This is a genomic window from Streptomyces sp. NPDC007905 (assembly GCF_042959345.1).
GTDB lineage: Bacteria > Actinomycetota > Actinomycetes > Streptomycetales > Streptomycetaceae > Streptomyces.
On record NZ_JBIBKS010000005.1, the window covers coordinates 55,671 to 113,341 of the forward strand.

At 72.9% G+C, this 57,671-nt stretch carries 46 protein-coding genes and 1 riboswitch (2 of these 47 cut by a window edge); of the genes, 30 read left to right on the forward strand and 16 right to left on the reverse strand.

Going from position 1 to position 57,671, the window contains the following annotated elements:
* Nucleotides 1-344 carry the start of a serine hydrolase gene (locus ACFZDC_RS10770; protein WP_391322306.1) on the reverse strand. It extends 718 nt beyond the left edge of the window, so 344 of the gene's 1,062 nt are visible here — the first part of the coding sequence; it begins with the start codon at nucleotides 342-344; its stop codon lies beyond the left edge, outside the window.
* Nucleotides 345-515: 171 nt separating this feature from the next.
* Here ACFZDC_RS10770 and ACFZDC_RS10775 point away from each other — a divergent pair, with 171 nt between their 5' ends.
* From ACFZDC_RS10775 to ACFZDC_RS10815, 9 genes are all read left to right on the forward strand, one after another.
* Nucleotides 516-2,537 carry a protein kinase gene (locus tag ACFZDC_RS10775; protein WP_391322307.1) on the forward strand — a complete coding sequence of 674 codons (2,022 nt, stop codon included), beginning with the start codon at nucleotides 516-518 and terminating at the stop codon, nucleotides 2,535-2,537.
* A 165-nt stretch (nucleotides 2,538-2,702) separates the two neighbouring features.
* Nucleotides 2,703-5,387: a protein kinase gene (locus ACFZDC_RS10780; RefSeq protein WP_391322310.1), complete on the forward strand. Its 2,685-nt coding sequence runs from the start codon at nucleotides 2,703-2,705 to the stop codon at nucleotides 5,385-5,387.
* A gap of 162 nt (nucleotides 5,388-5,549) precedes the next feature.
* The gene (locus ACFZDC_RS10785; protein ID WP_391322312.1) at nucleotides 5,550-7,259 is read left to right on the forward strand and encodes a protein kinase; all 1,710 of its coding nucleotides are present in this window, start codon (nucleotides 5,550-5,552) and stop codon (nucleotides 7,257-7,259) included.
* Between the two features lie 63 nt (nucleotides 7,260-7,322).
* Nucleotides 7,323-9,005 (forward strand): protein kinase, encoded by a 1,683-nt coding sequence (locus tag ACFZDC_RS10790; protein ID WP_391322314.1) that lies wholly within the window; start codon nucleotides 7,323-7,325, stop codon nucleotides 9,003-9,005.
* 53 nt (nucleotides 9,006-9,058) lie between these two features.
* Entirely contained in the window at nucleotides 9,059-9,334 is a 276-nt protein-coding gene (locus ACFZDC_RS10795) for a hypothetical protein (protein ID WP_391322316.1), read from the forward strand.
* A complete protein-coding gene (locus ACFZDC_RS10800; protein ID WP_391322318.1) occupies nucleotides 9,316-9,672 on the forward strand; it encodes a hypothetical protein in 357 nt (118 codons plus the stop codon). Before ACFZDC_RS10795 ends, ACFZDC_RS10800 begins: the two co-directional genes overlap by 19 nt.
* A gap of 122 nt (nucleotides 9,673-9,794) precedes the next feature.
* Nucleotides 9,795-10,703, forward strand: a complete 909-nt coding sequence (locus ACFZDC_RS10805) for a protein kinase (protein WP_391322319.1) — start codon at nucleotides 9,795-9,797, stop codon at nucleotides 10,701-10,703.
* A gap of 126 nt (nucleotides 10,704-10,829) precedes the next feature.
* A complete protein-coding gene (locus ACFZDC_RS10810) occupies nucleotides 10,830-12,443 on the forward strand; it encodes a succinic semialdehyde dehydrogenase (RefSeq protein ID WP_391322321.1) in 1,614 nt (537 codons plus the stop codon).
* A gap of 42 nt (nucleotides 12,444-12,485) precedes the next feature.
* On the forward strand, nucleotides 12,486-14,291 hold the full coding sequence (locus tag ACFZDC_RS10815) for a GMC oxidoreductase (protein ID WP_391322323.1): 1,806 nt from the start codon (nucleotides 12,486-12,488) through the stop codon (nucleotides 14,289-14,291).
* A gap of 662 nt (nucleotides 14,292-14,953) precedes the next feature.
* Here ACFZDC_RS10815 and ACFZDC_RS10820 read toward each other — a convergent pair.
* On the reverse strand, nucleotides 14,954-15,211 hold the full coding sequence (locus ACFZDC_RS10820; RefSeq protein WP_391322325.1) for a chorismate mutase: 258 nt from the start codon (nucleotides 15,209-15,211) through the stop codon (nucleotides 14,954-14,956).
* 327 nt (nucleotides 15,212-15,538) lie between these two features.
* Between ACFZDC_RS10820 and guaA the strand changes: the two genes are divergently transcribed.
* Nucleotides 15,539-17,119: a glutamine-hydrolyzing GMP synthase gene (gene guaA, locus ACFZDC_RS10825; RefSeq protein WP_391322327.1), complete on the forward strand. Its 1,581-nt coding sequence runs from the start codon at nucleotides 15,539-15,541 to the stop codon at nucleotides 17,117-17,119.
* A gap of 17 nt (nucleotides 17,120-17,136) precedes the next feature.
* Here the strand turns inward: guaA and ACFZDC_RS10830 are convergent, their stop codons facing one another.
* Nucleotides 17,137-17,598, reverse strand: coding sequence for a pyridoxamine 5'-phosphate oxidase family protein (locus tag ACFZDC_RS10830; RefSeq protein WP_391322329.1), 462 nt, complete (start codon nucleotides 17,596-17,598; stop codon nucleotides 17,137-17,139).
* Between the two features lie 139 nt (nucleotides 17,599-17,737).
* Between ACFZDC_RS10830 and ACFZDC_RS10835 the strand changes: the two genes are divergently transcribed.
* On the forward strand, nucleotides 17,738-18,532 hold the full coding sequence (locus ACFZDC_RS10835; protein ID WP_391322331.1) for a class II aldolase/adducin family protein: 795 nt from the start codon (nucleotides 17,738-17,740) through the stop codon (nucleotides 18,530-18,532).
* Here ACFZDC_RS10835 and ACFZDC_RS10840 read toward each other — a convergent pair.
* A complete protein-coding gene (locus tag ACFZDC_RS10840; RefSeq protein ID WP_391322333.1) occupies nucleotides 18,525-19,412 on the reverse strand; it encodes a DUF4429 domain-containing protein in 888 nt (295 codons plus the stop codon). The genes ACFZDC_RS10835 and ACFZDC_RS10840 overlap by 8 nt on opposite strands.
* Before the next feature lie 191 nt (nucleotides 19,413-19,603).
* Between ACFZDC_RS10840 and ACFZDC_RS10845 the strand changes: the two genes are divergently transcribed.
* Together ACFZDC_RS10845 and ACFZDC_RS10850 are read left to right on the forward strand one after the other, a co-directional pair.
* Entirely contained in the window at nucleotides 19,604-20,890 is a 1,287-nt protein-coding gene (locus ACFZDC_RS10845) for a hypothetical protein (protein WP_391322335.1), read from the forward strand.
* Nucleotides 20,891-21,060: 170 nt separating this feature from the next.
* On the forward strand, nucleotides 21,061-21,582 hold the full coding sequence (locus ACFZDC_RS10850; RefSeq protein WP_391322337.1) for a DoxX family membrane protein: 522 nt from the start codon (nucleotides 21,061-21,063) through the stop codon (nucleotides 21,580-21,582).
* 169 nt (nucleotides 21,583-21,751) lie between these two features.
* Here the strand turns inward: ACFZDC_RS10850 and ACFZDC_RS10855 are convergent, their stop codons facing one another.
* Nucleotides 21,752-21,964 (reverse strand): hypothetical protein, encoded by a 213-nt coding sequence (locus ACFZDC_RS10855; RefSeq protein WP_391322339.1) that lies wholly within the window; start codon nucleotides 21,962-21,964, stop codon nucleotides 21,752-21,754.
* Nucleotides 21,951-23,426, reverse strand: coding sequence for a PspC domain-containing protein (locus ACFZDC_RS10860; protein ID WP_391322340.1), 1,476 nt, complete (start codon nucleotides 23,424-23,426; stop codon nucleotides 21,951-21,953). Before ACFZDC_RS10860 ends, ACFZDC_RS10855 begins: the two co-directional genes overlap by 14 nt.
* A gap of 199 nt (nucleotides 23,427-23,625) precedes the next feature.
* On the opposite strand from ACFZDC_RS10860, the gene ACFZDC_RS10865 reads away from it, so the two are divergent.
* Both ACFZDC_RS10865 and ACFZDC_RS10870 read left to right on the forward strand, forming a co-directional pair.
* Complete coding sequence (locus tag ACFZDC_RS10865) at nucleotides 23,626-24,918, forward strand: PspC domain-containing protein (protein ID WP_391322342.1); 1,293 nt, start codon at nucleotides 23,626-23,628, stop codon at nucleotides 24,916-24,918.
* Nucleotides 24,915-25,643, forward strand: a complete 729-nt coding sequence (locus ACFZDC_RS10870; protein ID WP_391322344.1) for a LuxR C-terminal-related transcriptional regulator — start codon at nucleotides 24,915-24,917, stop codon at nucleotides 25,641-25,643. The genes ACFZDC_RS10865 and ACFZDC_RS10870 overlap by 4 nt, the downstream gene beginning before the upstream one ends.
* Nucleotides 25,644-25,685: 42 nt before the next feature.
* On the opposite strand, the gene ACFZDC_RS10875 is transcribed toward ACFZDC_RS10870, so the two are convergent.
* On the reverse strand, nucleotides 25,686-26,750 hold the full coding sequence (locus ACFZDC_RS10875; RefSeq protein ID WP_391322815.1) for an NlpC/P60 family protein: 1,065 nt from the start codon (nucleotides 26,748-26,750) through the stop codon (nucleotides 25,686-25,688).
* A 426-nt stretch (nucleotides 26,751-27,176) separates the two neighbouring features.
* Between ACFZDC_RS10875 and ACFZDC_RS10880 the strand changes: the two genes are divergently transcribed.
* Nucleotides 27,177-27,530, forward strand: a complete 354-nt coding sequence (locus ACFZDC_RS10880) for a hypothetical protein (protein ID WP_391322346.1) — start codon at nucleotides 27,177-27,179, stop codon at nucleotides 27,528-27,530.
* A 3-nt stretch (nucleotides 27,531-27,533) separates the two neighbouring features.
* On the opposite strand, the gene ACFZDC_RS10885 is transcribed toward ACFZDC_RS10880, so the two are convergent.
* Nucleotides 27,534-28,502 carry a tellurite resistance/C4-dicarboxylate transporter family protein gene (locus ACFZDC_RS10885; protein WP_391322348.1) on the reverse strand — a complete coding sequence of 323 codons (969 nt, stop codon included), beginning with the start codon at nucleotides 28,500-28,502 and terminating at the stop codon, nucleotides 27,534-27,536.
* Nucleotides 28,503-28,573: 71 nt separating this feature from the next.
* Nucleotides 28,574-29,509 carry an NlpC/P60 family protein gene (locus tag ACFZDC_RS10890; protein WP_391322350.1) on the reverse strand — a complete coding sequence of 312 codons (936 nt, stop codon included), beginning with the start codon at nucleotides 29,507-29,509 and terminating at the stop codon, nucleotides 28,574-28,576.
* Between the two features lie 7 nt (nucleotides 29,510-29,516).
* A riboswitch (cyclic di-AMP (ydaO/yuaA leader) is annotated at nucleotides 29,517-29,688 on the reverse strand.
* A 262-nt stretch (nucleotides 29,689-29,950) separates the two neighbouring features.
* On the opposite strand from ACFZDC_RS10890, the gene pcrA reads away from it, so the two are divergent.
* Entirely contained in the window at nucleotides 29,951-32,428 is a 2,478-nt protein-coding gene (gene pcrA, locus ACFZDC_RS10895) for a DNA helicase PcrA (RefSeq protein WP_391322352.1), read from the forward strand.
* Nucleotides 32,429-32,474: 46 nt separating this feature from the next.
* Here the strand turns inward: pcrA and ACFZDC_RS10900 are convergent, their stop codons facing one another.
* A complete protein-coding gene (locus tag ACFZDC_RS10900) occupies nucleotides 32,475-34,019 on the reverse strand; it encodes a peptidoglycan DD-metalloendopeptidase family protein (RefSeq protein ID WP_391322354.1) in 1,545 nt (514 codons plus the stop codon).
* A gap of 264 nt (nucleotides 34,020-34,283) precedes the next feature.
* Nucleotides 34,284-35,135 (reverse strand): alpha/beta fold hydrolase, encoded by an 852-nt coding sequence (locus ACFZDC_RS10905; protein ID WP_391322356.1) that lies wholly within the window; start codon nucleotides 35,133-35,135, stop codon nucleotides 34,284-34,286.
* Nucleotides 35,136-35,359: 224 nt separating this feature from the next.
* Here ACFZDC_RS10905 and ACFZDC_RS10910 point away from each other — a divergent pair, with 224 nt between their 5' ends.
* On the forward strand, nucleotides 35,360-35,776 hold the full coding sequence (locus ACFZDC_RS10910; RefSeq protein ID WP_391322358.1) for a cobalamin-dependent protein: 417 nt from the start codon (nucleotides 35,360-35,362) through the stop codon (nucleotides 35,774-35,776).
* Nucleotides 35,777-35,793: 17 nt separating this feature from the next.
* Here the strand turns inward: ACFZDC_RS10910 and ACFZDC_RS10915 are convergent, their stop codons facing one another.
* Nucleotides 35,794-37,428 (reverse strand): DUF5691 domain-containing protein, encoded by a 1,635-nt coding sequence (locus ACFZDC_RS10915; RefSeq protein ID WP_391322360.1) that lies wholly within the window; start codon nucleotides 37,426-37,428, stop codon nucleotides 35,794-35,796.
* Nucleotides 37,429-37,489: 61 nt separating this feature from the next.
* Nucleotides 37,490-38,860, reverse strand: coding sequence for an SWIM zinc finger family protein (locus ACFZDC_RS10920; protein WP_391322362.1), 1,371 nt, complete (start codon nucleotides 38,858-38,860; stop codon nucleotides 37,490-37,492).
* A 144-nt stretch (nucleotides 38,861-39,004) separates the two neighbouring features.
* On the opposite strand from ACFZDC_RS10920, the gene ACFZDC_RS10925 reads away from it, so the two are divergent.
* The 7 genes from ACFZDC_RS10925 (at nucleotide 39,005) to sucD (ending at nucleotide 49,242) form a co-directional block, all read left to right on the forward strand.
* A complete protein-coding gene (locus ACFZDC_RS10925) occupies nucleotides 39,005-40,132 on the forward strand; it encodes an AAA family ATPase (protein ID WP_391322364.1) in 1,128 nt (375 codons plus the stop codon).
* Nucleotides 40,129-42,507, forward strand: a complete 2,379-nt coding sequence (locus ACFZDC_RS10930; RefSeq protein WP_391322366.1) for a DUF5682 family protein — start codon at nucleotides 40,129-40,131, stop codon at nucleotides 42,505-42,507. Before ACFZDC_RS10925 ends, ACFZDC_RS10930 begins: the two co-directional genes overlap by 4 nt.
* A complete protein-coding gene (locus ACFZDC_RS10935; protein WP_391322368.1) occupies nucleotides 42,504-43,700 on the forward strand; it encodes a VWA domain-containing protein in 1,197 nt (398 codons plus the stop codon). Before ACFZDC_RS10930 ends, ACFZDC_RS10935 begins: the two co-directional genes overlap by 4 nt.
* A 158-nt stretch (nucleotides 43,701-43,858) precedes the next feature.
* A complete protein-coding gene (locus ACFZDC_RS10940) occupies nucleotides 43,859-44,638 on the forward strand; it encodes a hypothetical protein (protein WP_391322370.1) in 780 nt (259 codons plus the stop codon).
* A 146-nt stretch (nucleotides 44,639-44,784) separates the two neighbouring features.
* A complete protein-coding gene (locus ACFZDC_RS10945; RefSeq protein ID WP_391322372.1) occupies nucleotides 44,785-46,707 on the forward strand; it encodes a hypothetical protein in 1,923 nt (640 codons plus the stop codon).
* A gap of 445 nt (nucleotides 46,708-47,152) precedes the next feature.
* Nucleotides 47,153-48,331, forward strand: coding sequence for an ADP-forming succinate--CoA ligase subunit beta (gene sucC, locus ACFZDC_RS10950; RefSeq protein ID WP_391322374.1), 1,179 nt, complete (start codon nucleotides 47,153-47,155; stop codon nucleotides 48,329-48,331).
* A gap of 26 nt (nucleotides 48,332-48,357) precedes the next feature.
* Nucleotides 48,358-49,242, forward strand: coding sequence for a succinate--CoA ligase subunit alpha (gene sucD, locus ACFZDC_RS10955; RefSeq protein ID WP_391322376.1), 885 nt, complete (start codon nucleotides 48,358-48,360; stop codon nucleotides 49,240-49,242).
* 122 nt (nucleotides 49,243-49,364) lie between these two features.
* On the opposite strand, the gene ACFZDC_RS10960 is transcribed toward sucD, so the two are convergent.
* Nucleotides 49,365-50,438: a helix-turn-helix domain-containing protein gene (locus ACFZDC_RS10960; protein ID WP_391322378.1), complete on the reverse strand. Its 1,074-nt coding sequence runs from the start codon at nucleotides 50,436-50,438 to the stop codon at nucleotides 49,365-49,367.
* A 99-nt stretch (nucleotides 50,439-50,537) separates the two neighbouring features.
* Between ACFZDC_RS10960 and ACFZDC_RS10965 the strand changes: the two genes are divergently transcribed.
* A complete protein-coding gene (locus ACFZDC_RS10965; protein WP_391322380.1) occupies nucleotides 50,538-52,379 on the forward strand; it encodes a DUF6350 family protein in 1,842 nt (613 codons plus the stop codon).
* Between the two features lie 11 nt (nucleotides 52,380-52,390).
* Here ACFZDC_RS10965 and ACFZDC_RS10970 read toward each other — a convergent pair whose 3' ends face one another.
* Nucleotides 52,391-53,161 carry a hypothetical protein gene (locus ACFZDC_RS10970; RefSeq protein ID WP_391322382.1) on the reverse strand — a complete coding sequence of 257 codons (771 nt, stop codon included), beginning with the start codon at nucleotides 53,159-53,161 and terminating at the stop codon, nucleotides 52,391-52,393.
* Nucleotides 53,162-53,444: 283 nt separating this feature from the next.
* Between ACFZDC_RS10970 and purN the strand changes: the two genes are divergently transcribed.
* Together purN and purH are read left to right on the forward strand one after the other, a co-directional pair.
* A complete protein-coding gene (gene purN, locus ACFZDC_RS10975; protein WP_391322383.1) occupies nucleotides 53,445-54,083 on the forward strand; it encodes a phosphoribosylglycinamide formyltransferase in 639 nt (212 codons plus the stop codon).
* The gene (gene purH, locus ACFZDC_RS10980) at nucleotides 54,080-55,651 is read left to right on the forward strand and encodes a bifunctional phosphoribosylaminoimidazolecarboxamide formyltransferase/IMP cyclohydrolase (RefSeq protein WP_391322385.1); all 1,572 of its coding nucleotides are present in this window, start codon (nucleotides 54,080-54,082) and stop codon (nucleotides 55,649-55,651) included. Before purN ends, purH begins: the two co-directional genes overlap by 4 nt.
* A gap of 95 nt (nucleotides 55,652-55,746) precedes the next feature.
* Here purH and ACFZDC_RS10985 read toward each other — a convergent pair whose 3' ends face one another.
* Nucleotides 55,747-56,340, reverse strand: coding sequence for an RDD family protein (locus ACFZDC_RS10985; protein ID WP_391322386.1), 594 nt, complete (start codon nucleotides 56,338-56,340; stop codon nucleotides 55,747-55,749).
* Nucleotides 56,341-56,604: 264 nt separating this feature from the next.
* On the opposite strand from ACFZDC_RS10985, the gene ACFZDC_RS10990 reads away from it, so the two are divergent.
* Together ACFZDC_RS10990 and ACFZDC_RS10995 are read left to right on the forward strand one after the other, a co-directional pair.
* Complete coding sequence (locus ACFZDC_RS10990; protein ID WP_391322388.1) at nucleotides 56,605-57,459, forward strand: bifunctional methylenetetrahydrofolate dehydrogenase/methenyltetrahydrofolate cyclohydrolase; 855 nt, start codon at nucleotides 56,605-56,607, stop codon at nucleotides 57,457-57,459.
* Nucleotides 57,449-57,671 carry the 5' end (the start) of a DUF3017 domain-containing protein gene (locus tag ACFZDC_RS10995; protein WP_391322390.1) on the forward strand. Its footprint extends 248 nt past the window's final position, so 223 of the gene's 471 nt are visible here — the first part of the coding sequence; the start codon lies at nucleotides 57,449-57,451; the stop codon falls past the right edge of the window. The genes ACFZDC_RS10990 and ACFZDC_RS10995 overlap by 11 nt, the downstream gene beginning before the upstream one ends.

Here is a 57,671-nt window from a genome sequence, read left to right on the forward strand (position 1 = left end):
AGTCCCGGCAGGTGCCGCTCGACGGTGTCGGACAGGGACAGCCGGTGCTCCGCGGCCAGTTGCAGCACGACCGTCGCGACGAAGGTCTTGGTGACGCTGCCGGCGCGGAAGTGGTCGGCCCGCGCGATGCCCTGCCCGGCGGCCGTGTAGCGGGAGCGGTTCCCGTCCCGGTTCAGCAGGGCGGCGGCGGGTGCCCCGCCCTCGGCGACCAGCAGGGGGAGGGCGGCGTCCGTGGCACCGGACACGGAGCCGATACCGGAGGCAGGGCCCGCATCCGACGCGGTGGGAGCGAGCAGCAGGGCCAGGAACACCGGTATGGACAGGACTGTCCGAAGCGTCGGCATCCGGGCTCCCTCCTTGTCCCGGCCCATCATCTCGGTAGGCGGAATGCGGGCTTTTGCCGGGGCCCTCGGTGCGCATGCCCTCACGGGCAGTCAGGGGCACCCTGGGCGTTGGCCACTTGTCGGGTGAGGGACAATGGAGGCTCTGTCAGGGCGGGTTGCATGAGGGGACGCATGTCGGAGGCGGAGCGGGCGGGGACATCTCGTCAGGAGACTCGTCAGGACAAGAGCGAGCGTCGTCTTCTCGCCGGGCGGTACCGGCTGGGAGACGTACTGGGCCGCGGCGGCATGGGCACGGTGTGGCGCGCCGAGGACGAGACCCTGGGCCGGACGGTCGCTGTCAAGGAATTGCGGTTCCCGTCGAACATCGACGAGGAGGAGAAGCGGCGCCTGATCACGCGCACCCTGCGCGAGGCCAAGGCGATCGCCCGGATCCGCAACAACAGCGCGGTGACGGTCTTCGACGTGGTCGACGAGGACGACCGGCCCTGGATCGTCATGGAGCTGGTCGAGGGCAAGTCCCTCGCCGAGGTCATCCGCGAGGACGGCCTGCTGGAGCCCAAGCGCGCGGCCGAGGTCGGCCTCGCCGTCCTCGACGTGCTGCGCTCCGCACACCGCGAGGGCATCCTGCACCGTGACGTGAAGCCGTCCAACGTGCTCATCGCCGAGGACGGCCGGGTCGTGCTCACCGACTTCGGCATCGCGCAGGTCGAGGGCGATCCGTCCATCACCTCCACCGGCATGCTCGTCGGCGCCCCCTCCTACATCTCCCCGGAGCGCGCCCGCGGGCACAAGCCGGGCCCCGCGGCCGACCTGTGGTCCCTGGGAGGCCTGCTGTACGCGGCGGTCGAGGGCTTGCCGCCGTACGACAAGGGTTCGGCGATCGCCACGCTCACCGCGGTGATGACCGAGCCCCTGGAGGAGCCCAAGAACGCCGGCCCGCTCCGGGACGTCATCTACGGCCTGCTCGACAAGGATCCGGCCCAGCGACTCGACGACGCCGGCGCCCGGGCCATGCTCAACCAGGTGATCCACGCGCCCGAGCCCGAGCCCATGGACGCCACGCGGGTGGTTCCGCTGCCGGCGCAGCCCGGTGGGCCCGCGGCCAAGGGGGGCGAGGATGCCGGGGAGAAGCTGCGCGGCGCGCTGCGCTCGGTCCGCAAGGCGGCCGGGGCGGCCGGCGCGGCGGCGGCCGTGCGGGCGAAGAGCGGCGGCGGTACGGCGGCGCCGGGTACCGGCGCTGAGTCGGCCGTGGGGAGCGGTTCGGGCTCCTCCGGGGTGGCGGGAGCGGGAGCGCCCGGCCGGCCGGCCGGTGCGGCCCAGGCTTCCGCCGCGCCGAACTCCAGCTCGACGAAGCCGAGTTCCGGATGGCCCGTGATGCCGCCGCCGGATCTGGACCTGCCGCCGCGGCCGGTGCCGAGGGCGCCGCTCACCGACGTGGTGCCCAAGCGGACGCTGGTGATCATCGCGGTGGTGGTCGCCCTCGCGGTGATCGGCACCGTACTGGCCGTCACCTTCGGCGGGGACGACAAGGGCGACACGAACGGCGGCGCTGTCAAGCCAGGGGTGAGCGCGAGCGCCTCCACCAAGCAGGACAAGGGCACAGGGAGCACAGGGAGCAAGGGAAGCACCGACGGCGGCGCACGGAGGGACGGGGGCACCTCGGCGTCCGCCACGACCGGGTCCGGGTCGGACGGCGCGGCGACCACCGACCCGTCCGGCAGCGCGGAATCCCGCGGGTCCGGCTCGAAGAACGGCGGCAGCGCGCCCGTGGAGTCGACCCGCAAGGGTGGCCAGGGGTACTCGATCGGGCTGCCCAAGGGGTGGAAGTACCAGTCCACCGACCGCGCCGGTGACCGCTACACAGGGCCGGACGGGCAGAAGCTGCTCGTCGCGTGGACAAGTGCTCCCAAGAACGACCCGGTTGCGGACTGGAAGAACCAGGAGGGTTCCATGGTGCGCTCCGGGTACCAGAGGATCCGCATTGAGAAGGTGGACTACCGCGGCTGGAACACGGCCGACTGGGAGTTCACCTACATCGACGGCACCAAGTACCGCACGATCGACAGGGGCTTTGTGGTGAACGACCACCTCGGTTACGGGCTGATGTACACCGCGAAGGCCTCGACGTGGGACAGCGGGCTGCGCAAGGGCACGTGGAAGACGCTGACGGCGTCCTTCGAGCCCAAGTCGTGATGTGAACGAGCCCGGTTCGGGGCCGTGAGAATCCGTCATCCCCTCAATGCGGGTTGCCTCCGGCACGTATCGTGAATGGTTGCGGACCGTACGGAGCCGGATGTGGATGCGGAACGGGCCGTATGGGGAACGGATGTGAACGACCAGGCGGCCGGGGGAGGCAACGTGGACGACTATGCGGGCCGGGTGCTCGCCGACCGTTACCGCCTGCCGCTGCCGCCGTCCGACGAGTACGAACTGACCGAGACCCGCGCCTTCGACACCTACAGCGGTCAGGAAGTGCTGGTCCGTCAGGTGCCGTTGCCGGAGGTCGTCGAGGCCGAGGTGCTCGACGCGGAGGGGCTGCCCGAGGGGTTCACCGCTCGTGAGCGCGGCGCGCGCCGCACCCCTGCGGCCCGGACCGCCACCCGGCGCCCCTCGGATCCGGCGGTACGGCGTGCCGTCGAGGCCGCGCAGGCGGCGGCCCGCATCCCCGACCATCCGCGTCTGGACCAGGTCTTCGACGTGTTCGCCGAGGGCGGCTCGCTGTGGATCGTCAGCGAGTGGGTGGCCGCACGCCCGCTGTCCGCGCTGCTGGCCGAGCAGCCGCTGACGCCGTACCGGGCGGCCGAGGTCGCCTCCGACGTGCTCATGGCGCTGCGCGTCCTGCACGCCCACGGCTGGGTGCACCGCAACATCACCGCCCGCACGGTCCTGGTCTGCGACGACGGCCGCGTGATGCTGACCGGCCTCGCGGTCGGCGCGGCCGAGGAGGCGCTGTGCGGGTACGACCCGGTGCCGGTGCAGGACGGCCAGGACGCGCAGGAGGGCCGGGAAGGACCGGTGGGGGCCGTCGGGCCGGGCGGCGGAGCCGGTGACGGCCCGGGCGGTCAGGGCTTCCGTGGCTCCGGCGGACGTGGTGGGCCTGGTTCCGGTGGCCCGGTCGCCTCCGCGGGATCCGTCGCCTCCCCCGACGCGGACCCCGAGGCCGCGCGGCGGGCCGCGATCCGGGCGCGGGCGGCCGGCGGGTTGCCGGTGCCGGGCGCGAACGGGATGTCCGGTGGGGCCACGGTGGCGGGACCGCCCGGGCGCAGCACCCTGGACAGCGGTGACGACATCCGCGCCGCGCGGGCCGGAGCCATCGCCGCCTACCGTGCGGGGGCCCGGGCCGCTGCCCGGGTGCAGGAAGCCCAGCAGGGCGGTCGCCCCGCACTGCCCGGAGCCCGCCCGCCCGCGGAGCACGACGCCGGGGCCGACGGCACGGCACAGCCGCCGTACTCCTCCGGGCCGGCCACCCCGCCCCCCGGCCGGATCCCCGACCCCTACGGGGCGCAGGGCGCCCCCTGGCACGGCGCCTCACCGCGCACGGGTTCCGGTGACACCGCGACCGCGCCGGGCCCCGACCGGCAGCGACGCGGACTGCCCCCGGGGGCATCAGGCCCGGGCGAAGGGCCCGGTTCCGGCCACCCGCCCGTGTCCGGCCAGGCGTCCGCCGGGCATCCGGGCGCTTCCGGCCACGGCGTGCCCATTCCCGGTCAGGGGCGCGACTTCTCCGCGGGCGCGGCGCCCACCGCCTCCCGATGGGACGACTCGGGGGCTGCCGTGCGCCGTGGTCCCGGCACCGCGCTCGCCGCCGAGCGGGCGCGGCAGGTGCGGATGACCGTGGTGGGGCCGGTGACCGAGCGGTGGGCGCCGGAGCAGGCCGGGCCGGTGCACGAGAACTGGCAGCTGGCGGCGCCGATCGGGCCCGCCACCGACCTGTGGGCCCTTGGCGCGCTGCTCTTTCGGGCCGTCCAGGGACACGCGCCCTACCCAGAGGAGTCCACGGCCGAGCTGGTGCAGCTGGTGTGCGCGGAGCCGCCCGCCTTCGCCGAGGAGTGCGGGCCGCTGCGCCCGGTCGTGGAGTCGCTGCTGCGCCAGGACCCCACCAACCGGCTGGACTTCGAGGAACTGAGCGGCTGGCTGCGCTCGCTGGTGCGTTCCGCACCCGAGCCGGACGCCGGCGCCGATGTGGTCCCCGTCCCGCCCGCCGACGCGAGCCGCCTGCCGATCGTCCGGCGCCGCGGCGAGCTGGTGCGGCGGCGGCGCGCCGGGGTGCCGGCGACCCATCCGCACGGCCGCCACAAGCGGGCCCGGGAGGAGGCCCGCTCGCCGCGCAGCCTCGGCCGGACGCTGCTCCTGCTGATCCTGCTCCTGCTGGCCGGCGCGGTGGCGTACGCGATGCTGTTCATGCCGAAGCAGGGGGAGAGCGGCGCGGCGGGCAGCGAGCGCACCGGCAGCGCGGGGCGGGGGGGCCCCGCGCCCACCCGCACCCAACAGCCGCCCCCCGGGCAGTCGTCGGGCGGGAAGTCGTCGGACGGCAGCCCCTCGGCGTCCGCGCCCGCCACCGAGACGCAGACCGGCGGCGAGCCCTCCGTTGCCGACGGGTTCACCCTGCGCACCGATCCGGACGGTTTCCAGGTCGCCGTCGCCAAGGGCTGGGACCGCACACCCAAGAACGGCAGCGGCCAGGTGGTCTACGCGCACGGGAACTTCGAGCTGCTCGTCGTACCGGGCCGGGACGGCACCTCGTCCTACGGCAGCGACCCGATGGTCTACCAGCGGGACAAGGAGCGCGAACTCCAGCCGTACCGGGACTCCAGCTGGGCCACGGCCACCGGTCTGCGCACCATCACGGTGGGCGGACGGACCATGGCCGAGGGCCAGTTCACCTGGACCGACGGGCAGGGGCGCGACCTGTACGTGCGCAACATGGCGATCCTGCTGAACGGCCGCTACCACATCGTCCAGGTCCGCGGTCCGGAGGCCGAGCGGGACGAGGTGACACGGCTGTACGAGCAGGCCACCGCGACGTACCGCTACACCCGGTGAGCTCCCCGTATACCGGTTGAGGGAACCGCGATCCGGTTCCCGTTCGCGGGCCGGAGCGTCAACCGTCACAGGACTGTCACCTTGGTACCCCGCTGGTTCCCAGAGGACAGGACGGTCCTTAGTCTGACCCTGTCAAGAGCATTGCGGGGCAACGTGAATCAGATGCAGGGCCTGCTGATAGCGGGCCGCTACCGGCTCGCCGATTCGATCGGCAGCGGTGGCATGGGCCGGGTGTGGCGCGCCCACGACGAGGTGCTGCACCGGAAGGTGGCCGTCAAGGAGCTGACCGCAGCGCTCTACGTCTCCGAGGGCGACCGGGCCGTCCTGCTCGCCCGCACCCGGGCCGAGGCCCGCGCCGCGGCGCGCATCAACCACTCCGCCGTCGTCACCGTGCACGACGTACTCGAACACGACGGCCGCCCGTGGATCGTGATGGAACTGGTCGAGGGCAGCTCGCTGGCCGACGCGGTCAAGGACCGCGGCCGCATCGAGCCGGGCGAGGCCGCACGGATCGGCCTGTGGGTGCTGCGGGCGCTGCGCGCCGCGCACTCCGCCGGAGTGCTGCACCGGGACGTCAAGCCCGGCAACGTGCTGCTCGGCCGGGACGGCCGGGTCCTGCTCACCGACTTCGGCATCGCCCAGATCGAGGGCGACACCACCATCACCCGCACCGGAGAGGTCGTCGGTTCGGTCGACTACCTCGCGCCCGAGCGGGTGCGCGGCCAGGACCCCGGCCCCTCCTCGGACCTGTGGGCGCTCGGCGCCACGCTGTACACGGCGGTCGAGGGCCGTTCGCCGTTCCGCCGCACCTCACCGCTGAGCACCATGCAGGCGGTCGTCGAGGAGGAGGCGGAAGGGCTCCGGTACGCCGGTCCGCTGGGCCCCGTCATCACCGCCCTGCTGCGCAAGGAGCCGGCCCAGCGGCCGAGCGCGGAGGAGACGGAGCAGATGCTCGCCGAGGCGGTGGAGGGCCGCCGGCCGAGGGTCGCGCAGGCGTTCGTGCCCACGCAGGGCTCGGGCCTGGGCACCAGCGGGCCGTACACCTCCGGAGCGGGCACCTCGGGATACGGCCCCACCGGTTACGACTCCGCAGGGACCACCCCCGGCTACGGTCCCGCAGCAGCGGCGGGTGCGGGCCGTTCCGCGACCGGGCCGACGGCCCTGGAACCCACGCCGCCGGGCGCGGCGGGCGGCACCGCGGCGGTACGGCCCCAGCGCCGGCTGCGCACCCTCGTCCTCGTCGTCGCCGTCGCGGCCGTGCTCGGCGCCGGCGCGGCGGTGGCCTTCCAGGAGTGGCGCGGCCGGGAGCAGAACACCGCGACCGGCAGGGACGCGAGCCGGGCCACGACGTCACCTTCCGTCAGCGACAGCGCCACGCCGGGCTCCGGCGGAACGGTGCCCGCTTCGTGGAAGCAATACCACGACGCATGGGGCTTCAGCATCTACCTGCCCAAGGGCTGGTCGCGGAAGGTCGTCGGAATTCCCGGTGACCTCAGGCAGGTCGACTACACGCCCGACGGCGGCCGGCACTTCGTCCGTATCGCCATCGACACCTCGCCGGACTTCAAGGACGCCTACTCGCACCAGCTCAATCTGGAGGAGCGGCTCAGTAAGCGGCTGGTCGCCTATCAACGCGTCCGGCTGGAGAAGAACATCTACCGCGACCTCGACGGCTCCGTCTGGGAGTCCACCTGGACCGCGCAGCCGAAGGACACGCCCTTCCCGGGACCGCGGCGCGCCGTCGAGGAGACGTACATGTCCCAGGAGGGCACCGAGTACGCGATCTACATCTCGTCGCCCGCGGCGGACTGGGCGGAGACGAGCAAGCAGTTCAAGGCGGTTCTGCAGGGCTGGCAGCCGAACGCGAGCTGACTGCTCCACGCTTGGCCGATCACCGCCCCGATCGCGTCCGGCCGGTACGGCATGATGAGGCTCATGGGATCCGAGGTGGACGACTTCCGTGTGATCGCGGGCCGTTACCGCCTTCAGGCGCGGATCGGGCGCGGCGGAATGGGCGTCGTGTGGCGGGCGAGCGACCAGGTGCTGGGCCGTTTGGTGGCGGTCAAGGAACTCGCCCCGGACGACTCCGTCACGGACGACGACGCCCGCCGCCGCCGTGACCGCACCTTCCGCGAGGCGCGGGCGGTCGCGCAGTTGCGGCACCCGCACATCATCGTCGTGCACGACGTGGTCGAGCAGGACGAACGCCCCTACATCGTCATGGAGTTGATCGACGGCGGCTCGCTCGCCGACCGCATCGCCTCCGGTGGCCCGGTCGACGCGGCGGAGGTCGCCCGGATCGGCATCGACCTGCTGAGCGCGCTGGACACCGCGCACGCGGCCGGGGTGCTGCACCGGGACATCAAACCCGCCAACGTGCTGATCGAGGCCGACACCGGCCGGGTCGTGCTCACCGACTTCGGCATCGCGCAGGTCGCTGGCGCCACCACACTCACCGAGACCGGCTCCTTCGTCGGCTCGCCCGAGTACACCGCCCCGGAGCGGATGTCCGGCACGCGTACCGGTCCGGAGTCCGACCTGTGGTCGCTCGGCGCGCTGCTGTGCACGGCGCTCAGCGGCGAGTCGCCGTTCCGGCGCGACTCGCTCGGCGGCATCCTGCACGCCGTCGTATCCGCCGAAATCCGGCCACCCGCGCAGGCCGAGCCGCTGCTGCCCGTCGTACGGGGCCTGTTGGAGCGCGACCCCGACCGCCGGCTGGGCGCGGCGCAGGCCGAGCGGATGCTGCGGACGTTCCTGGAGACGGGCCGCACCCCGGCCGCGCCGGGCACCCCGGGCACGGGCCGTGTGCCCGGGACCGACGACTCCGGCGGCCGTAGCGCCGAGACCTCCTACACACCGACCGAGCACGACGTGCCGCGCGGGTCGGTCCCCCTGTCGGCGCCCACTGGCGAACAGCCCCCGGCCGTCCGCCAGTCGGCGCGCGGAGTGCTGATCGCCGCGCTGCTCGTGGCCGCGGTGGCCGGGGCCGGCGTGTCCGCTGCGGCGCTGCTGCTCCGCCAGGGCGGGGACGGGCGCGGCGGCATACCGAGCGGTACGGCGACCAGCCCGGCGACCCCGACGAGCAGCCCCCCGTCCCGGACCGCCACCAGCGCCTCGCCGTCCCCGGCGGCCACCCCGAGCAGCGCCCCCGCGGCCTCCCGCACCCACACCGCTCCCTCCGGCTACCGCACCGCCCGGGATCCGGCCGGCTTCTCCCTCGCCGTACCGCAGGACTTCACCCGTGAGCGGCAGGGCGAGCGGGTCTTCTACCTCTCCCCGGGGCAGGCCTTCCGCCTCGGCGTCAAGGTCGCCGAGCCCGAAACGGGCGGCCCCGCCGCGGTGATGGGCCGGGCGGCGGCCGACGGGGCCGGTACCAACCCCGGCTACCACGACGGCAAGGTCACCGAGACCACGCACGCCGGACACCCCGCCGCGCTCTGGGAGTTCACCTGGAACGGCTTCAGCGCCGCCGAGGGCCCGCGCCACACCTACGACCTGTGCTGGGAGGAGGGCGGTCGGATGTACGACGTGTGGGTGTCGGCGCCGGTCGGGAAGGTCCGCGAGGCCCGGGAGTACTTCGACGTGGCCGTGGACACCTTCTCGGTCACGGCTCTGTGACCGGTTCGTGTTCCCTGTGGATCCGGACGCGCATGGCGCGATATGGATGACCCATGAGCAGCGACGGGGGAGCCGGCCACACGGCCGACGACACGACGAGTTTTGTTCTGCAACCGCCGAACCCGCGGCCGGACCCGGGATCGGACCCGGCGCCCCATGCGGTCCCCGCGCAGGCGGCCCGGGCCCACGCCCCGGCCTCCGCTCCGGCGGCCCCGTTCGAGCGGATGCGTCGCGAGGCGCGTGCGGCGGCCCGGCTCGACCACCCCGCGGTGGTCGACGTGTACGACGTCGCGGTCGTCGACGGCCGCCCGTGGATCGTGACTCGCTGAACGAGATCAAGAGCAACGCGGTGGCCCAGATGCGCGCCGACGACGAGAAGTTCAAGACCGAGGGCGAGTACGACCTCGACATGCCCAAGGGCGCCACGACGCACCCGGACGACAATGCCCGGTACCACGGCAGACAGGCCGCCAAGAACACCGCCGCCTACACGACGGACGACAGTCAGAACCCGCGCCCGCGCGAGATCCAGATCTTCTACTACCGCAGTAAGTCCGGCGACCTGTACCGGCTCAGCGTCGGCTACCCGGGCAAGGGCGACTTCACGGCCCGGGGCCGCGAGGTGGCCAAGGCGGCCATCGCGAACCTGGACATCAAGCAGCCCTGAGAGAACGCCACTTCCCATGGTGCGGTCCCGAACCGCCGGGTGTCACCGCCCCAGCCCGCACGGGTGAGCCGCCCGACCGCACCGCTTCGACAAAGGCAGGGTGCGCACGGTACTCATGTGACATGACTGGAGACGGCGAACACCCGCCCGAGGGACGGTTGATCGGCGGGCGCTATCGGCTCCTCGAGCGGCTCGGCGCCGGGCCGTCCGGAACCGTCTGGCGGGCGCGGGACGAGCAGGAGCACCAGGACGTCGCCGTCAAGGAGCCCGTGCTGCCCGGGGATCCGGGCGGCGACGAGGAGAGCCGGCGGCTCGCGCACCGGCTCTACCGCGAGGCCCGGGCCGCCGCCCGGGTGCGGCATCCCTCCGCCGTCACCCTGCACGACGTCGTCACCCAGGGCGGACTCCCGTGGATCGTCATGGAGTTGGTCGAGGGCGAGTCGCTGCGGGAGGTCGTGGGGCGCGGGCCCCTTCCGCCCGCCGAGGCCGCCCGGGTCGGGCTCGCCGTCCTCGGGGCGCTCAGGGCCGCGCATGCCGTCGGGATCGTGCACCGGGACATCAAGCCCGCCAACGTCCTGATCGAGTCCGGCACCGGACGGGTCGTCGTCACCGACTTCGGCATCGGGGACGGGCACGCGCAGGAAGCCCCCGCCGGATTCGTCGCCCCGGAGCGGACGTCGGGACGGGGCGCCGGGCCCGCCTCCGACCTGTGGTCCCTCGGAGCGCTGCTGGCCTGCGCCGTCGAGGGCGGGCAGGCCGGCCCGCTCGGTCCGCTGCTGACCCGGCTGCACGCGCCGGAGCCGGAGGCGCGGCCGGGCGCGGCGGAGGTCGCGGCCGCGCTGGAGGCCTGCGCGGGCGTGACGCCCGCACGGGATACGGCACCGGAGCCCGAGCCGGTGCCCGAGCGGGTGCCCGGACCCCGGCCGGAGCCCGGTCCGGAACCCCAGCCACCGGCGCCCGCTCCCGACCCCCGCCGCACTCCCCTCGCCGCCCTCGGTCTCCTCCTCGCGAGAAAACCCGGAGCCGAGTGATCGTCATCCGACAACGCCCTGATCAGCAACTTCGCTGCCAGTGATCACTGGCAGCGTGTGAGCACTCGGTGAATCCCCGTTACCGACGGGTACCCAAAGCCTCCGCCGCGGCATACCCTGCGCCTCATGACGGACTCGCAGGCCCCGGACATCACCGGTACCAACCCGCTCGCGCCCGCCCCCGAGGGCGTCCGCACCGCCGCCGACGTGGTCACCCCGGAGCTGGTGGCCCAGCTGACCAAGGGCGTCCTCGGCTCCGGCCGCACCGCCAACCACACCCCGTTCACCGGCGAGAAGCTGGCCGACCTGCCCGAGTCCACCCCCGAGGACGTCCTCAAGGCCTTCCAGGCCGCCCGTGTAGCCCAAGCCGTCTGGGAGAGGACACCGGTGCGGCAGCGCGCCGCCGTGCTGCTCCGCTTCCACGACCTGCTGCTGGAACGGCAGGCGGAGGTCCTCGACCTCGTGCAGCTGGAGACCGGCAAGGCCCGGCTGCACGCGCACGAGGAGGTGCAGGCCGTCGCCATCGCCGCCCGTCACTACGGCAGGCAGGCCCCCGGCTATCTGCGGCCCAAGCGGCACACCGGTGCCGTGCCGACCCTCACCAAGGTCACCGAACTCCGCCACCCGCGCGGTGTCGTCGGCCAGATCGCCCCCTGGAACTACCCCCTGGAGCTGTCGGTCGGCGACGCGCTGCCCGCCTTCGTCGCCGGCAACGCGGTGGTGATGAAGCCGGACACCGAGACCTGCCTCACGGCTCTGTGGGCACGTGACCTGCTCATCGAGGCCGGACTGCCCGCCGACGTCTTCCAGGTCGTGCTCGGCGAGGGCCCGGTCGTCGGCCCGGAGCTCGTCCGGCACGCCGACTACGTCTCCTTCACCGGCTCCACCCGCACCGGCCGCGAGGTCGCCCAGGGCGCCGCCGCCCGCCTGGTCGGCGTCTCCCTCGAACTCGGCGGCAAGAACGCCATGCTGGTGCTGGACGACGCCGACATCGAGAAGGCGGCCGCCGGTGCCGTACGCGCCTGCTTCGCCTCGGCCGGCCAACTGTGCATCTCCATCGAGCGGTTGTACGTCCACGAGTCCATCGCCGACACCTTCCTCGAGCGCTTCGCCGCCCGCACCCGGGCCATGCGGCTCGGCAACTCCCTCGCCTACGGCGCCGAGATGGGCTCGCTGGCCGGGGAACGGCAGCTGAAGGCGGTCGAACGGCATGTGCAGGACGCCGTCGCCAAGGGCGCGAAGGTGGTCGCGGGTGGCGTGGCCCGCCCCGACATCGGCCCGTACTTCTTCGAGCCGACCATCCTCGACGGCGTCGAGGACTCCATGGCCGTCTGCGACGAGGAGACCTTCGGCCCGGTCGTCTCCGTCTACCGCTTCAAGACCGACGACGAGGCGGTCGAGCGCGCCAACTCCACGCCGTACGGTCTGAACGCCTCCGTGTGGACGACGAGCGCCCGCCGCGGCCTGGACGTCGCCTCCCGGCTGCGCACCGGCACGGTCAACGTCAACGAGGGCTACGCACCCGCCTACGGCAGCGTCCAGTCCCCGATGGGCGGCATGAAGGACTCCGGCCTCGGCCGGCGCCACGGCTCCGAGGGCATCCTCAAGTACACCGAGGCCCAGACGGTGGCCCGGCAGCGGCTGCTGCCGATGGCGCCGTCGCTGGGGATGGACGACGAGAAGTACGCGGCGTTCATGAGCCGCAGCCTCCGCCTCATGAAGGCATTCCGGTTCCGCTAGCAGCACCCGTTCGGTAGCACCCGTTCTCGACGAGGAGAGCACGTGTCGCAGGAGAAGTCTGTCCAGACCCGGGACGAGGACGGGTACGACTACGACGTCGTCGTGATCGGTTCGGGGTTCGGCGGCTCCGTGTCCGCCCTCCGCCTCACCGAGAAGGGCTACAGGGTCGGCGTCCTGGAGGCCGGCCGACGCTTCACCCGCGACGCCCTCCCCAGGAACTCCTGGGACCTGAAGAACTACCTCTGGGCCCCCAGGCTCGGCATGTACGGCATCCAGCGCATCCACCTGCTGGGCAACGTCATGGTGCTGGCGGGTGCGGGCGTCGGCGGCGGCTCGCTCAACTACGCCAACACCCTCTACGTGCCGCCGAAGCCCTTCTTCGAGGACCCCCAGTGGCGGGACATCACCGACTGGCAGGAGGAGCTGAAGCCGTACTACGACCAGGCGCAGCGCATGCTCGGCGTACGGCTCAACCCCACCATGACCCCCTCCGACGTGCACCTGAAGGCGGCGGCACAGCGGATGGGCGTCGGCGACACCTTCCACCTCGCGCCGGTGGGCGTGTTCTTCGGCGACGGCAAGGACGCCGACGGGAAGGCGCAGGCGAAGCCGGGCGAGCAGGTGGCGGACCCGTACTTCGGCGGCGCCGGCCCGTCCCGCAAGGCCTGCACCGAGTGCGGCGAATGCATGACCGGGTGCCGGCACGGCGCGAAGAACACCCTGAACGAGAACTACCTGTACCTCGCCGAGAAGGCGGGCGCGGTGGTCCACCCCATGACGACGGTCGTGTCCGTCACGGACGACTCGCGGGGCGGGTACGCGGTGGCGACGTTGCCGACGGACGAGAGGAAGAAGGGCAAGGGCCGGATCTTCACCGCACGGAAGGTCGTCCTCGCGGCCGGTACCTACGGCACCCAGACCCTGCTGCACCGCATGAAGGCCGGCGGTCAGCTGCCGTACCTGTCCACCCGGCTCGGCGATCTGACCCGCACCAACTCCGAGGCGCTGGTCGGCGCGCAGACGGACAACCGGCGCTACCGCAAGGCGACCGGGGAGCCGAAGGCCGACTTCACGCGCGGGGTCGCCATCACGTCCTCCGTCCATCCGGACGAGAACACCCACATCGAGCCCGTCCGCTACGGCAAGGGATCCAACTCGATGGGAGGCCTGTCGATCCTCCAGGTCCCCTACGCCGAGGGCTCCTCGCGCGTCCTTGCCTGGCTGGCGAACGCGGCCCGCCACCCGGTGCTCGTCGCCCGCTCGCTGTCCAACCGGCGCTGGTCGGAGCGGACCATCATCGGCCTGGTGATGCAGTCCCTGGACAACTCGCTGACGACCTACCTGAAGCCCGGTGGCGTCGGCAAGGGCCTGCTCACCGCGCGGCAGGGGCACGGCGCCCCCAACCCCAAGCAGATCAAGGCCGCCTCCGAGGCCGCGTCCGCGCTCGCGGCCGAGATCAACGGCTTCGCGGGCAGCAACGTCGGCGAGCTGATGGGCACCCCGCTGACCGCGCACTTCCTCGGCGGCTGCCCCATCGGCGACTCCCCGGAGACCGGAGTGATCGACCCGTACCACCGGCTCTACGGCCACCCCGGCATCTCGGTCGTGGACGGAGCCGCGGTATCGGCGAACCTCGGCGTCAACCCGTCGCTGACGATCACGGCGCAGGCCGAGCGGGCGATGTCGTACTGGCCGAACAAGGGCGAGGAGGATCCCCGTCCGGCATCGGGAGCGGCGTACGAGCGGCTGAAGCCGGTGGAGCCGCGCGACCCGGCGGTCCCTGCGGACGCGTTCGGCGCGCTGAAGCTGCCGTTCCTGGGCATCCCGGCGGTGCCGCCGAAGAAGTAGCCCGGAACGGAGACGAGGGACCTGCGTCCCCCTCCGAACGCAGGTCCCTCGCTTCTTACCGTCTTCTTGATCCGGCAGCAGGTTTGATCAGTGAGAGGCTTGAACGGTTGCGCCGCCTCACGGGATTTTTGTGTGCCGTGAGTCACAGCGATGCGCCGGGTGGTCATGACGAAGGGCCCCGCGGGACGTGAGCCGCGGGGCCCTTCTTTCGTCAGCACCGACGTCAGGGCAGCGCCGGTGCCTGGAAGCGGCGCCGGGGGGTTGCGCCGCTGTGGTGTGGTCTCGACCTCTGGCGGACGGGTGGGGTCGGTCAATGCCGCTGCCTGCGCGGGGACTTGGGGGCTTCTACGCATCGTGCTGGATGAGCGAGGCATCCGCAACCGTTTGACCCGGCACTGGTGCATTTTTGCAATTTTCCGCCGGTCGGCCCCGGGCGTCCCCGGAGCCGACCGTTCCCTTGTGTGACCGGGCTGCTGTCCCCTGCCGTCCGGTCACTTCCCTGGAGCGAGGTCCCACGGCGCACGGCATGACCCGTACACCTCATCGCTCCAGCGAGCCACGCGTGGTTCTGTCGGGCCCGCCCCTGGCTGGCACGGACACCGGGATCAACGAAGCGGTGCGCGGGCCGGTCACGCGCCGTACGGGTGAGAGCGGGGCCGAACTCAGATGCGACCCCGGCACAGCTCCAGCAGCGTCATCGCGAGGGCGGTACCCGGCTTGCCGAGGGCCTCGCGGTAGCGGCCGAGGATCTCCATCTCGCGGGAGAGGTTCACGCGCCGGCCGCCGGAGGCGATCCGCGTCTCCTGGACGACGGTGGACACGGCCATCCGCTCCTGGATGAGACCGATGATCCGGTCGTCGAGGGCGTCGATGCGCTCACGCGCGTCGGCGATGGTCTGTTCCGGCGTGATGGTGGTCATGTCGGGGCTCCTCGGTGAGGGTGAGTGCCCCGGAACGGCAGGACCCGGGAAAACGACAGGCGCCCCGGGCCTTGTCGGCCCGGGGCGCCTGGTAAGTCGCTCGGCGGTTCGCTCAAGCAGCACGACCATGGCAGCCGGCGGGCCGGGTGCCATAGGTAAAGAAGCGGGTCGTCTGCGTGTGCATGGGGCCAGTATGCCACGGGAACCTCTGGCCGCCCCGCCCTTGCCAGGGTCGGAGCCCCAGGATGACGGCACGGGGGCCCACGCCCACCCCGTTAGAATCGGTAGCACAGACCCCGCCCAGACCGCCGGAAGGCAAGGCACCCCGTGTCATCAGCGACCCAGTCTGCCGCCACCCCCGACACCGTCCTGGTCGTCGACTTCGGCGCGCAGTACGCCCAGCTCATCGCCCGTCGCGTCCGCGAGGCGCGGGTCTACAGCGAGATCGTGCCGAGCAGCATGCCGGTCCAGGAGATGCTCGCCAGGAACCCCGCGGCGATCATCCTCTCCGGAGGCCCCTCGTCCGTGTACGAGGAGGGCGCCCCCCGTCTCGACCGCGCGCTCTTCGAGGCCGGCGTCCCCGTCTTCGGCATGTGCTACGGCTTCCAGCTGATGGCGCAGAGCCTCGGCGGCACCGTCGACAACACCGGCGCCCGCGAGTACGGCCGGACCGACCTGCACGTCTCCAAGGTCTCCTCCACCCTGTTCGAAGGCACCCCGGCCGAGCAGCACGTGTGGATGTCGCACGGCGACGCCTGCTCCGCGGCCCCCGAGGGCTTCACCGTCACCGCGTCCACGGACGTCGTCCCGGTCGCCGCCTTCGAGAACGACGAGAAGAAGCTCTACGGCGTCCAGTACCACCCCGAGGTCATGCACTCCACGCACGGCCAGCAGGTGCTGGAGCACTTCCTCTACCGGGGCGCGGGCCTCAAGCCGGACTGGACCACCGGCAACGTGATCGAGGAGCAGGTCGCCGCGATCCGCGAGCAGGTCGGCGACAAGCGCGCCATCTGCGGTCTGTCCGGCGGCGTGGACTCCGCCGTCGCCGCCGCCCTGGTCGCGCGCGCCATCGGCGACCAGCTGACCTGTGTGTACGTGGACCACGGCCTGATGCGCAAGGGCGAGACCGAGCAGGTCGAGAAGGACTTCGTGGCCGCGACCGGCGTCAAGCTGGTCGTTGTCGACGCCGAGGAGCGCTTCCTGACCGCGCTCAAGGGGGTCAGCGAGCCCGAGGAGAAGCGGAAGATCATCGGCCGCGAGTTCATCCGCGTCTTCGAGCAGGCGCAGGCCGAGATCGTCGCCGACGAGGGCCCCGCCGTGGAGTTCCTGGTCCAGGGCACCCTGTACCCGGACGTGGTCGAGTCCGGCGGCGGTACCGGCACGGCCAACATCAAGTCGCACCACAATGTCGGCGGCCTGCCCGAGGACCTCGAGTTCAAGCTGATCGAGCCGCTGCGCAAGCTGTTCAAGGACGAGGTCCGGATGGTCGGCCAGGAGCTGGGCCTGCCGGAGGAGATCGTCCATCGCCAGCCCTTCCCGGGCCCCGGTCTCGGCATCCGCATCGTCGGCGAGGTCACCAAGGAGCGTCTCGACCTGCTCCGCGACGCCGACGCCATCGCCCGCGAGGAGCTGACCGCGGCCGGCCTGGACCGGGACATCTGGCAGTGCCCGGTGGTGCTGCTCGCGGACGTCCGCTCCGTCGGCGTCCAGGGCGACGGCCGCACCTACGGCCACCCGATCGTCCTGCGCCCCGTCTCCTCCGAGGACGCCATGACCGCCGACTGGTCGCGGCTGCCGTACGACGTCCTCGCCCGCATCTCGACCCGGATCACCAACGAGGTCCGGGACGTCAACCGCGTCGTCCTCGACGTGACGTCGAAGCCGCCGGGCACCATCGAGTGGGAGTGATCCCGCTGATCGGCTGATCAGGTCCGCTTGAGCGTGCGCACCGGCTCTCCGGGCTTCCACACCTGGGTGACCAGGTACTTCTCGTTCTCGACGTAGGTGCGTACGACCTCCGTCAGCTCGGTGCGGAAGAGGTGGAACGGCTGCGGCGGTTCCACCTCTTCGACGTACGCCCCCTTCACCGTCGCCTCGACGACCTCGAGTGCCCGGCCACCTACCCGGACGTCCCCGCCGCCCACGTCGGCGCCCGGATTGGCCTGGAGCGCGAAGCGCGGGTCGCGGAGCAGGTCGAGTGCCTTGAGGGAGTTCGGCATCATGCCGAGCCACAGCTCTCCGTCCTGGAAGCGGACCTCCAGGCCGGTGGTGCGGGGGGAGCCGTCCTTGCGCAGGGTCGCGAGGACGTGATGCCGGTACGCGCCGAAGCGCTCCTCGGCGATCGCTGCCAGGTCGGGTGCGGCGGTGGTGAAGGCTGCCCAGTTCATACGCGCCACTCTCGCGGTCAATCCCGACAACCTCTGTCCGGTATCCGCTGCGTACGTCATCTTTACAAAACAGCTCTGCCCTTTCGCGCCGCCCGGCGGTAATTTCCGCCCGTACAGCAACCCCCACGCTGGAGGACCTATGCACGGGCCCACCCCGCCCCTGCCGCTGCCCACCGACCAGCTGCAGTTCGCCATGCCGCCGATGCACGAGTCGGTCGAGGACGAACGCCGGCACCGCAAGGAACGGCTCGCCGGCGCCCTGCGGATCTTCGGGCGCGCCGGCTTCGAGGACGGGGTGTCCGGGCACATCACCGCGCGCGACCCCGAGTTCACCGACTGCTTCTGGGTCAACCCGTTCGGGATGCCGTTCAAGCACGTCACCGTCAGCGACCTCGTCCTCGCCAACCAGGACGGGCAGGTGGTCGAGGGCCGCTACCACGTCAACCAGGCCGCGTTCACCGTGCACACCCAGGTCCACGCCGCCCGCCCGGACGTCGTCGCGGTCGCCCACTGCCACTCCGTGCACGGCCGGGCCGTCGCCGCGCTCGGCGACCTCATCGACCCCATCACCCAGGAGAGCTGCGCCTTCTATGAGGACGTGGCCCTCTACGACGCCTACACGGGGGTCGCCGTCGATGCCGAGGAGGGCCGTCGTATCGCGGCCGCGCTCGGCTCCCGCAAGGCCCTCGTGCTGCGCAACCACGGGCTGCTGACCGTCGGGGACTCGGTGGACGCGGCGGCCTGGTGGTTCCTGTCGATGGAGCGGTCGTGCCAGGTGCAGCTGATGGCGAAGGCGGCCGGCCGCCCGGTCCTCATCGACCACAAGATGGCCGTCGCCACCCGCGAACAGCTCGGCGGCGACCTGGTGGCCTGGATCAACTACCAGCCGCTGTGGCAGGACATCAGCCGCGGCGAACCCGACCTGCTCAGCTGAACCCCTTGAGCACCGCCGCCTTGGTCGCCGCGAACTCCTCGTCCGTGAGCACCCCGGCGCGATGCAGCTCGCCCAGCTCCCGCAGCCGCCGCAGCAGCACGTCGTGGTGGTCGGCCTGCGCCGGAACGGCGGCCGACGGCCCCTCCCGGTCCGCGTAGGCGCGGCCGGTGCGGGTGGAGGGATGGGGCAGCCGGGCGGTGACGGCCGCCGCGACCAGCGCGGTCAGCAGATCGCGCCGGACACTGCCCCACAGGTCGAGGGTGTAGGGATCCCGCTCGGGCGGCAGCTTGGAGAACGCCGTCTCCCGGGTCACGAACCGCAGGAAGCCGTCCTCGTACCCGGAGTTGGGCAGCCACTCGACCTGCACCAGGTCATGGAGGCCGATGATCCGGGGGCCGGTCGCGCGCTTGACCCGGTCGGAGCTGTCGGCCCAGTCGATGCGCACCTGGGCGCCGTCGAAGGAGACCGTGCCGTCGGAGGACCGCACCGAGACCGGCACCGGTGGTCCCGGCAGCAGATAGGCCGCAGCGGGCTCCTGGGGGACCTGGTCGAGCAGCAGCGCGTGCCGGATCTCCTCGGCGACGAACTCGGCGACCCCGCCACGGTCCGCGTCCACCGTCAGCCGGTAGGGATCGACGGTCTCCGGCAGCCGGCCGCCCGTGGCCTGCAGCAGCGGGTCGGCGCCCTCGCGCAGCCGCAGCCGCAGCCGGCCCCGCTTGCGCTCGGGTTCGTAGACGACACCGGACACCGCTTCGAGGGGTACGGAGATCTCCCCGTACGTCTGCCGGAACAGCGGTACCGAACGGTGGAGTCCGGGGGTGATCCGGATCGTGCTGCCGTCGAACGCCCAGGTGCCGTCCCGCTGGATGATCTCGGCCATACGGAGATTCTCGCAGCCGGGTCAACACGGCGGCCCGGACTTCACCCGCCGCCACCCCGGCCCGGCGGGCCCGGGCGGCCCGGCGTAGGGCACAATTCGCTGTCGGCACAGGGGAGTTGCACGGTGGCGAAACGGCCCGCACAGGGGCCCGCCGGCCGTGTCTCGGGTCGTGGGGAAGGCGGGCGTCGGACGTGGCGGTGCAGGAGGCGAGACAGGGCGCGGCAACGGGGGCCGACGGGGCGCACGGGGGCGGCTGCACCTGCGGTGACTGTCCGCACGGGGCCCGGGAGGGACATCGGCGGGCCGTCGCCGCGTTCCTGCACATCCGTGACGAGTTCGCGGCCGGGCAGGGCCTGCCGCCGGCCGTGGCGCACTCGGACTCGGCCTCCCGCCAGTGGGTCTCCGAGGAACTGACCCAGCGGGCGGAGGCCGTCGCCGAACGCGGCCGGGCGGAGGGCGAGGCGTGGCTGGCCCGGCTGTGGCTGCGGACGGCGTGCACGGTGTGGGGCGCGGTCGTCGTCCTGCTGCTCGCCGAGTCGCTCACCGCGGTGGGGGCGGGCTGGAGCGGCGCCCGGACCGCCGCACTGGTCGCCGCGCTCGTCGTCGCGGGAGCGCTGACCGCCGCCTCCTGGTTCCACCGGGCGCGGGGCGGGGCGCTGGCCCCGCTGATCGGCGAGGACCACCGGATGTCCACCTCGCGCGCGGTGGCGGCCGGCTGGGTCCTGCTCGTCGCCTACGCGGTCCTGCTGCTGGCCGGCCGTCTGGCCGTCGCCTCCGACGGCGCCGAACGCGACGCGCTGCTCGCCGGGCTCGACCTCGGGCGCGGGGCGGGCGTGGTGACCGTCCTCGCCGTGGTGTGCGGCATCGCGGTGCTGGTCCGCCGGGTGGTGGGCATGCGCATCCTCGGGCTGCGGCTGCAGAAGGTGCCGGCCCACCGGCCGCGCGCCGCCGACCTGCTGACCGACGACTCAGGCCGGGGCGCCTTCGCCGACCTCCAGTACGTCGTCATCAGCGCCGTCGCCGTGCTCTTCGCCGCCGTACGGCTGGCCCGCCGTCCCGACCAGCTGCCCGACCTGCCCTGGGGACTCGCGGTCGTCGTGCTGATCTCGGCCGCGACCTACCTGGCGGGCAAGTACGCCGAGGGCGGCCGCCCCGCCATCCTCTCCGTGGTCCGCGCCCGCGAACCCGGCGACCTGGACGGGCCGATCCGCACCGGCGACGACATCGAGATCCGCGGCACCGGCTTCGTCCCGCCCGGCGCCCGGAGTGCCGACCGCCTCTCCCGGTTGGTCGTGCGCATCGGCGCGGTCGACGTTCACGTCCCGCTGGTTCCCGTCACCGGCGGCTTCAGCAACCCCACGGACACCGTCCTGACCGTGCCGGTGCCGGCCGAGGTGGAGCCCGGATCGGTGGAGGTGCAGGTGGTGACCGCGGCCGGGGTGGCGACCAATCGGTGCGTCATCGAGGTGACCGACTGAGAGAAACGGTGAGCGAGGAGTTCCGTCCCTCGACATCCGCCCCCCCTCTCCCCTCCCAGGGCGCCCGGAAATTACGAAAAAACCGCCCGGGAGAGGATTGAACCCTCCCCGTCTGTCGTACGTATGCACCCGTGAGGGCTCGGCACGGCGGGCGAGAGGCGGCTGCAGCGATGACTCACGGCATTCGGACGGACATGCACACGACACACCCGAACCGCGGCGGCGACTGGCGGGACTCCGCCACCCGCTATGCCCTCCTTCCGCTCCGCATCTTCCTCGGGGTCACCTTCATCTACGCGGGCCTGGACAAACTCACCAACAGCGCCTTCATGAAGTCCGGCGGCGCCGGCTCGATCGGTGACACCATGCGCTCCGCACGCGCGTCCTCCGCCATCCCGGCGCTGATCGACCTCGCCCTCAAGAACCCGGTCGGCTTCGGCTACGCCATCGCCCTCGGTGAGCTGGCCGTGGGCATCGCCACCCTGCTGGGCCTGTTCGGCCGCCTGGCCGCCCTCGGCGGCGCACTGATCTCGCTCAGCCTGTGGCTCACCGTGAGCTGGGCCACGACGCCCTACTACTACGGCAACGACCTCATCTACCTGATGGCCTGGCTGCCCCTCGTCCTCGCCGGAGCGCCCTACCTGTCGGTGGACGCGGCCCTGCGCGCGCGGCGACAGCGCGGGCGGGACTAGGGCCCTTCTGATGGATCTCCGCGGCGTCGCGGCGTCCTGCACGCACGCTCGCCGCACGGCGCGAAGGGACAGGTGGCTCCGCCACATGACCCTCCACGCCGCACGCCGAGCGCACGCACCGGACGCCGCTCCTTCCCCCACGGAGATCCATCAGAAGGGCCCTAGGGCCCTAGCACTGACTCTCGGCGCCGCGCCGTCTGCGTATGCCCCGTGTCACGGCCGCCGTGACACCGGCCAGACACAGCCCGCCCACCACCAACGGGACGATCCCGAACCACGGGGTGTCCCACAGCCCGGCCGCGTCCCCGGCGTACACGGCGCCGGCGGCGGTGAGGAAGAGACCGGCGACCAGCCTGCCGGGCTGGAACTCATGACGCAGCACGGCTGACCTCCACCTGTCCGACGCCGACCTGGAGGTCGAGGTCCAGCGTGCCCGCGTCCTTGTCGCCGCCCTTGGCCGGGACCAAGGTAGCGTCGGTGTGCCTGGCCGGCTGCACGTCCACGTCCTTCCTGCTGTCACCGGGCAACCGGATGTCGCCCACCCCCACGTCGATGTTCATCCGCACGACCGCGTCCGCCGGCACGATCACCTTCAGCTGTCCCGCACCGACATGGGCGTCGGTGGTCACCGTGCGCCCCTTCGGGAGGCGCAGGCCGGTCAGATCCAGGGTGCCGACGCCGGTGCCGAGGTCGTACCTGGACCGCACGTCCGCCGTCGTCGCCGGCTTCCAGGATGTCTGCCGCCAGTGGGTCGTGACGTCCTTCGGCAGGGCCGTGACCCCCGCGAGCAGTGCCGCCGTGACGAGCGCCAGGAACACCGACCCGGCCCCCGTCCGCCCCAGGAACGCGCTGAGCGTGATGCCCAGGCCGAGGACCACGAGCGCGCAGGCCAGCCCGGCCTGCAGGCTGGTGCCCAGCGGGTGCTTGTCCCAGGTCAGACCGGTGCCCAGGCCCCCGGCCAGGAGGGCGAGCAGGAAGACCCAGCCGCCGATCCAGCGCGGGCCGCGCGGTGTCGGAGCCGCGGTGCGCGGCGCGTGCACGGAGCCGTGGTGGGGCCAGGGGGTGACGATGCCGACGTCGACGGCCGAGACGAGATCCCGGTCGCGGGCGTCCCCGGGGCCCCAGAGGTAACCGGTGCCGCCGACATGGGTGCCGTCCTTGACGATCGGATCCCGCCACCAGGACGGATAGGTGGTGACGACCGGCGGCGCCTGGGCCTCCGGAGGGGCGTCGGCGGCGGCCTGAGCGGCCAGCGGATCGGGGTCGGGGGCGCCGCGGCGCCGCGACCAGTACCCGGCGCCGGCCAGTAGCAGGGAGAGCACCACGGCGAAGGTCAGCACGCCCCCGTTCCTCAGCATGGTCAGGAAGATCCCGCAGCCGACCAGGGCGAACAGCACGGCGGCCAGCGCCTGGCCGTCGACCCGTCCGGTCAGCAGCTTGCGGACCTCGTTCTCCTCTTCCTCCCCGTACGGCACGAGCAGCCAGGCGAAGCCGTAGAAGATCAGGCCGATGCCGCCGGTCGCGGCCAGTACGGCCAGGGTGATCCGGAAGATCACCGGGTCCATGTCGGTCTGCCGCCCGAGGCCGGCGCACACCCCGGCCATCATCTTGTGTCCGCGGTCGCGCCGGAACCGGTGGGGCGGCTCGGCGATCTCCGGCTCCGGCGCCGACCCGGTCCCCTCCGTCGACCCCGTCCCCCCGGTCGCCTCCGCCCCCTGCGTCCCTTCCATCCCTTCCGTCTCTCCCGTCGCGGCGGGCGCGGCATCCGTCGGTCCGGTGCCCGGGGCCGGGCACGGGCCGGAGCCGGGTCCCGGACCCGTCGCGGCGTGCTCGTGATCCGTCATGCGTCCATGGTGACGGGCCGCCCGCCGCGGCGGCAGCCGGGATGACCCTGGACGAACCCTGAGATCGGCCCTGAGACCGCGGTGGGAGGCGTTCGAGGCACGGCCGGCCGGCCCTCGCGGACGGCCCGCTCGAAGATCAGGGGAGTCTAGGGGGCCGACCCTGATGTCCCGCCTCCGCGCCCATGTGACCATCGATGGCATGCCGGAAGCCGCAGCACTGCCCCTCGACGACCCGCGGCCACCGCGCAAGCTCTACCGCAGCAGCGACGGCCGCTGGCTCGGCGGGGTGGCGCGGGGTCTCGCGGGGCACCTCGGGCTGCCTGTGATCTGGGTCCGCCTCGCCTTCGTCGGCCTGTTCATGGCGAACGGACTCGGAGCACTGCTGTACGCCGCGTTCTGGTTCTTCGTGCCGCTCGGCGTCGGCGGCGTCGGCGACCAGAAGCCGCAGTCGCTGGTCGGCACCGCGACCTCGCGGGACGGCCGCCGCAGACTGGTCGCCCGCAAGCCGGACAAGGGGCAGATCGTCGCGCTGCTCCTCATGGTCATCGTGTCCATCGTCTTCGTGGGCAGCGTCAACCTGACCAGCGGGGCCAAGGCGTATCTGCTGCCCGCCGTCCTGGTCGCTGCCGGTGTCGCCCTCGTCTGGCGCCAGGCGGACAACGCCCGCCGGGCCCGCTGGGTCGAGGTCGGCAGCCGTCGGCGCACGCTGACCCTGCTGCGGGCGGGCGTCGGGGTCCTGCTGGTCACCGCCGGTGTCTCCGCCATCTTCGTCATGCAGGGCTCGGCCGCCCACCTCGGCGCCGTCCTGCAGGCCGCGCTCATCGTCCTGGTCGGCATCACGCTGCTCGCCGGCCCCTATCTGGTCCGTATGACCCAGGACCTGTCCGAGGAACGCCTGATGCGCATCCGCGCCCAGGAGCGCGCCGAGGTCGCCGCCCACGTCCACGACTCCGTGCTGCACACCCTCACCCTGATCCAGCGCAACGCCGACAACGCCGGTGAGGTGCGTCGCCTGGCCCGCGCCCAGGAGCGGGATCTGCGCACCTGGCTGTACAAGCCGGAGGGCACCGGCAAGGACGAGGCGGACGAGCCGGACACCGTCGCCGAGGCGGTGCGGCGCAACGCGGCCGAGGTCGAGGACAAGCACGGCGTGCCCATCGAGGTGGTCGTGGTCGGCGACTGCCCGCTCGACGAGCGGACCGGCGCGCAGATGCAGGCCGCGCGCGAGGCGATGGTGAACGCCGCCAAGTACGGTGGCGAGGGCGGTGCCGTGCAGGTCTACGCCGAAGTCGAGGGCAGGACGGTCTTCGTGTCCGTCCGCGACCGCGGCCCGGGCTTCGACCTCGACTCGATACCCGCCGACCGCATGGGCGTCAGAGAATCGATCATCGGCCGCATGGAGCGCAACGGCGGCACGGCCCGGCTGCGGGCGGTGCCGGACGGCGGCACGGAGGTCGAGCTGGAGATGGAGAGGGCGGAAAGGACGTCATGAGCGACGCGACCGAGGCGAACGGTACGGCGGGGGCGGCGGATCAGACCGGGTCCGGTGCTGGGAAGCGGCAGGTGCGTGTGGTGCTCGTGGACGACCACCGCATGTTCCGCACCGGCGTCCAGGCCGAGATCGGGCAGACCGCGGAGACCGGCGTGGAGGTGGTCGGCGAGGCCGCGGACGTCGACCAGGCGGTCACGGTCATCACGGCGACCCGGCCCGAGGTGGTCCTCCTCGACGTCCACCTGCCGGGCGGCGGCGGGGTCGAAGTGCTGCGCCGGTGCGCCGCGTTGATGACGGACGCCGAGCGGCCCGTCCGCTTCCTCGCGCTGTCCGTGTCGGACGCGGCGGAGGACGTGATCGGTGTGATCCGCGGCGGCGCCCGGGGTTATGTCACCAAGACCATCACCGGCACCGACCTGGTCGACTCGATCTTCCGCGTCCAGGAGGGCGACGCCGTCTTCTCCCCGCGCCTGGCCGGGTTCGTGCTGGACGCCTTCGCCTCCACCGACGCCCCGCCGGTCGACGAGGACCTGGACCGCCTCACCCAGCGCGAGCGGGAGGTACTGCGCCTGATCGCCCGCGGCTACGCGTACAAGGAGATCGCCAAGCAGCTGTTCATCTCGGTGAAGACGGTCGAGTCCCATGTCTCGGCGGTCCTGCGCAAGCTCCAGCTGTCCAACCGCCACGAGCTGACCCGCTGGGCCACGGCCCGCCGCCTGGTCTGACCCCTGACCGGCGGCCCTGGTCCGTCGCCTCACCGGCCGGCCTCACACCACCCGCGTGGCCCCGGCGAACGGCATCTGGTCGATCGGGGCCAGCCGGACCGGTGCCGACGGGTTCGGGGCGTGGATCATCTGCCCGTTGCCGACGTAGAGGCCGACGTGGCTGATGCCGGAGTAGAAGAACAGCAGGTCGCCGGGCTGGAGTTCCGAGCGGGAGACACGTCGGCCGGCGTTGATCTGGGCGTAGGTGGTGCGGGGCAGGGAGATGCCGGCGGACCGGTAGGCGGCCTGGACCAGGCCCGAGCAGTCGAAGGCGTTCGGGCCGGTCGCGCCCCACACATAGGGGCTGCCGAGCTTCTGGTAGGCGTAGGCGACGGCCGCCGCCGCGCGGGAGCCGGAGGCGGCGACGGACCCCGCCTGCTCCAGGGCCGCCCGGGGGTCCGAAGCCGACCGCGAGGCGTGCCCCGGCGCGCTGCCGCCCCCGGTGACCTGCGCCCGCTCCGGCGGAGTGAGCCGCGCCAGCAACTCGCGCGCCTGGGCCAGCTTCCCGGTGATGGTCTTATTCTGCCGTTTCAGCTCCGCCTGCCGCGACCGCAGCGACGTCAGCTCGATGCGGGCGGCGCCACGCAACTGCTCGATCTCCCGCAGCTGTTCGCGCACCCGAGCCACCGCCCCGGCCCGCCGTTCGCCGGCCCGCTCCGCGAACGCGGCCCCGTCCAGGTACTGGTCCGGGTCGCTGGAGAGGGCGAGCTGCCAGGCGGGGTCGATGCCGCCCTCGCGGTACTGCGCCGCCGCGAAGGATCCCAGCGCGTCCCGGGCCGAGTTGAGCTTCTGCTGCTTGCGTGCGGTCTCGTCCCGCAGCGAGTTCAGCCTCCGCTGCGCCGCATCCGCCTTCTCCTTCGACCCGTTGTACGTCTCGGTGGCGGCCTCCGCCTCCTGGTACAGCTTGTCCACCTTGGCCTTCACCTGCGCGGGAGTCAGCTGCGGCTCGGCGTTGCCCGTCCCGTCGAAGGCCGTGGCGGTGGCCGCCCCCGCCAGGGCGAGGGTGGCGGCCGTTCGGGCCGTGTTGCCGCTGAGCGAGCGCTGTCGGGGCTTGCGGTGCGCTGCCACCTGGACCGTCACGTCCTTCCGTAGGACTTCCGTGGGACTGCTGCGACCGAGCGTTCGAGGCGTCCGGCGGTGGCCCGCACAGGGGGAGCGGGCCACCGCCGGACCTTTCTCGGCGTGGTGGCCGGCTGCCGCCCCTGGCCCGGGCGGCGGTGGGGAGCCGGTCACCTGGAGGAGGACGCTAAACCCGTCTGTGACAGGTCGGTAACGCGGAGTACGGAACTGGCTTCGGTGGGTCGGATTGTGGCTGTAAGTGACCGAGTTGTCATGCTGGAGTCGTCACCTTCACGCAGCGTGGTGACCGATGCGCGGAACCCGGGACACATGGGAGCCCCACGGTGCTATGGAGCGCATATATGCAAGATCCACCGACGCCTCGGTCCCCCCGGTGGCAGGAGGCACCGAGGCCCCTCATTAGGCTCCGGGCTCATGGACGTACTCATCCATCTCCTCGTCGGCCTGCACATCATCGGCATCGCCGCGCTGCTCGGCGGTTTCCTCACCCAGATGAAGGCGATGGGCCAGGGCACGGCCCGCTTCGTCCCCGGGATGCTGCACGGCGCGTTCACCATGCTGGTCACCGGCGTGGCCCTGGTCGGCCTCAACGAGGCCGACGGCCACCACGTCAACACCCTCAAGATCGGTGTGAAGCTGGCCCTGCTGATCGTGATCCTCGGGCTGGTCTATGTGCAGCGCGACGAGGAGAAGGTGGACAAGCGCGTCTTCGGGCTGGTCGGCCTGCTGACCATGGCGAACATCTTCATCGCCGTGCTGTGGACGTGACCCTCAGCGCCGTCCGCTGATCCCGGAGCGGGCGTCCAGGGCCGCGCCGGCCGCGACCGCGAGCCACGCCGCCACCGTCACCCACGCCAGCACCCGCCCCGGATCTCTCAGCCAGCCGACCTCCAGGGCGGCCGCGACCGACAGCGTGGCCGCCGCCGTCATCCCCATCGGGAACACCGTCGCCCACCGCTGCATGTCGAAGCGCAGCCGGGGCCGGGCAACCTCGGCCACCAGCAGGACGACGTACCAGGCGAGGCTCAGGACGAGCAGCGCGACCGTCACGTTGCGCAGCACACCCCGGTCGTCGTCGTTCCACAGGTACAGCCGCGCACTGTCGGCGGAGAGCAGCTGCGCCCCGGCCAGCGCCGAGATGGCCAGCGCCCCGCCCGCGATCCAGTGGTCCCCGGCCCCCTCGCTCAGCCGGCGCCGATCGAAGTGCGGCAGCGCGAGGCAGTAGAGCGCCAGGCCCAGCCAGAACAGCACCAGCGCGGCATGCGCGAGCCATGCCGCCACCTCGGCCGCGGCCAGCGTGGCCGCCAGCACCGCAAGTCCCTGCGTGGCCACACAGCACAGGAACACCGCTCCCGGCATGCGCCGCTCCCAGCGCCGCACGACAAGGAACAGCAGCACCGGCCAGAGCAGCACCGCCAGCGCCAGCAACGCCTCGGCCAGGGTCTGCCGGCCGAGCGCCGAGAACCGGGTGCCGAGCACCGCCGTGGCGGCGACGGCGGTGAGCCCGCCAGGGCTCTCCGCCTCGGCCAGCCACCGCTGCCGCCGCCACCCCAGCCGTACGGCGAAGTCGGCGGCCAGCGCCACCCAGGCGAGGCAGGCCGGCCACAGGAAGACCAGGGACGCCGTCTCGTCGCCCGCCAGGTGCAGGGCCACCGACACGATGCCGGTCGCCATCACGGCGGAGCCCGCCGCCGGCGGACGCTCCGCCCACCACGCTCGCAGACCTGGGATGCCGGGCATGCGCCCGATGCTAGGGAGCCGCGCGGGACCGGTGAGGAGAACACGCGCGCGGGGGGCCCGAAGAGACGACTTCAGGCGGGCCGGACCACGCTGTGGATGACCGATTCGCCCCCGTGGTGGACGGACTCCTCGCGGATGTACGCGCCGGGCCGCGGGGCGTGGATCATCATCCCGTTGCCCGTGCAGAGGCCCACGTGACTCAGGTCGTCGTGGAAGAAGACCAGGTCACCGGGGTGCGCGTCGGCGAGGGAGACCCTGGTGCCCGTGGAGGCCTGGTCGCGGGCGGTGCGCGGCAGGGTGACGCCGGCGGCCTTCCAGGCGGCCTGGGTGAGACCGGAGCAGTCGTAGGAGCCGGGCCCGCTGGCCCCGCTCACGTACGGCTTGCCGATCTGGGCGCGGGCGAAGGCGATCGCCTTCTCGGCCCTGGTGGCCTGCGCGGCGGAGGACCCGTACGACGGCGCAGCGGTCTCCTCCCGCCTCCCTTGCCCGGGCGCGGCCGGCCGCGCCTCCTCCTGGGCCGTCAGCCGGGACATCAGCTCGCGTGCCGAGGCGAGCTTCCGCTGGACGGCGGCCTTGGCGCTGTTCGGGTCGTACGCCGGCCCGTCGGGCGTCTCGATGACCTTGGAGGTCTCCTGCCGCTTCTTCACGGTCGAGGCCAGCCGGTCCATCACCCGGCTCTGGTGGAAGTAGTCCAGCGGGGGGTGCGCCTGCTCCTGCGGGTCGTCCGCGAACGGGACCTTCGCGAGGAGGGTGTCCAGCCGCCCCCGCTGCCGCCCGGCCCGCTCCGTTGCCTCGTCGGACCGCTCGGTCGGCGACTCCGCCCGGCGGTAGAACTCGTCGACCTTCTTCTCGATCTCCTCCAGGCTCGGCCTGCTGTCGTCGGCGGGGGCGGCCTCGGCCGTCTGGGACAGCACGGCCACGGAAGTGAACGCGGCGGTGGCGAGGGCGGGGGTGCGCAGACCCGGACCGAGGGTTCCGCCGGGGCGCGGCTTGCGGTGCGACGCCAAGGGAGGCGACTCCTTCCAATGTGCCGCCTACCGGGTTAGCTGTCGGGTTCGGGCGAGTGCTTCGGAAGGGTTGCCCTACGGCGTCGTCCCGGGCGGGAGTCGGCCGATTCACCCCAGGATCGGTGGGTCCCCGGCTCCGGCCGCCGTGAAGGGCGCACCGGACTCGGCGGAGGCCGCGCCGCCCGGCGACGTTCGCCGGGAAGGGTGCGTGCGGCCTGACGGCAACCTAGCCAACTCGTGTGACTCCTGTGAAGGTTGGTGTGCCATATGTCCGATACATTTCCGTGACCTGGGGCCTGTTTCATGCGCGCGTGACAAGGCGCTTCCGCTGGGTGAGGGCCTGGACGGCCGCTGCGGCGCGATGATCAACTCACGGGGAAACCGGCCACGTTCCCGGGGTGGCGACCGGTTGTCGGTGCGGCGCCCTAGACTCGGAGAGCGATGAGCAGCCTCTTTGACGACAGCTTCCTGGCGGACCTCCAGGCCCCTCGCGGGCACGAGGAGGAACCGCCGCCACCCGAGGACGGTCACGCTCCGGAGCTGGTTCCGGACGATCTGTTCGGCGGGAAGTTCGACGTGCCGCCGGACCGTGACGCCTACTACCGCGACGGCGCCCCCCGTCCGGCGATCGACGCGGCGGCACTCCTGGAGGGGCTGAACGAGAACCAGCGCGCCGCGGTCGTGCACGCCGGCTCCCCGCTGCTCATCGTCGCCGGCGCCGGCTCGGGAAAGACGCGCGTGCTCACCCACCGCATCGCCCACCTGCTCGCCGAGCGGAACGTGCACCCGGGCCAGATCCTCGCGATCACCTTCACCAACAAGGCCGCGGGCGAGATGAAGGAGCGCGTCGAGCAGCTCGTCGGTCCGCGCGCGAACGCGATGTGGGTCATGACCTTCCACAGCGCGTGCGTACGGATCCTGCGGCGCGAGTCGAAGAAGCTCGGCTTCACCTCGTCCTTCTCGATCTACGACGCCGCCGACAGCAAGCGTCTGATGGCCCTGGTCTGCCGCGACCTGGACCTCGACCCCAAGCGCTTCCCGCCCAAGTCCTTCAGCGCCAAGATCAGCAACCTCAAGAACGAGCTGATCGACGAGGAGGACTTCGCCGCCCAGGCCACCGACGGCTTCGAGAAGACCCTCGCCCAGGCCTACGCGCTCTACCAGTCGCGGCTGCGCGAGGCCAACGCGCTCGACTTCGACGACCTGATCATGACGACGGTCAACCTGCTGCGCGCCTTCCCGGACGTCGCCGAGCACTACCGCCGCCGCTTCCGGCACGTCCTGGTGGACGAGTACCAGGACACCAACCACGCCCAGTACGCGTTGGTGCGCGAGCTCGTCGGGACGTCCGAACACCCCGTCGACGTACCGCCCGGCGAGTACGACCTCCCGCCCGCCGAACTCTGCGTGGTCGGTGACGCGGACCAGTCGATCTACGCCTTCCGGGGCGCGACCATCCGCAACATCCTCCAGTTCGAGGAGGACTACCCGGACGCCACGACGATCCTGCTGGAGCAGAACTACCGCTCCACCCAGACGATCCTCTCCGCAGCCAACGCGGTCATCGAGCGCAACGAGTCCCGCCGCCCGAAGAACCTGTGGACCAACGCCGGCCAGGGCGCGCGGATCACCGGGTACGTGGCGGACACCGAGCACGACGAGGCCCAGTTCGTCGCCGAGGAGATAGACCGCCTGACGGACGCCGGCGAGGCGAAGGCCGGGGACGTCGCCGTCTTCTACCGCACCAACGCCCAGTCCCGTGTCTTCGAAGAGATCTTCATCCGCGTCGGCCTGCCCTACAAGGTCGTCGGCGGCGTCCGCTTCTACGAGCGCAAGGAGGTCCGGGACGTCCTGGCCTACCTGCGCGTCCTCGCCAACCCCGAGGACTCGGTGCCGCTGCGCCGCATCCTCAACGTCCCCAAGCGGGGCATCGGCGAGCGCGCCGAGGCGATGATCGACGCCCTCGCCCAGCGCGAGAAGATCAGCTTCCCGCAGGCCCTGAAGCGTGTGGACGAGGCGTACGGCATGGCCGCGCGCTCCACCAACGCGGTCAAGCGGTTCAACACGCTGATGGAGGACCTGCGCACCATCGTGGAGTCCGGGGCCGGACCGGCGACCGTGCTGGAGGCCATACTCGAACGCACCGGCTACCTGGCGGAGTTGCAGGCCTCCACCGACCCGCAGGACGAGACCCGCATCGAGAACCTCCAGGAACTCGCGGCCGTGGCCCTGGAGTTCGAGCAGGAGCGCGGCGAGGGCGAGGCCGGTACGCTGGCCGACTTCCTGGAGCAGGTGGCCCTGGTCGCCGACTCCGACCAGATCCCGGACGAGGAGGACGGCGACGGAGTCATCACCCTGATGACGCTCCACACCGCCAAGGGCCTGGAGTTCCCGGTCGTCTTCCTGACCGGCATGGAGGACGGCGTCTTCCCGCACATGCGCGCCCTCGGCCAGGCCAAGGAGCTGGAGGAGGAGCGGCGCCTGGCGTACGTCGGCATCACGCGCGCGCGGGAGCGGCTTTACCTCACGCGCTCGGCGATGCGCAGCGCCTGGGGGCAGCCGTCGTACAACCCGCCCTCCCGGTTCCTGGAGGAGATCCCGGCCGCCCATGTGGAGTGGAAGCGGACGGGGGCTGCCGCACCGATGTCCTCCGGACCGGCTTCCGGGATCGCGGCCTCGCTCTCCTCGTCCCGCTCGCGCTCGTCGGCGGCGGGCGCGTCCGGGTTCGCCACGCGGCGAGCCTCCGAGAAGCCGGTGGTGTCGCTGGCCGTCGGCGACCGGGTCACCCACGACCAGTTCGGGCTCGGCACGGTCGTCGCGGTGTCGGGCGTGGAGGACAAGGCCCAGGCGACGATCGACTTCGGGGACGGGAAGCCGAAGCGGCTGCTGCTGCGGTACGCGCCGGTCGAGAAGCTGTAGACGCGGTGAGCCCCGCCGTAGCGGCGGGGCTCGCATCAGCAGATGCTCAAGTCGGATCCAAGCCGTGGCTGCGCAGCCACGGCAGGGGGTCTATGGCCGACCCGCCCGCCGGCCGTACCTCGAAGTGCAGGTGCGGGCCGGTGGAGTTGCCCGAGTTTCCGGAGTAGGCGATCGGCTGGCCGGCCTTGACGGACGTCCCGGAGGGGACGCGGTAGCTGGAGAGATGGCAGTACCAGGTCTGCGTGCCGTCCTTCGCCGTCACGATCATCATGTTGCCGTAGGCGCTGTTCCACTTCGTGGAGACGACACCGTCGGTGGCGGACATCACGGTGGTGCCGTACGAGACCGGGAAGTCGATGCCCGTGTGCACGGACATCCAGTTCACACCCGCCTGGCCGAAGTAGGCGCTGAGCCCCTTCTGCGTGACCGGCAGCACAAACTTGGGACGCAGCCGCTCCTTGAGCGCGGCCTCCGCGGCCGCCTTCTTCTGCTGCAGTTCCTGCTGCGCCTTGAGGTCGATCCGGTCCTGCGTACGGCTGGCCCGGTCGGCGAAGTCGTCGGCGCCGGCGGAGAGCGTCCGGAGCTGGGCGTCCAGCTTGCCGTTGGCCACGGACGGCTTCACCGCCTGCGCGTCCGGGGCGGAGGCGGTGGTGTCCTTGCCGCCGTCGCCGGTCAGGCTGCCGACGGAGGCGGCGGCGATCCCGGCCACGCCCATCACACAGGCCGAGGGCACGGCGATGGTCAGCAGCGCGGAGCGCTTGGGGGGCGTACGGCGCCGGGAGCGCGCCGCACTGCGGGAGCCCGCGCGGGGTGCCGGGGCCCGGGTTGCCTCTTCCTGGTCGTCGAGCAGGTGCGCTACGGCGGGCAACTCGCCCGTGGCTCCCAACTCGCCGTCCCCGGCGGGCGCTTCAGCGTGCTCGCCGAGTTCACCGGCTTCAGCGGGTTCACCGTAAGAGGCGTCCTCATACGGCACCTGCTCGAAGGCGGCGGTCGCCTGCGCGTCGCCGACCTGCTCGAACATGGCCGTGGTCTGCTGGTCGAACGGTTCGGCAAGCTGTTCGTGCCCTACGGCCGCGCCGTCGGAGTTCCACTGCGTGGCGTCGTACGCGCCCGTGTCGAAGGCCTGGGTGCCCCAGTCCCACTGCTGGGTGGGGTCGGCGGCGGGCTGGTCGTGCTGCGTCCAGGCGCTCGCGTCCCACTGGCCGCTGACGTCGTTCCCGGTGGCCTGCGCGGGGACCGTCCAGGCGGTGCTGTCGTACCCGCCCGAGTCGTAGGCGGCGTGATGCTGGGCCGCGTACGGGTCGTAGTTCAGGGTGCCCGTACCGGTCTGCCACTGCGTGGTGTCGTACGCACCGGTGTGCTGCTCGCCGCCCGGGAGGCTGCCGAAGAGCGGGTCGGTGTCGAAGGCTCCGGTGTCGAACGCGCCGGTGCCGGTGGTGCCGACCGTGAAACCGGTGGCGTCGTAGCCGCCGTACGTGGTGAGGTCGTCGTAAGGGGCTTCCTGTGCCCCGTACGGCCCGTAGTGCGCGGCGGAGGCGTCGGAAGCCGGGGCCGGGGTGGTCATGCTCCCCGACGGGTGACGGTCGTTCACCAACTTCTCTTTCGCCTCGACAACAGGGGCTGCCAGAGCAGTGCGGCGACTGTACCCGGCGGTGCGCGGGCGCGACAATCTTCGGCTGGTTTCGCGTTGGCCGGAAACGGGCAATCGCCCGTGTTTCGGGGGCGGTGGACGCGAGTTTGGCCTTGTGTTCGAAGAGTGTTCGACGTCGGGTGACCGTGAGTCACCTGTGGAACGGCTGTGTCGCACGCGTGCGGACCCTCGGTCTCCTGCCCGGCTGCTCCGTCCGAGCCGCCGTCAGGCCACTGTCACGCCGCCCGTGAAGGTGTCCGCGGGCTGCGCGGCGTCGAGGGCCTCGCGTATTCCGGCCGCGACTGCGGGGTGCACCGGCAGTGCGAGATGCCCGATCCCCGTCACCTTCACGTTCAGCGCGTCCAGGTCGGGGTGGTCGATGCAGGCCGTCTCCAGGGGATCCATCACGGAGTCGAGGTCGCTCCAGAAGCTGACGAACCGGGTGAGGCAGCCAGGCGCGGGCCGGGCCAGTTCCTCGATCACCTCAGAGCCGGGCCGCATCTGCCGCACGATCGGATGCGCGCTGGCCAGCGGCACGGCCCGGGTGCCGGAGTGCGGGGTGCCCAGGGTGACGAGCATGCGCACCCTCAGGTCACCACTCAGGCACTGCACGTAATAACGCGCGATCAGTCCGCCGAGGCTGTGCCCCACGATGTCGATGCGGTCACTGCCCGTGCGCTCGCAGATCTCCTCCACGTGCCGACCCAGCAGTTCGGCGGCGGTGCGTATGTCACATGTCAACGGAGAGTAATTGAGTGACTCGACGCGCTGCCTGCCGTTCCGCACCAGGCTGCGGCGCAGCAGGACGAAAACCGAACGGTTGTCGATGAAGCCGTGCAGCAGCACCACCGGCGGGCCGGGCCGCTCGGGCAGCCGGGTGGCACCCCCCTGGGCGGGGAGCGCGGGGGTGCGGCGCTCCTGGATGAGGCCGGTCGGATACAGCAGCACATGGCCGGCCAGGATCGCGGCCTCCAGCGCGGTCGCCTTGAGGAGGGTCATGGAGAGGTCGACCAGTCTGCCGGGCCACAGGCGCCGGTAGAGAGGGAGGAAGAGCGGCAGTACCCCGGTGACCTTCATGGCCGACCTCCTGTCGGCACACAGGGGGGCGGCTCCGTCCCCCGTGTGCCCTCATGTCCCACCATGTGATTTCCCCCTCGGTCCGCACCGTAAAACCGCGGGTTGCGGGATGCTGGAGATAACGTTCGTTCACTTGCCGACGGGTGGCGGAACGTGCCAGATATGCGGTACTTGTCGGTACGAGCGGAAGCGGTCGCTTCCGTGGTCGCTTGATGGAGGCAGTGATGGGTGTGGCAGCCGGTCCGATCCGCGTGGTGGTGGCCAAGCCGGGGCTCGACGGCCACGATCGCGGGGCCAAGGTCATCGCGCGGGCGCTGCGCGACGCCGGTATGGAGGTCATCTACACCGGCCTTCACCAGACCCCGGAACAGATCGTCGACACCGCCATCCAGGAGGACGCCGACGCGATCGGCCTGTCCATCCTCTCCGGCGCCCACAACACCCTCTTCGCCGCCGTCATCGAACTCCTCAAGGAGCGGGACGCCGCGGACATCCTGGTCTTCGGTGGCGGCATCATCCCGGAGGAGGACATCCCGCCGCTGAAGGAGAAGGGCGTCGCGGAGATCTTCACGCCGGGGGCGACCACCGCGGCAATCGTGCAGTGGGTGCGGGAGAACGTACGGCAGCCGGCTGAGGCGTAGGGCGACGGTGACCGGCGTCAACGCCGTTCGTCCGGCCGCAGCTCCGCGGCCATCGCCGCCCTGAGCCGCAACGTGGCCATGAGCCGCTGAAACGCCTCCGCCCAGTACCCCCCGGCCCCCGGCGACGCGTCCTCCCGTTCGTCGGGTACCGCCAGCAGGCCGTCCAGGCGTGCGGCCTCCGCCGGGTCCAGACAGCGCTCGGCCAGTCCCATCACCCCGCTGAAGCTCCATGGATAGCTGCCGGCGTCCCGGGCAATGTCGAGGGCGTCCACCACGGACCGGCCGAGCGGGGCGGCCCAGGGAACCGCGCACACCCCCAGCAGCTGGAACGCCTCCGACAGGCCGTGCGTCGCGATGAATCCGGCCACCCACTCGGCCCGTTCTGCCGCCTCCAGCGCGGCCAGCAGCTTCGCCCGCTCCGCCAGGGACACCGCTCCGGGCCCGCCGGCCTCCGGTGCCGACGGTGCTCCGAGCAGCGCCCGCGACCACGCGGCGTCGCGCTGCCGCACCGCCGCCCGGCACCAGGCCGCGTGCAGCTCGCCCTGCCAGCCGTCCGCCACGGGCAGCGCCACGATCTGCTCCGGGGTGCGTCCGCCGAGCCGTCCCGACCAGGTGCCGAGCGGTGCCGCCTCCACCAGCTGACCGAGCCACCACGACCGTTCTCCTCTGCCCGCGGGAGGTCTGGCCGTCACACCGTCCCGCTCCATCCCCGGGTCGCACTCGGGCGGCGCCTCCACGACGACCATGGGCGAGTTCCCCGTGCGGTCGACGGCCACACATGCCGCGGCCCGCACCGCCATCCGCGCGGCGAGTGCCGAGCCGGGCAGCGTGGACAGCAGCTCTGCGGCCGTCGCCCTGACGTTGCGGCTGCGATCGCGCAGGGCCTGCTCCAGGAACGGCTCGTCCAAGGGGCACAGGCCCGTGCGCAGCGAGTCGAGGAACATCAGCCGGTCCTCCGCCCGCTCCGTCGCCCAGGTCGCCGTCAGCAGCTCCCGGGCGAGCGCGGGCGTACGGGCTCGCAGCGCGGCCAGCAGGGCGACCCGCTCGGCGAACAGCCCCTCCTCCCAGAGCCGCCGCACCGCCTCGCCGTCCTCGGGGTCGGGCAGCGTCGCTCCGCCGCCCGGCGCCGAGCGCAGCGCGAACCGCCAGTCCGGGTTCAGCCGGGCCAGCCACAGCGCCCGTGTCCCCGCGAACGTGAGCGCCGCCGGCCGCAGGTCCGTCCGGCCCCGGGCGGCGTCCAGCAGCGCGGGCAGCGCCTGCGGGGGCGCCGCGTACCCGTGCGCGTTGGCCGCCGCGAGCCACTGCGGGAGCAGCTCCACGAGGTCGGGCGAGCTGCCCCGCCGGCCACCGCCTCCCCCTCCGGGGCGGTCGGCCAGCAGCATCGCGAGCCTGCGCGCCGCGGCCGCGGGCAGCGCCGGACGCGGATCCTTGGGAGCCGGTTCCGGCCGTCGCGCGGCCCGCCCGGGCCGCAGCCCCGCCCGCCGCCGCACGGTGGCCACTGCGGCGGCGTCCAGCAGCGCCGCCGGGGCCTCCCTGCCGGGCACGGCTGCCGCCCGGGGGCGCCGGTCGGTGCCGAGGAGGGCCGTGGTGACGAGGTCGTCCCAGGAGCTCGCGGGAGCCGGGGCGTCCCGCTGGGCCGAGGTGCCGTTCATGACGTTTCCTCCCTCATGGCGTTCCCATCGCTTCGTGTCCCGCGTGGCCGGTCCGCCGCGGTCAGCACAGCGTCACCGGCTCGCCCGGGCCCTGCGGCCAAGCCGTCAGCGGGGTGAAGCCGCGGTGGCCGCACTCGCCGAAGACCGTGACGGGGGCGCCGCCGGACAGGGCCACCAGACGCCACAGGCCCGGGCGGGAGCGGGCGGACGGGGTGAGCGGGAGCGCCGAGTCCGTATCGGCGTCGGCCAGCTGCCAGGAGCCCGGTTCCGCGTCCGGTGCCGGTATGACGCGGTCCAGGGTGACCGGGACCGAGTCGAGCCAGGGGTCCGCACACAGCGCCTCGCCGTAGCGGGCCGCGGCCTCGGCCGTGGTCACACCGGGCGGGCGGAGTGCGGACGGCGCGGGCGGGGCGTACCGCTCGCCCAGCGCCGCCCGCACCTGTCCGGCGCCGGGGAACACCGACAGGTCGGCCTCCAGCGCCAGGCCGACCGGCAGCGACAGCTCCGGTGCCCGGCCGGCCGCGCCGTAGGAGAGGAGCAGCCGGGTGTGGCCCGACTCGGCGCCGTGCAGCCATGTACGGCGCGTCGTCAGTTTCGGGTCGACCGTGTCGTACTGGGCGAGGACCAGCCAGCGGTCACGCACCGGCGGGCCGTCCGCCGAAGCGGGCAGGCCGAGCCGCGAGCGGACCGTGGCCGCGAGAGCCTTTGGCAGCCGGTCGCGGCGCAGCCAGCCCTGGTCGAGCAGGTGCAGCAGGGCGCACTCCTCCAGCAGGCGGGCCGGCCAGCCCGGGCCGGAGGCGGGTATCACTCCCAACTCCCGTACGCGGGCGGCTAGTCCGGGCGCCTGGGCGTCGACCATGCGGGCCGCCGTCTCGTCCCACAGTCCGTACCCCGCCTGCTCGGCCGACGCGAGGCCGCCGCGCAACAGGTCCGCCAGGCGCTGCTCCAGCTCCGTCGCCCCCGCCGTGACCCGTTCGGCCCGGCGCTCCGCCCGGCGCCGCACCGCCTCCGGATCAGCGGACCCGGCCGCGGAACTCCCGCCGCCCTCCGCCCGTTTGCCCTCCGCACGCCCACGCCTGCCCGAGAGCCACTGCTCGGCCCACTCCGGCGGCGCGGCCACCGGCACAGTCGCGCCGGCCGCGCCCTCGGGCTCCGCCCACAGCAGCAGCAGTCCGAGCGCGTGCTTGCACGGGAACTTCCGGCTCGGGCAACTGCACTTGTACGCCGGCCCGGCCGCGTTCGCGAGGTCCACCACCGTCTGGTACGGCCTGCTGCCACTGCCCTTGCACAGCCCCCACACCGTCCCCTCTCCGCTGCCCGCCTCGGACCACGGCCCGGCCGCGCCCAGCTTGCTTCCCGCCTTGCGTGACGCGGCGTCAGGCGCCAGCGCCAGCACCTGCTCCGCGGTCCAGCGCACCCCCTGCTCAGTCATGTCACCGACGGTAGGTCCCGCCACTGACAATCGGCCTTGCGGCCGCGTTTGCGCAGGTCAGGGCGATTGTCAGTGGCGTGGTGCACGGTGGATGCCAGATGACCACCGGCCGAGCTGGAGGGGGCCTCAGCCATGACTGTGTCCATGAAGTCAGTGGAACCGACGTCCGTCGAAGCGAGCGGGAGCCAGTCTCCGCAGGTGTTGCGACCGCATGCCGAGCACGCCTTCGCCGCCGAACTGGCCGCGCTGTCCGCACAGGACGACCGCCCGCGCCCGGTCCGCTGGAAACTGTCGCCGTGGGCGGTGGCGACCTACCTGCTCGGCGGCACCCTGCCGGACGGCACCGTGATCACACCGAAGTACGTGGGCCCGCGCCGCCTCGTCGAGGTCGCCGTCACCACCCTCGCCACCGACCGCGCCCTGCTCCTGCTCGGTGTGCCCGGCACGGCCAAGACGTGGGTGTCGGAGCACCTGGCGGCCGCCGTCAGCGGTGACTCGACCCTGCTGGTGCAGGGCACCGCGGGCACCCCGGAGGAGGCGATCCGGTACGGCTGGAACTACGCGCAGCTGCTCGCGCACGGCCCCAGCCGCGACGCCCTCGTGCCCAGCCCCGTGATGCGGGCCATGGCCGAGGGCATGACGGCCCGTGTGGAGGAGCTGACCCGCATCCCGGCCGATGTGCAGGACACGCTGATCACGATCCTGTCCGAGAAGACACTGCCGATCCCGGAACTGGGCCAGGAGGTCCAGGCGGTCCGCGGGTTCAACCTCATCGCCACCGCCAACGACCGCGACCGCGGCGTCAACGACCTCTCCAGCGCGCTGCGCCGCCGCTTCAACACCGTGGTGCTGCCACTGCCGGAGAGCGCCGACGCCGAGGTCGACATCGTCACCCGGCGCGTCGAGCAGATCGGCCGGTCGCTGGACCTGCCGGCCGTGCCCGACGGAATAGAGGAGATCCACCGGGTGGTGACCGTCTTCCGCGAGCTGCGCGACGGCATGACCGCCGACGGCCGTACGAAGCTGAAGTCGCCGAGCGGCACGCTGTCCACCGCCGAGGCGATCTCCGTCCTCACCAACGGCCTTGCGCTGGCCGCCCACTTCGGCGACGGCGTGCTGCGCCCGGCGGACGTCGCCGCCGGCATCCTGGGGGCGGTCGTCCGTGACCCGGCGGCCGACCGCGTGATCTGGCAGGAGTACCTGGAGACGGTCGTCCGCGAGCGCGACGGCTGGAAGGACTTCTACCGCGCCTGCAGGGAGGTGAGCGTGTGAGCGACGACTCCGCATGGAGCAGGGCACACGCCGGCGGACCGCTGCTGCTCGGCGTACGGCACCACGGGCCCGGCTCCGCTCGCGCGGTGCGGTCCGCCCTGGACGCCGCCCGGCCCGGCGTCGTGCTGATCGAAGGTCCGCCCGAGGCCGATGCGCTGATCCCGCTGGCCGCCGACCCGGAGATGCGGCCTCCGGTCGCCCTGCTCGCCCACGCGGTGGACGAGCCCGGCCGCTCGGCGTTCTGGCCCCTGGCCGAGTTCAGCCCCGAGTGGGTGGCGATCCGCTGGGCCCTCGAACAGGACGTCCCGGCCCGTTTCATCGACCTGCCCGCCACCCACACGCTGGCGTGGGACACCGCGGCGGAAGCACCGTCCGACGCGGGCACCGAGGACGGGCCGGGCCCTGAGCGCGACCTGAGCGTCGACCCCCTCGCCGTGCTCGCCGAGACCGCCGGGTACGACGACCCCGAGCGGTGGTGGGAGGACGTCGTCGAGCACCGTGGCCCCGGGCAGCGGGATCCCCACGCGCCGTTCACCGCGCTGGAGGAGGCCATGACGGCGCTGCGGGAGCGGTACGGCGTCGGCGGCAGGCCCCGCGACCTGGTGCGGGAGGCCCACATGCGGCTCCAGGTGCGAGCCGCGCGCAAGGAGTTCGGGGACGCGGTGGCCGTGGTGTGCGGGGCGTGGCACGTGCCCGCGCTGCGGGAGAAGACCGCCGTCACCGCCGACCGGGCACTGCTGAAGGGCCTGCCCAAGGTCAAGGCCGATCTGACCTGGGTGCCGTGGACCCACCGCAGGCTGGCCCGGTCGAGCGGGTACGGCGCCGGCATCAACTCACCGGGCTGGTACGGGCACCTGTTCCGGGCACCGGACCGGCCGGTCGAGAGATGGCTGACCAGGGTGGCGGGGCTGCTGCGCGAGGAGGACCGGATCGTCTCCTCCGCGCATGTCATCGAGGCGGTACGGCTCGCCGAGACCCTCGCGGCCGTGCGCGGCCGTCCGCTGCCCGGCCTGAGCGAGACCACCGACGCCGTGCGCGCGGTGATGTGCGACGGCTCGGACGTCCCGCTGGCGCTGGTGCACGACCGGCTGGTGGTCGGGGACGTACTGGGCGAGGTGCCGCAGGCGGCGCCGGCGGTGCCGCTGCAGCGCGATCTGGGCCGCGAGCAGCGCCGACTGCGGCTCAAACCGGAGGCGCTGGAGCGCGAGCTGGAACTGGACCTTCGGGGGGAGACCGACGCCGGCCGCAGCAGACTGCTGCACCGGCTGCGGCTGCTCGGCGTCGGCTGGGGCGAGCCGGCCCAGTCGCGGGGGAGCACGGGCACGTTCCGGGAGACCTGGCGGCTGCGCTGGGAACCGGAGCTGTCGGTGCGGGTCGCCGAGGCGGGAGTGTGGGGGACGACCGTGCTCGCCGCGGCCACGGCCCGGGCCGAGGCGGACGCGGCGGCGGCCCGGGCCCTGGCCGACGTCACCGCGCTCGCCGAGCACTGCCTGCTCGCCGGGCTGCCGGACGCGCTGCCCCTGGTGATGCGAGTGCTCGCCGACCGGGCGGCCCTCGACACGGACGTCGGCCACCTCGCCCAGGCGCTGCCCGCGCTGGTCCGCTCCCTGCGCTACGGCGATGTGCGTGGCACCGACACCGGGGCCCTGGCGGGCGTCGCGGCAGGCCTCGCCGAGCGGGTCTTCGTCGGCCTCCCGCCCGCCTGCACGGCCCTGGACGCGGACGCGGCGGAGGAGATGCGCGGCCATGTCGAGGCCGTGCACGGCGCCGTGGGGCTCCTGGCGGAGAGCCTGACCGGCACCTCGGACACCGGCCACAACGACCTGCGCGTCCGCTGGCGCTCCGTGCTGCGGGCGCTGGCCCTGCGGGACACCGTGCCCGGGGTCGTGCGGGGGCGGGCCGTACGACTGCTGCTGGACGACGGGGAGCTGGGACCCGAGGAGGCGGCCCGGCTGATGGGTCTGGCGCTCTCGCCCGGGACACCGCCCGCCGACGCGGCCGCCTGGATCGAGGGCTTCGTCGGCGGCGGGGGCGGCATGCTGCTGGTCCACGACGACCGGCTGCTCGGTCTGGTCGACACCTGGCTGACGGGGGTGCCCGCGGAGGCGTTCACGGACGTACTGCCGTTGCTGCGCCGCACGTTCGCGGCGTACGAGCCCGGAGTGCGCAGAACCCTCGGTGAGCTGGTGCGGCGGGGGCCGGGAGGGTACAGCGGTCCGACATCCCAAGCGGCCGGCATATCCGGCTTCGCCGCGGAACCGGACGCGGAGCGGGCGGACGCCGTACTGCCGGTCCTGCGGCTGCTGCTCGGCCCGGACGCCGAGCAGGAGCAGGAGCAGACCGACGTCGACAGCCTTGCGGGGGTGGGAGCATGACGAACGAAGCGGCGATGCCGGGCGCCAAGGCCGGTACCGGCACCGGCGACCTGGCGCGGGAACGGCTGCGCCGATGGCGGCTGGTGCTCGGCGGGGACCAGGCCGACGGCACCGGATGCGCCCTGTCGGGCCGCGACGCGGCGATGGACGGAACACTCACCGCGCTGTACGGCAAGGCGGACAAACCGCGGGCGGGGCGGGACCGTTCGGCGGGCCTCGGCGCCTCGGCGCCGTCCGTGGCGCGCTGGCTCGGGGACATCCGCACCTACTTCCCCTCCTCCGTGGTCCAGGTCATGCAGCGCGACGCCATCGACCGGCTCGGACTGGCCTCGCTGCTGCTCGAGCCGGAGATGCTGGAGGCGGTGGAGGCCGACGTACACCTGGTCGGCACGCTGCTCTCGCTGAACAAGGCGATGCCGGAAACGACGAAGGAGACGGCACGGGCAGTCGTGCGCAAGGTGGTCGAGGACCTGGAGAAGCGGCTGGCCACCCGCACCCGGGCCACCCTCACCGGTGCCCTGGACCGCAGCGCGCGCATCAGCCGTCCGCGCCATCACGACATCGACTGGAACCGCACCATCGCGGCCAACCTCAAGCACTACCTGCCCGAGTACCGCACGGTCGTGCCGGAGCGGCTCATCGGGTACGGGCGGGCCGCGCAGTCCGTGAAGAAGGAAGTCGTCCTCTGCATCGACCAGTCGGGGTCGATGGCGGCATCCGTGGTCTACGCGTCCGTGTTCGGGGCGGTGCTCGCCTCCATGCGGTCGATCAGCACCCGGCTGGTGGTCTTCGACACAACGGTCGTGGACCTCACCGACCGGCTGGACGACCCGGTCGACGTCCTCTTCGGCACCCAGCTCGGCGGTGGCACGGACATCAACCGGGCACTCGCCTACTGCCAGTCGCAGATCACCCGGCCCGCCGAGACGGTGGTCGTGCTCATCAGCGACCTGTACGAGGGCGGCATCCGCAACGAGATGCTCAAGCGGGTCGCGGCGATGAAGGCCTCGGGGGTGCAGTTCGTGGCCCTGCTCGCCCTGTCGGACGAGGGGGCGCCCGCCTACGACCGTGAACACGCGGCGGCGCTCGGGGCGCTCGGCGCACCGGCGTTCGCCTGCACGCCCGACCTGTTCCCCGAGGTGATGGCGGCGGCGATCGAGAAGCGGCCCCTGCCGATACCGGACACGGCGTGACGGCAGGTGGGAAAAGGGACATGACTACCCATCGGTAACAGGGGGCTTGCGCTACCTCGGGCCGACCGTGCGAGGATCGACGCCGCCTCCCCGTGCCGACTTGAGGAAGCCTTCGCCTCTTGACCTTGCCAGCCGCTCCGTTGGGTACCGCTGTGCGCGTGCTGCGTACGGCGGCGGGGCGGCGTGCGCTGCAACTGGCATTTCTGGTCGGCGGGTTGTTCATGCTCGGGTTCCTCTGCGGGGAGCAGGCCCACGCGGCCGAGGGAGCCCCGGTGAGTCCGGTGCGCCCAGTGGTCCCGGCGCACCCGGTCGTCCCGGTGACTTCGGTGCTCCCGGCGGCCGGACCGCAGGACGCGGTACGAGCGGTCACCGAACGGGTCGCCACCCCCGTGCGGGACGTCGTGCACACGGCCTCCCAGGTCCTCGAGGAGACGCGGGCCAAGGCGCCGACGCCGCCCGCCGGTCCCGCCGTGCCCCTGCCGAAGCTCCCCGAGGGCTGCGAGCCGCCCGTGCATCCGCTGCCGGCACCGGTCACCCCGGAACCCCGGCCGCACCGGCACGACAGCACGGCACCGGCGGCGGTCCAGAGCCACCAGGCCCGCACCGGGACCCGCGCCGCCGTACCCGCACAGCCGACGGCCACCGGGTACGGACCGCACCTCACGCGCGCCGTCCACGTCCTCCAGGCGCCGGCGCACGCCGCCGCACACCCCGCCACCGCCCCCGTCGGGGCCCCCTCGCCGCCCCAGCCCACCGGAGACCCGGACGGCGTGCTCGGCAAGCAGGCCGTCGACGGCACCGCATCCCGTCACGGTGACGCGCATGCCGTCACCCCCGACGGCCGGGCACCCCTGCGGCTCCTGCCCGGCACCGCCGCGCGCGTCGACGCGCCCCGGACCCGGGAACGGCACCGGGACATCCCGGTCTTCCCCGGCTAGGTCACAGGGCCGACCTCCCCGCCACGGACCTGTCGCGCGGGGGCGGAACAGGTCTGCCCGCTCCGCCGGACCCGCCGGCCCCCGGCGCTCTCCGGACGGAACCCCCAGCCGTTACCGAAGCCGTTACCGAAGGACTTGACGCACGCATGAACAAGAACATCCGCCGCTCGATCGTGATAGCCGCCGGTGTCACCGGAGCCTGGGCACTCGGCTCGACCGTGGCCAGCGCCGACGAGCCGGCCGCTCCGGCGCTCTCCGTACCGGACACCGACAGCACCACCGGCACCCTGACCGGCACCGTCGACGGCGTCCTCACCGACGTCCACGGCACCGTCTCCGACGTGACGGGCACGGCCACCGCGACCGTCTCCGGCACGGCGGCCAAGGCGCAGCAGCAGACCCGGACCGTCTCCGGCACGGCCGAGCAGGCGCGCCACTACGTCGACGCGAAGGCCCCGGCCGCCGCGAGGATCAGGGGCGGCCAGGCCATCAAGGGCGCCCAGGCCGCCCGCGCCACCCAGGCGCACACCGAGGCACCTGCGCGGCACGCGCAGGCGACAGGCGCCGAGGTCACCGGCGGAACCACCGCCGAGGCGACCCGCAAGGCCGCCCACCTGTCGGCTCCGGCCCCGCAGGACGAGATCGACTACCTCTTCGGCCCCCTCTCCTCCTTCGCCCCCGAGGTGGAGGAGGCCCTGGCCGCCGCCCAGACCAAGCTCCAGGCCACCCGGTCGGCCGCACGCGGGCGCGCCGCGGGCGTCGACGGTGCCGTGCGGACGACGGCACAGCGGACCGCGGCCGGGGCGCAGGGCCGGACCGCCGGTGCGGCCGCCCTCGCGGGCGGTGAGGCGGCGCGGGCGACCGGCGCCGCCGAAGCCACCGTCGCCGCCGTGCCCGCGCACGTCACCGGGACGGCCGCCTACGCCGAGCAGCGGGTCGTCGGCACGGTGCGGGCCGTGCCGGGCACCGTCACCCCCGTCGTGGACGAGACGACCGCCGCGGCCGTCCCGCCGGTGGCCTCCGCGGCCGTGGCCGGGGTGCTGCCGGTCGCCGACGAGGCGGTGGCGGGCGTTACGCCGACCGCGAGCCACGCGGTCGCGGGCGTCCACGGCACCGCCTCCTGGGCCGTGACGGGCGTCCAGGGGACCGCCACGGACACGGTGACGGGCGTACTGCCGACTGCCGGATACGCGGTCGCGGGTACGCAGGGCACCGCCTCCGGCGCGCAGGCGGGCGCGCAGGCAACCGCCACGGCCGCGGTAGCGGGCGTGCACCGGACCGCCACGGCCGCCGTGACCGACGTGTACGGGCTCACCACGGGCGTGGTGGGCGGCGTGCACGGTGTCGGCGCGGGCACCGTCACCGATGTGAACGCTGTCGCCGGCGGCGCCCTCGCCGAGGCGCACGGTGTCGTCGACGGCGCCGTTGCCGACGCGCTGCCGGTCGCCGGCGGGCTTCTCGCGGACGTGCCGCCCTACGCCACCGGGCTGGCCGGCCAGGTCGCCCACGACACCAGCGAGGCCGTGCTGCCGCCCGTCGCCCAGGCCGCCGTGTACGGCGTCGCGCCGGTCGCAGGGCAGGCCGTGGCGGACGCGGGGACGCTCGCGTACGGCGTGGCCGGTGACGTGCGGCCCTTCGCGGGCGGTGTCGTGGGCGCCGTATCGCCGCTCGCCCACGGGGTGGCCGGGCGGGCCGGTGTCTTCGCCGAAGGCGTGACCGGACAGGTGCCGCCGTTCGCGGCCGGGGTCACCGGGACCGTGCGGCCGGTCGTGAACACGGTCACCGGGACCGTGTCGCCGGTCGTGGACGGTGTCGGCGGCAGCGCGACCGGGCTGGCGTACGGCGTGGCGGGGGAGGCGGCTCCCTTCGCGGGCGGCGTCGTCGGCGAGAGCGGGCCCCTCACCGGGCAGGCCGCGCCCTTCGGACAGGACCTCACCGGAACCGTCCAGGCCGCCGGCGCTCCGCTGGCCGGGCACGCCGTGGGCGGGGCCGGGGGAGTCGCCCGGTCCGTTGCCCCGGGCTACGTCCAGGGCCTGGCGTACCCGCACGGCGTGCAGGACGTTCAGTAGGACCTCGGCCACCGCGGCTGAGCGTCCCGACCGGCTCCGCGGGGCCGCCGGAACCCGGACGGCCGAACGCCGTCGGACCGTCCGGCCGGACCCCCGCGGGAAGGGGCGGCTGGTCCCCATTGGGGTGGGGATCAACCGCTCGGGGCCTCTTCGGGGCCCGTCCAGAGGCCTCACCGGGTCAACCCCAGCCCGGTGAGGCCTCGCACGTCCACACGATGTCGGCACGGGGTGCCAGAGAACCCGGCATCATGTGACAGGTATCACCGCTCAGGTGTGACCCTCGATTTAGGGTGCCTCCGCAAGCGGCGATAACCTGCGAGACGGACATGCCGCGCGCTCGGACACCGTGTGCGCTTCCCTTGTGACACAGCGGACGTCACGTTGCCCTTCGCGGCACGCCCACGCATCCAACGAACCGCGAGATCACTGATAGGGACGGAAGCGCGTGGACCTGTTCGAGTACCAGGCGAGGGACCTCTTCGCCAAGCACGATGTACCGGTGCTGGCCGGTGAAGTCATCGACACGCCTGAGGCGGCGCGCGAGATCACCGAGCGGCTGGGCGGCAAGTCCGTCGTCAAGGCGCAGGTGAAGGTCGGTGGTCGCGGTAAGGCCGGTGGCGTCAAGCTGGCCGCCTCCGCGGACGAGGCCGTCGCCCGCGCGACGGACATCCTCGGCATGGACATCAAGGGCCACACGGTCCACAAGGTCATGATCGCCGAGACCGCTCCGGAGATCGTCGAGGAGTACTACGTCTCCTTCCTCCTCGACCGTGCCAACCGCACCTTCCTCTCCATCGCCTCCGTCGAGGGCGGCATGGAGATCGAGGAGGTGGCGGCCACCCGCCCGGAGGCCGTCGCCAAGACGCCGATCGACCCGATCGACGGTGTGGACGAGGCCAAGGCCCGCGAGATCGTCGCCGCCGCCAAGTTCCCGGCCGAGGTCGCGGACAAGGTGGCGAACGTCCTCGTCAAGCTGTGGGACACCTTCATCAAGTCGGACGCCCTCCTGGTCGAGGTCAACCCGCTCGCGAAGGTCGCCTCCGGCGAGGTCATCGCCCTCGACGGCAAGGTGTCGCTGGACGAGAACGCCGAGTTCCGCCACCCCGAGTACGAGGAGCTCCACGACAAGGACGCCGCCAACCCGCTCGAGGCGGCCGCCAAGGCGAAGAACCTCAACTACGTCAAGCTCGAGGGCGAGGTCGGCATCATCGGCAACGGCGCCGGTCTCGTCATGAGCACCCTGGACGTTGTCGCGTACGCCGGTGAGAAGCACGGTGGCGTCAAGCCCGCCAACTTCCTGGACATCGGCGGTGGCGCCTCCGCCCAGGTGATGGCGAACGGCCTGGAGATCATCCTCGGCGACCCGGACGTCAAGTCCGTCTTCGTCAACGTCTTCGGCGGCATCACCGCCTGCGACGAGGTCGCCAACGGCATCGTGCAGGCCCTGAAGCTCCTTGAGGACCGTGGCGAGAAGGTCGAGAAGCCGCTCGTCGTCCGCCTCGACGGCAACAACGCCGAGCTGGGCCGGAAGATCCTCACCGACGCCAACCACCCGCTGGTGCAGCGCGTCGACACCATGGACGGCGCGGCCGACAAGGCCGCCGAGCTGGCCGCCGCCAAGTAAGCACGAGGACGAGGACTCAACACACCATGGCTATCTGGCTCAACAAGGACAGCAAGGTCATCGTCCAGGGCATGACCGGTGCCACCGGCATGAAGCACACCAAGCTCATGCTCGGTGACGGCACCCACGTCGTGGGCGGCGTGAACCCGCGCAAGGCGGGGCAGACCGTGGACTTCGACGGCACCGAGGTACCCGTCTTCGGCACCGTCAAGGAGGCCATCGACAAGACCGGCGCCAACGTCTCCGTCATCTTCGTGCCGGAGAAGTTCACCAAGGACGCGGTCGTCGAGGCCATCGACGCCGAGATCCCGCTGGCCGTCGTGATCACCGAGGGCATCGCCGTGCACGACACGGCGTCCTTCTGGGCGTACGCCGGCAAGAAGGGCAACAAGACCCGCATCATCGGCCCGAACTGCCCCGGCATCATCACCCCGGGCCAGTCGAACGTCGGCATCATCCCGGGCGACATCACCAAGCCGGGCCGCATCGGCCTGGTCTCGAAGTCCGGCACGCTGACGTACCAGATGATGTACGAGCTGCGGGACCTCGGCTTCTCGACCGCCGTCGGCATCGGTGGCGACCCGATCATCGGCACCACGCACATCGACGCCCTCGCCGCGTTCCAGGACGACCCCGACACCGACCTGATCGTGATGATCGGTGAGATCGGTGGCGACGCCGAGGAGCGTGCGGCCGCGTTCATCAAGGAGAACGTGACCAAGCCGGTCGTCGGCTACGTCGCGGGCTTCACCGCGCCCGAGGGCAAGACGATGGGCCACGCCGGTGCCATCGTCTCCGGTTCGTCCGGCACCGCCCAGGCGAAGAAGGAGGCCCTCGAGGCCGCGGGCGTCAAGGTCGGCAAGACCCCGACCGAGACGGCGAAGCTGGCGCGGGAGATCCTCTCGGCCTGAGTGCCTGAGCCTCACGGCTGACCGTCGGTGGGCCCGTTCCCTTGGCTGGGACGGGCCCACCGGCGTTTGCGCAGGCGCCGCGCCGCAGAGGCGCCCGGCGCCAGTGGCGGTGCCCAGTCCGTTCATCTGGCCACGGGCATCAACCGCTCCGGTCCGTTGGCCTCCTGCCGGTGCAGTCTCGCCCGCAGTGCCAGTTCCTGCCGCGACAGCGGGCCCATGGCCGCCGGCGGTGGAACGCCGTGTACCGCCTGGGCCGGGGCGATGGGCGGCTCGTAGTGGGTCGGCGCCGAGCGCAGGGTCAGCGTCGTCGCGCCGATGATCGTGACCGTGAAGGCGATGGCCGCACGGGTCCAGAAGACGTTCCGGCGTTCGCCACACGCCCGTACCGCGGTCGGCTTGGCCGCGAGCAGCCGCTCCGAGGAGGCCAGTTCGGCCAGGCGCCGGTGCAGTACGGCGGGGTCGGCCAGTGCGGGGACGTGAGCGGCCACGACCTGACGGGCGTGGGTCAGTCGCCCGGCGGCCGCCGGGGTGCTCGCCTCCGTCTCCGCCGCCGTCTCCGGCAGGTCGAGGCCGACGCCGTCGTACAGGACGAGCGTGCGCCGGTAGGACGGCGGGAGCTGCAGCAGGGCGTTCAGCAGCGCGCGGTCGGCGGGGTCGACGGGAGGCGGTTCGGGGGAGCGGTAGCGCGGGCGGAACCGGTGCCACGGGGAGAGGGCGCACTCGTACGCGATCGCCCGCACCCATCCGGCCGGGTCCCGGTCCCGGGCCACCTCCGGCCAGCGCTGCCAGGCGAGTTGGAAGGCCCGCTCCACGGACTCCCGGGCCAGTTCCCGGCGCCCGGTGAGCAGGTACGCCTGCCGTACGAGAGCGGGGGCGCAGAACGCGTACAGCGCGTCGAAGGCCTGAGCGGCCGTCAGCGCCGACGGCAGGGCCCCGGCCCCGGGCGGGTGCTTGCCCGGACTCGCCTGCCCGGCGACCCCCTGAGCGGCCGTCGGCTCGGCGAGGGCGGCCAGCAGGCGGGCGTACGCCTCGCCCTCCTGGCCGCCCGGAGCACTGCGCCCCCTCTCCCACGCGCGGACCGTCGCACGACGGACACCGACCTGCGCGGCGACCTGAGCCTGGGTCAGCGACCCGGATTCGCGCAGGCGTCGGCGCTCCTTCGGCGATGGCAGCTTGCTGGCAGGGCTCTCCGTCACAGGACACCACCCCTTCGTACGAAAAAGTACATAAGAATATATTGAGCGACACATCGGTGGTTCTCCTGTTACGACGGGAAAGCGCGTGTCGTTGGGAGCATGGCGGGCGTGACCCTGATGACCGCTCGCCGACCGTCGCTGTCCCTCCTGCTCCACCGGATGCGTGACCGATCGCCCGGGCTGGGCGCGAGCCTCCTGGGCGGTGCGGTCGCCGCCGGGCTGGGCCTCGGCTCGCTCGCCGTTCTGGTGCTCGCGCTGTGGATCAGCTCGCCGTACCCCGACAGCGGGCCGGCCGGCGCGCTGCACGTCGCCGCCGCGCTGTGGCTGCTCGCCCACGGGGTCCAGCTGGTCCGCACGGACTCGCTCTCCGGCGCGCCGATGCCCGTGGGCGTGACCCCGCTGCTGCTCCTCGCGCTGCCGGTGTGGCTGCTCCACCGGGCCGCGCGGGACGCGACGGACGTGTCCGCCGAACCCGACGGCCCGCCACCGGTCCCGGCGCACACGGCGTGGACGGGGGTGGTCCTCGGCTACCTGGGCGTCGGCGGCGCGGCCGCGCTGTACTGCTCCGGCAGCGAACTGCGCCCCGCATGGGGGTGGGTGACGACGTGTCTGCCGCTCGTGGCGGCGGGCGCGGCGGCGGCCGGGGTGTGGTCGGCGTACGGCCGCCCGCGTGAGCCGGTGCTCAACCTGCTGCTGGTGCTGCCGGGCCCGGTGCGGCGGCTGCTGTTCGGGTCCGACGCGCGGGCACGGCTGGGCGCGGCCGTACGGGCCGCCGGGGCCGGCACGGCGGTCCTCTTCGGGGGCGGGACGCTGCTGCTCGGGGTGTCGCTGGTGCTGCACGGACCGGCGGCGCGGGCGTCCTTCCTGCAGCTGACGGAGGGCTGGACCGGCCGGTTCGCCGTCCTGCTCCTCGTGGTCGCGCTGATCCCCAACGCGGCGATGTGGTCGGCGTCCTATGCCCTCGGCCCCGGCTTCACCCTCGGCACCGGGCACCTGGTGCACCCCCTCGCCTCCGACCCGGCCCCGCTGCTGCCCCCCTTCCCGCTGCTCGCCGCGGTACCGGACGCGGGCCCCGGAACGCGGCTCCACTGGGCGGCGGGGCTGGTGCCGGTGGCGGCCGGGGTGACGGTCGCCTGGTTCGTGGCGCGGGCGGCCGTTCGGCGCGGGGAGCAGGCGCAGCAAGAGGGGGCCGCCGAGTCGCCGGTGCCCTGGTCGGCGGGGCGGACGGCCGGGGTGCTGGTGGTCTCGGCGCTGGCCTGCGCGGCGCTCCTCGCCCTCCTCGCCGAGCTGTCCGGCGGCCCACTGGGCGTGGCCGCGCTGGCCCGTTTCGGCCCGGTGTGGTGGCAGAGCGGGGGAGCGGCCGGGGCCTGGATCACGGTGGTGGGCATGCCGGTGACGCTGACGGTACGGGCATGGCTGCTGCTGTGGGGCCGGCGGACGCGGGGCAGGGTCCCGGAGCAGGGGACGGAGCCGGGCAGGACGACGGCGAAGCCGGGAGCCGAGGAGACCGCGAGGGACGCCCTGAAGTCCGCCGCGAAGGAGACGGCGAAGGACACGTCCGGGAAGGCGGCGAAAGGCTCGAGCCGCCCGGCCCCGGCGCTCACCGAGCCCGCCGAGGACGAGCTCTACGACTTCCTGCCCGCGCAGGACCCGTTCCCCTCGGCCTGGCAGCACGACGACCTCTCCCGAGCCTCCCGCTGGACGGCCCTGCGAGCGGCTTCGGCGCCCCCGGAACCGGCCGGCCGGCCCCTCGACCCGTCCGCCGGTCCTTCCGCACACGCCGACCGGCCCGCTCCGCAGGACCCGCCGTCCCCGCAGGACGCACACCGCCCGCCCACCGAGCCGTCCCCGGCGGCCGACCAGCCGTCTCGGAAGGAGCCCTCACCCCCCACGGACACGGCCGAGGTGCCCGCCGAGCCCGACTCGGAAGGCACCCCGTAGGCCGTCACCCGTCAGCTGTTCCCGACCCCCAGCACCCCCCGCAGCTCCTTCGGCAGGAGCTGGTCGCAGGACTGCTTGGCCTCGTGGGTCAGGGCGTCGCTGACGCACGTGTAGTAGTCGCGGTAGACCACTTGCACCGCGAAGGTCGTGCCCACCAGGGCCAGCGCCAGGGAGGCCGTGACCAGGCCGCTGATCGCCGCCGTGGTCTGCGGGCGGGCGCCCGGGGTGGAGGGCGGGGTCTCCGGCTCGGGGGTGCGGGGCTTGGCGCGCAGGGCACTGATGCCCCAGTACAGGGCCAGGGAGCCCAGCAGGAGGGCCACGTAGGGCCAGCTGAACAGGGCGAAGAAGACGGCCCACATGCCGGACAGCAGGGCGTAGCGCGCGCGGCGCTGGGCCGGGTCCGTCGGGTCCCAGCGCAGGTTGGGGCCGGTCGGGCCGCCCGGGCCCTCGGGGTCGCCGCCGGGCCGCTCGCCGAAGCCGCCGGGGGAGCGGCCGGGCTGGCGGTCGCTCCACTGGCTGCCCCGGGGAGAGCCGCCTGAGGAACCGGAGCCCGAGGACCCCTCGGGGTGACGGGGCTGCCACGGCCGGTCCGGGGTGCCCTCGGGCGGCGGCGCGAACGGATTGTCGTCCTGCTGCTCACCGCCGCGTCCGTCGCCGTCCCGACCGCCCTGGGGTGCCTGAGGCGGCGAGGCCGGCCGCTCCCGCAGCAGCACGGCGCCACGCTCGCCTCCCTCGGCCGGACGCGGCGGGAACGTGAGGAGTCGCAGGCTGCGGTCGGGCATCAAAAGAGCGTCTTCCCCTTGGTGAATACGGCTGTGCGACGTGGGCTTCCACCCCTTGAACGGACCGCACGACGACCGCGTTCCCGAGGCAGCTCCTACTCGAGCCCTCCCGAACGCTACCTTCCGGCCACGCCCCCGTCCCGGGGGGGCCTTCGGGAGTGCCGGTATCGTTGCTGACGGTCGGCCGTTTCGTAGACTTCCCCGTATCCCGGGGCGCGAAGCATTCGTACGACTGTACAAACCGTCGGCTGGACACATCGCTTCCCCGAGAAAGGGCCCCACCGTGGCCGCCACCCCCGCTGGCCAAGCGGTCAAGCGCCTCGTCGTGCTGGTCTCCGGATCCGGCACCAATCTGCAGGCGCTCCTGGACGAGATCGAGCGCACCGGAGCCGAGTCGTACGGCGCGCGGATCGTCGCCGTCGGGGCCGACCGCGACGGCATCGAGGGGCTCGCCCGCGCCGAGCGGGCCGGGCTGCCGACCTTCGTGTGCCGGGTGAAGGACTTCGCCGGCCGGGAGGAGTGGGACGCGGCCCTCGCCGGTGCCGTGGCCGCCCACGAGCCCGACCTCGTGGTCTCCGCCGGGTTCATGAAGATCGTCGGCAAGGAATTCCTCGCGCGGTTCGGCGGGCGGTTCGTCAACACGCACCCTGCCCTGCTGCCCAGTTTTCCCGGGGCCCACGGCGTGCGCGACGCGCTCGCGTACGGCGCCAAGGTCACCGGCTGCACCGTCCACTTCGTCGACGACGGCGTCGACACCGGCCCGATCATCGCCCAGGGCGCGGTCGAGGTCCGGGACGAGGACGACGAGAGCGCGCTGCACGAGCGCATCAAGGAAGTCGAGCGAAGGCTGCTCGTCGAGGTCGTGGGGCGGCTCGCCCGCAACGGCCACCGCATTGAGGGACGAAAGGTAGTTATCCAGTGACCGCCACCGCCGAGAGCACCAAGCGGCCCATTCGCCGGGCGCTCGTCAGCGTCTACGACAAGACCGGCCTCGAAGACCTCGCGCGCGGACTGCACAACGCCGGTGTCGAGCTCGTCTCCACCGGCTCCACGGCCAACCGTATCGCCGCCGCCGGTGTCCCCGTCACCAAGGTCGAGGAGCTGACCGGCTTCCCCGAGTGCCTGGACGGCCGGGTCAAGACCCTGCACCCGAGGGTGCACGCGGGCATCCTCGCCGACCTGCGGCTGGACAGCCACCGCGAGCAGCTGGCCGAGCTGGGCGTCGAGCCGTTCGACCTGGTCGTCGTCAACCTCTACCCGTTCCGGGAGACCGTCGCCTCCGGCGCCTCGCCCGACGAGTGCGTGGAGCAGATCGACATCGGCGGCCCCTCGATGGTCCGCGCCGCCGCCAAGAACCACCCCTCGGTCGCCGTGGTCACCAGCCCCGAGCGGTACGCCGACGTGCTGGCCGCCGCGCAGTCCGGCGGCTTCGACCTCGTCACCCGCAAGCGGCTCGCCGCGGAGGCCTTCCAGCACACGGCCGCCTACGACGTGGCCGTCGCCTCCTGGTTCGCCTCCTCCTACGCGCCCGTGGACGAGTCGCCGTTCCCCGACTTCCTCGGCGCCACCTGGGAGCGCGCGCACACCCTGCGCTACGGCGAGAACCCGCACCAGCCGGCCGCGCTGTACGTCGACGCCGGCGGCGCCGGCCTGGCCCAGGCCGAGCAGCTGCACGGCAAGGAGATGTCGTACAACAACTACACGGACACGGACGCCGCCCGCCGTGCCGCGTACGACCACGACGAGCCGTGCGTGGCGATCATCAAGCACGCCAACCCCTGCGGCATCGCGGTCGGCGCGGATGTCGCCGAGGCGCACCGCAAGGCGCACGCCTGCGACCCGGTCTCCGCGTACGGCGGTGTCATCGCCGTGAACCGGCCGGTCAGCAAGGAGATGGCCGAGCAGGTCGCGGAGATCTTCACCGAGGTCATCATCGCGCCCGGCTACGAGGAGGGGGCCCTGGAGGCCCTCACCAAGAAGAAGAACATCCGGGTCCTGAAGGCCCCGAACGGCCCGGCCAACCCGGTCGAGGTCAAGCCGATCGACGGCGGCGTGCTGCTGCAGGAGACCGACCGGCTGCAGGCTGACGGTGACGACCCGGCCAATTGGACGCTGGCCACCGGCGAGGCGCTCTCCCCCGAGGAGCTGAAGGAGCTGGCCTTCGCCTGGAAGGCGTGCCGGGCGGTGAAGTCCAACGCGATCCTGCTCGCCAAGGACGGCGCCTCGGTCGGTGTCGGCATGGGCCAGGTCAACCGCGTCGACTCCTGCAAGCTGGCCGTCGAGCGGGCCGGTGAGGAGCGGGCCCGGGGCGCCTACGCGGCCTCCGACGCCTTCTTCCCCTTCCCGGACGGCCCCGAGATCCTCATCGGCGCGGGCGTCCGGGCGATCGTCCAGCCGGGCGGCTCGATCCGCGACGAGCTCGTGGTGGAGGCCGCCGAGAAGGCGGGCGTGACCATGTACTTCACGGGCACGCGCCACTTCTTCCACTGAGCTCGTTGCGCCCCTGAGCCCGCGGGCAACCGAAAGCGGCCTCCGGCTCCCTTCAGCAGGGGGCCGGAGGCCGCTTCGTCGTTCAGGTGCTCAGCTCACTGGGTGCGGATCACGATCGAGCCGCAGACCTTGTCGGCGAACGTCTGGCGCTTGGAGTCCCACGCCGGCCACAGCCAGCCGAGGTAGCAGGCGAGGCTGTCCAGGAAGTGGGCGAGACGGCGGACGAAGGCCATGCCGACGCCGAGCGGCTGGCCGGTGTCCTCCTTCACCAGGCGGATGCCCAGCGCCTTCTTGCCGATCGTCTGGCCCGTACGGCCCTCCTGGATCAGCTGCCAGATCGCGACCGCGATGATGGCGAGCCCACCGATCGCCGACAGAGCGGCGTTGTTCCGGCCGACGATCACCAGGATGTACGGCACCGCGAAGACGAGGCCGTCGACGAGGGTGCCGAGGAAGCGCTGTCCCCAGTTCGCGTACGGCGGCTCGGCGCCGTAGCCGTATCCGCCCTGCTGCGGGTAGCCCGGGTAACCCGGCTGCTGCGGGTAGCCGTAGCCCTGCTGCGGCGGGACACCCTGCGGCGCCTGCGGGTAACCGGGCTGCTGCGGGTAACCGGGCTGCTGCGGGTAGCCGTAGCCCTGCTGCGGGTCCTGCGGCTGGCCATAGGGGCTGTTGGGCGAGCCGAAACTCATGGCGGGTTTCCTCCGTTGACACTGCGGGACGACGCGGAAGGAACGGAGGAACTTCAGGATCTGAGCGGTTTGCCCCCCAACCGGACCGCGATACTGCGCCGTTCATCGTCATGGGAGAGGCCGATTCTTGTCCAGCCGGATTCGTCAGCTGTTGTGCAAGTGCAACATCGTCGATCAAGCACGGGCGTCCGGACCGCACGCGGGGGTCGGCCCAGGGGGTACCCGGATTGGAACCCGGAGCCGGTCATCCGCGAGGATGGTGTCATGACCGCCCAGATTCTCGATGGCAAGGCCACCGCAGCCGCGATCAAGTCCGATCTGACCGCCCGCGTGGCGGCGCTGAAGGAGAAGGGCGTCACGCCCGGCCTCGGCACGATCCTGGTCGGGGACGACCCCGGCAGCCAGAAGTACGTCGCCGGCAAGCACCGCGACTGCGCGCAGGTCGGCATCGCCTCCATCCAGCGGGAGCTGCCGGCCACGGCCACCCAGGAGGAGATCGAGGCGGTCGTACGCGAGCTCAACGAGGACCCGGCCTGCACCGGCTACATCGTCCAACTGCCGCTGCCCAAGGGCATCGACGAGAACCGCATCCTGGAGCTGATGGACCCGGCCAAGGACGCGGACGGCCTGCACCCCACGAACCTCGGCCGCCTCGTCCTGAACGAGCCGGCGCCGCTGCCCTGCACCCCCAACGGCATCCTGACCCTGCTGCGCCGGCACGGCGTGGAGATCAAGGGCGCCGAGGTCGTGGTCGTCGGCCGGGGCGTGACCATCGGCCGTCCGATGCCGCTGCTGCTCACCCGGCGCAGCGAGAACGCCACCGTGACCCAGTGCCACACCGGCACCCGTGATCTGTCCGCCCACCTCAAGCGGGCCGACATCATCATCGCGGCGGCCGGCTTCCCGCACCTGATCCGCCCCGAGGACGTCAAGCCGGGCGCGGCCGTCCTGGACGTCGGCGTCTCCCGCAACGCCGAGGGGAAGATCGTCGGTGACGTCCACCCGGGCGTGACCGAGGTGGCCGGCTGGATCTCCCCGAACCCGGGCGGCGTGGGCCCGATGACCCGGGCGCAGCTGCTGGTCAACGTGGTCGAGGCGGCGGAGCGCAGTGCCGGCTGAGGACACCCACGGCACGGAGCCGACCGTGCGCGACGCGATCAGCGCCCCCGACGCCGAGGGGCGCCCGCGGCGTGTCACGCGCCGCTTCCCGCTGTTCACCAAGGACACCGCCCGCCCCGAGGGCGGCGGCCGCGCCGCACCCGGTGACGCCCCGGCGCCGGCCCGGCAGTGGCCCATGCTCGTCGTGCTGTCCACGGTCGCGCTCGGCCTGC

Excerpts from the sequence above, each read along its gene's own strand:
- ACFZDC_RS10775 (WP_391322307.1), top strand. The coding sequence starts at position 516 with ATGTCGGAGGCGGAGCGGGCGGGGACATCTCGTCAGGAGACTCGTCAG.
- ACFZDC_RS10915 (WP_391322360.1), bottom strand. The coding sequence starts at position 37,428 with ATGAACGGCACCTCGGCCCAGCGGGACGCCCCGGCTCCCGCGAGCTCC.
- ACFZDC_RS10935 (WP_391322368.1), top strand. The coding sequence starts at position 42,504 with ATGACGAACGAAGCGGCGATGCCGGGCGCCAAGGCCGGTACCGGCACC.
- ACFZDC_RS10885 (WP_391322348.1), bottom strand. The coding sequence starts at position 28,502 with ATGCCCGGCATCCCAGGTCTGCGAGCGTGGTGGGCGGAGCGTCCGCCG.
- ACFZDC_RS10920 (WP_391322362.1), bottom strand. The coding sequence starts at position 38,860 with ATGACTGAGCAGGGGGTGCGCTGGACCGCGGAGCAGGTGCTGGCGCTG.
- ACFZDC_RS10865 (WP_391322342.1), top strand. The coding sequence starts at position 23,626 with ATGCCGGAAGCCGCAGCACTGCCCCTCGACGACCCGCGGCCACCGCGC.
- ACFZDC_RS10795 (WP_391322316.1), top strand. The coding sequence starts at position 9,059 with ATGAGCAGCGACGGGGGAGCCGGCCACACGGCCGACGACACGACGAGT.
- ACFZDC_RS10820 (WP_391322325.1), bottom strand. The coding sequence starts at position 15,211 with ATGACCACCATCACGCCGGAACAGACCATCGCCGACGCGCGTGAGCGC.
- ACFZDC_RS10810 (WP_391322321.1), top strand. The coding sequence starts at position 10,830 with ATGACGGACTCGCAGGCCCCGGACATCACCGGTACCAACCCGCTCGCG.
- ACFZDC_RS10925 (WP_391322364.1), top strand. The coding sequence starts at position 39,005 with ATGAAGTCAGTGGAACCGACGTCCGTCGAAGCGAGCGGGAGCCAGTCT.
- ACFZDC_RS10870 (WP_391322344.1), top strand. The coding sequence starts at position 24,915 with ATGAGCGACGCGACCGAGGCGAACGGTACGGCGGGGGCGGCGGATCAG.
- ACFZDC_RS10850 (WP_391322337.1), top strand. The coding sequence starts at position 21,061 with ATGACTCACGGCATTCGGACGGACATGCACACGACACACCCGAACCGC.
- ACFZDC_RS10990 (WP_391322388.1), top strand. The coding sequence starts at position 56,605 with ATGACCGCCCAGATTCTCGATGGCAAGGCCACCGCAGCCGCGATCAAG.
- ACFZDC_RS10830 (WP_391322329.1), bottom strand. The coding sequence starts at position 17,598 with ATGAACTGGGCAGCCTTCACCACCGCCGCACCCGACCTGGCAGCGATC.
- ACFZDC_RS10965 (WP_391322380.1), top strand. The coding sequence starts at position 50,538 with ATGGCGGGCGTGACCCTGATGACCGCTCGCCGACCGTCGCTGTCCCTC.
- ACFZDC_RS10785 (WP_391322312.1), top strand. The coding sequence starts at position 5,550 with ATGCAGGGCCTGCTGATAGCGGGCCGCTACCGGCTCGCCGATTCGATC.
- ACFZDC_RS10985 (WP_391322386.1), bottom strand. The coding sequence starts at position 56,340 with ATGAGTTTCGGCTCGCCCAACAGCCCCTATGGCCAGCCGCAGGACCCG.
- ACFZDC_RS10790 (WP_391322314.1), top strand. The coding sequence starts at position 7,323 with ATGGGATCCGAGGTGGACGACTTCCGTGTGATCGCGGGCCGTTACCGC.
- ACFZDC_RS10910 (WP_391322358.1), top strand. The coding sequence starts at position 35,360 with ATGGGTGTGGCAGCCGGTCCGATCCGCGTGGTGGTGGCCAAGCCGGGG.
- ACFZDC_RS10805 (WP_391322319.1), top strand. The coding sequence starts at position 9,795 with ATGACTGGAGACGGCGAACACCCGCCCGAGGGACGGTTGATCGGCGGG.
- ACFZDC_RS10970 (WP_391322382.1), bottom strand. The coding sequence starts at position 53,161 with ATGCCCGACCGCAGCCTGCGACTCCTCACGTTCCCGCCGCGTCCGGCC.
- ACFZDC_RS10835 (WP_391322331.1), top strand. The coding sequence starts at position 17,738 with ATGCACGGGCCCACCCCGCCCCTGCCGCTGCCCACCGACCAGCTGCAG.
- ACFZDC_RS10905 (WP_391322356.1), bottom strand. The coding sequence starts at position 35,135 with ATGAAGGTCACCGGGGTACTGCCGCTCTTCCTCCCTCTCTACCGGCGC.
- ACFZDC_RS10840 (WP_391322333.1), bottom strand. The coding sequence starts at position 19,412 with ATGGCCGAGATCATCCAGCGGGACGGCACCTGGGCGTTCGACGGCAGC.
- sucD (WP_391322376.1), top strand. The coding sequence starts at position 48,358 with ATGGCTATCTGGCTCAACAAGGACAGCAAGGTCATCGTCCAGGGCATG.
- pcrA (WP_391322352.1), top strand. The coding sequence starts at position 29,951 with ATGAGCAGCCTCTTTGACGACAGCTTCCTGGCGGACCTCCAGGCCCCT.
- ACFZDC_RS10945 (WP_391322372.1), top strand. The coding sequence starts at position 44,785 with ATGAACAAGAACATCCGCCGCTCGATCGTGATAGCCGCCGGTGTCACC.
- ACFZDC_RS10880 (WP_391322346.1), top strand. The coding sequence starts at position 27,177 with ATGGACGTACTCATCCATCTCCTCGTCGGCCTGCACATCATCGGCATC.
- ACFZDC_RS10860 (WP_391322340.1), bottom strand. The coding sequence starts at position 23,426 with ATGACGGATCACGAGCACGCCGCGACGGGTCCGGGACCCGGCTCCGGC.